The 53,833-nt window shown below is 72.6% G+C and carries 52 protein-coding genes and 1 pseudogene; 34 read left to right on the top strand and 19 right to left on the bottom strand.

Annotated features, from left to right (window positions below):
- Nucleotides 1–65: 65 nt before the first annotated feature.
- A complete protein-coding gene (lnt, locus tag ABT127_RS36060; protein WP_351459731.1) occupies nt 66–1,607 on the bottom strand; it encodes an apolipoprotein N-acyltransferase in 1,542 nt (513 codons plus the stop codon).
- Nucleotides 1,608–1,717: 110 nt separating this feature from the next.
- Nucleotides 1,718–2,194 (bottom strand): nuclear transport factor 2 family protein, encoded by a 477-nt coding sequence (locus ABT127_RS36055; RefSeq protein ID WP_351459728.1) that lies wholly within the window; start codon nt 2,192–2,194, stop codon nt 1,718–1,720.
- 69 nt (nt 2,195–2,263) lie between these two features.
- On the opposite strand from ABT127_RS36055, the gene ABT127_RS36050 reads away from it, so the two are divergent.
- Nucleotides 2,264–2,920 carry a DinB family protein gene (locus ABT127_RS36050; RefSeq protein ID WP_351459726.1) on the top strand — a complete coding sequence of 219 codons (657 nt, stop codon included), beginning with the start codon at nt 2,264–2,266 and terminating at the stop codon, nt 2,918–2,920.
- Nucleotides 2,921–2,939: 19 nt separating this feature from the next.
- The gene (locus ABT127_RS36045) at nt 2,940–3,680 is read left to right on the top strand and encodes an SDR family oxidoreductase (protein WP_351459724.1); all 741 of its coding nucleotides are present in this window, start codon (nt 2,940–2,942) and stop codon (nt 3,678–3,680) included.
- Nucleotides 3,681–3,695: 15 nt separating this feature from the next.
- Here the strand turns inward: ABT127_RS36045 and ABT127_RS36040 are convergent, their stop codons facing one another.
- The 3 genes from ABT127_RS36040 to ABT127_RS36030 form a co-directional block, all read right to left on the bottom strand.
- On the bottom strand, nt 3,696–3,869 hold the full coding sequence (locus ABT127_RS36040) for a hypothetical protein (protein ID WP_351459721.1): 174 nt from the start codon (nt 3,867–3,869) through the stop codon (nt 3,696–3,698).
- A 90-nt stretch (nt 3,870–3,959) separates the two neighbouring features.
- A complete protein-coding gene (locus ABT127_RS36035) occupies nt 3,960–4,709 on the bottom strand; it encodes a tyrosine-protein phosphatase (RefSeq protein WP_351459718.1) in 750 nt (249 codons plus the stop codon).
- The gene (locus ABT127_RS36030) at nt 4,706–5,554 is read right to left on the bottom strand and encodes a helix-turn-helix transcriptional regulator (protein ID WP_351459715.1); all 849 of its coding nucleotides are present in this window, start codon (nt 5,552–5,554) and stop codon (nt 4,706–4,708) included. The genes ABT127_RS36035 and ABT127_RS36030 overlap by 4 nt, the downstream gene beginning before the upstream one ends.
- Nucleotides 5,555–5,656: 102 nt before the next feature.
- Between ABT127_RS36030 and ABT127_RS36025 the strand changes: the two genes are divergently transcribed.
- Nucleotides 5,657–6,364: an SDR family NAD(P)-dependent oxidoreductase gene (locus ABT127_RS36025; RefSeq protein ID WP_351459712.1), complete on the top strand. Its 708-nt coding sequence runs from the start codon at nt 5,657–5,659 to the stop codon at nt 6,362–6,364.
- Between the two features lie 21 nt (nt 6,365–6,385).
- Here the strand turns inward: ABT127_RS36025 and ABT127_RS36020 are convergent, their stop codons facing one another.
- A complete protein-coding gene (locus ABT127_RS36020; protein ID WP_351459709.1) occupies nt 6,386–7,153 on the bottom strand; it encodes a TioE family transcriptional regulator in 768 nt (255 codons plus the stop codon).
- 69 nt (nt 7,154–7,222) lie between these two features.
- On the opposite strand from ABT127_RS36020, the gene ABT127_RS36015 reads away from it, so the two are divergent.
- Nucleotides 7,223–8,473, top strand: a complete 1,251-nt coding sequence (locus ABT127_RS36015) for an erythromycin esterase family protein (protein ID WP_351459707.1) — start codon at nt 7,223–7,225, stop codon at nt 8,471–8,473.
- Between the two features lie 55 nt (nt 8,474–8,528).
- Nucleotides 8,529–9,227, top strand: coding sequence for a VWA domain-containing protein (locus ABT127_RS36010; protein WP_351459705.1), 699 nt, complete (start codon nt 8,529–8,531; stop codon nt 9,225–9,227).
- A gap of 33 nt (nt 9,228–9,260) precedes the next feature.
- Here ABT127_RS36010 and ABT127_RS36005 read toward each other — a convergent pair whose 3' ends face one another.
- The 3 genes from ABT127_RS36005 to ABT127_RS35995 form a co-directional block, all read right to left on the bottom strand.
- A complete protein-coding gene (locus ABT127_RS36005; protein WP_351459701.1) occupies nt 9,261–9,449 on the bottom strand; it encodes a CsbD family protein in 189 nt (62 codons plus the stop codon).
- Between the two features lie 84 nt (nt 9,450–9,533).
- Nucleotides 9,534–10,409 carry an undecaprenyl-diphosphate phosphatase gene (locus ABT127_RS36000; RefSeq protein WP_351459739.1) on the bottom strand — a complete coding sequence of 292 codons (876 nt, stop codon included), beginning with the start codon at nt 10,407–10,409 and terminating at the stop codon, nt 9,534–9,536.
- Between the two features lie 150 nt (nt 10,410–10,559).
- Nucleotides 10,560–11,564, bottom strand: coding sequence for a helix-turn-helix domain-containing protein (locus ABT127_RS35995; RefSeq protein WP_351459699.1), 1,005 nt, complete (start codon nt 11,562–11,564; stop codon nt 10,560–10,562).
- Between the two features lie 74 nt (nt 11,565–11,638).
- On the opposite strand from ABT127_RS35995, the gene ABT127_RS35990 reads away from it, so the two are divergent.
- Nucleotides 11,639–12,838, top strand: a complete 1,200-nt coding sequence (locus ABT127_RS35990; protein WP_351459696.1) for an MFS transporter — start codon at nt 11,639–11,641, stop codon at nt 12,836–12,838.
- Here the strand turns inward: ABT127_RS35990 and ABT127_RS35985 are convergent.
- The gene (locus ABT127_RS35985; RefSeq protein WP_351459694.1) at nt 12,795–13,514 is read right to left on the bottom strand and encodes a TVP38/TMEM64 family protein; all 720 of its coding nucleotides are present in this window, start codon (nt 13,512–13,514) and stop codon (nt 12,795–12,797) included. The genes ABT127_RS35990 and ABT127_RS35985 overlap by 44 nt on opposite strands.
- Nucleotides 13,515–13,600: 86 nt before the next feature.
- On the opposite strand from ABT127_RS35985, the gene ABT127_RS35980 reads away from it, so the two are divergent.
- The 3 genes from ABT127_RS35980 to ABT127_RS35970 all read left to right on the top strand — a co-directional run bounded on the left by ABT127_RS35980 (nt 13,601) and on the right by ABT127_RS35970 (nt 16,721).
- Nucleotides 13,601–14,305 (top strand): DNA alkylation repair protein, encoded by a 705-nt coding sequence (locus ABT127_RS35980; protein ID WP_351459691.1) that lies wholly within the window; start codon nt 13,601–13,603, stop codon nt 14,303–14,305.
- 302 nt (nt 14,306–14,607) lie between these two features.
- A complete protein-coding gene (gene tuf / locus ABT127_RS35975) occupies nt 14,608–15,801 on the top strand; it encodes an elongation factor Tu (protein ID WP_351459688.1) in 1,194 nt (397 codons plus the stop codon).
- A 59-nt stretch (nt 15,802–15,860) separates the two neighbouring features.
- A complete protein-coding gene (locus tag ABT127_RS35970) occupies nt 15,861–16,721 on the top strand; it encodes a spermidine synthase (protein ID WP_351459685.1) in 861 nt (286 codons plus the stop codon).
- A gap of 2 nt (nt 16,722–16,723) precedes the next feature.
- On the opposite strand, the gene ABT127_RS35965 is transcribed toward ABT127_RS35970, so the two are convergent.
- Nucleotides 16,724–18,100, bottom strand: coding sequence for an MFS transporter (locus ABT127_RS35965; protein WP_351459683.1), 1,377 nt, complete (start codon nt 18,098–18,100; stop codon nt 16,724–16,726).
- A 119-nt stretch (nt 18,101–18,219) separates the two neighbouring features.
- Here ABT127_RS35965 and ABT127_RS35960 point away from each other — a divergent pair, with 119 nt between their 5' ends.
- Nucleotides 18,220–18,657 (top strand): DUF4442 domain-containing protein, encoded by a 438-nt coding sequence (locus ABT127_RS35960; protein ID WP_351459737.1) that lies wholly within the window; start codon nt 18,220–18,222, stop codon nt 18,655–18,657.
- A 265-nt stretch (nt 18,658–18,922) separates the two neighbouring features.
- Here ABT127_RS35960 and ABT127_RS35955 read toward each other — a convergent pair whose 3' ends face one another.
- Complete coding sequence (locus ABT127_RS35955) at nt 18,923–19,102, bottom strand: hypothetical protein (protein ID WP_351459680.1); 180 nt, start codon at nt 19,100–19,102, stop codon at nt 18,923–18,925.
- A 74-nt stretch (nt 19,103–19,176) separates the two neighbouring features.
- A complete protein-coding gene (locus ABT127_RS35950; RefSeq protein WP_351459678.1) occupies nt 19,177–19,614 on the bottom strand; it encodes a flavoprotein in 438 nt (145 codons plus the stop codon).
- 173 nt (nt 19,615–19,787) lie between these two features.
- Here ABT127_RS35950 and ABT127_RS35945 point away from each other — a divergent pair, with 173 nt between their 5' ends.
- On the top strand, nt 19,788–20,438 hold the full coding sequence (locus ABT127_RS35945; RefSeq protein WP_351459676.1) for a DedA family protein: 651 nt from the start codon (nt 19,788–19,790) through the stop codon (nt 20,436–20,438).
- A gap of 25 nt (nt 20,439–20,463) precedes the next feature.
- Here ABT127_RS35945 and ABT127_RS35940 read toward each other — a convergent pair whose 3' ends face one another.
- Nucleotides 20,464–20,985 carry a gamma carbonic anhydrase family protein gene (locus tag ABT127_RS35940; protein ID WP_351459673.1) on the bottom strand — a complete coding sequence of 174 codons (522 nt, stop codon included), beginning with the start codon at nt 20,983–20,985 and terminating at the stop codon, nt 20,464–20,466.
- A 121-nt stretch (nt 20,986–21,106) separates the two neighbouring features.
- Between ABT127_RS35940 and ABT127_RS35935 the strand changes: the two genes are divergently transcribed.
- The gene (locus ABT127_RS35935) at nt 21,107–21,886 is read left to right on the top strand and encodes an acyltransferase (protein WP_351459735.1); all 780 of its coding nucleotides are present in this window, start codon (nt 21,107–21,109) and stop codon (nt 21,884–21,886) included.
- 15 nt (nt 21,887–21,901) lie between these two features.
- Here ABT127_RS35935 and ABT127_RS35930 read toward each other — a convergent pair whose 3' ends face one another.
- Complete coding sequence (locus tag ABT127_RS35930; protein WP_351459733.1) at nt 21,902–22,810, bottom strand: LysR family transcriptional regulator ArgP; 909 nt, start codon at nt 22,808–22,810, stop codon at nt 21,902–21,904.
- A 69-nt stretch (nt 22,811–22,879) separates the two neighbouring features.
- Between ABT127_RS35930 and ABT127_RS35925 the strand changes: the two genes are divergently transcribed.
- The 4 genes from ABT127_RS35925 to ABT127_RS35910 all read left to right on the top strand — a co-directional run bounded on the left by ABT127_RS35925 (nt 22,880) and on the right by ABT127_RS35910 (nt 26,680).
- Entirely contained in the window at nt 22,880–23,497 is a 618-nt protein-coding gene (locus ABT127_RS35925; protein ID WP_351459670.1) for a LysE/ArgO family amino acid transporter, read from the top strand.
- A 54-nt stretch (nt 23,498–23,551) separates the two neighbouring features.
- Complete coding sequence (locus ABT127_RS35920) at nt 23,552–24,892, top strand: MFS transporter (RefSeq protein WP_351459667.1); 1,341 nt, start codon at nt 23,552–23,554, stop codon at nt 24,890–24,892.
- A 613-nt stretch (nt 24,893–25,505) separates the two neighbouring features.
- Complete coding sequence (locus ABT127_RS35915) at nt 25,506–26,078, top strand: helix-turn-helix domain-containing protein (protein ID WP_351459665.1); 573 nt, start codon at nt 25,506–25,508, stop codon at nt 26,076–26,078.
- Between the two features lie 44 nt (nt 26,079–26,122).
- The gene (locus ABT127_RS35910) at nt 26,123–26,680 is read left to right on the top strand and encodes a YbaK/EbsC family protein (RefSeq protein WP_351459662.1); all 558 of its coding nucleotides are present in this window, start codon (nt 26,123–26,125) and stop codon (nt 26,678–26,680) included.
- Between the two features lie 57 nt (nt 26,681–26,737).
- On the opposite strand, the gene ABT127_RS35905 is transcribed toward ABT127_RS35910, so the two are convergent.
- Entirely contained in the window at nt 26,738–27,727 is a 990-nt protein-coding gene (locus ABT127_RS35905) for a LacI family DNA-binding transcriptional regulator (protein ID WP_351459659.1), read from the bottom strand.
- A 290-nt stretch (nt 27,728–28,017) separates the two neighbouring features.
- Between ABT127_RS35905 and ABT127_RS35900 the strand changes: the two genes are divergently transcribed.
- The 8 genes from ABT127_RS35900 (at nt 28,018) to ABT127_RS35865 (ending at nt 38,086) form a co-directional block, all read left to right on the top strand.
- The gene (locus ABT127_RS35900; protein ID WP_351459657.1) at nt 28,018–28,944 is read left to right on the top strand and encodes a carbohydrate ABC transporter permease; all 927 of its coding nucleotides are present in this window, start codon (nt 28,018–28,020) and stop codon (nt 28,942–28,944) included.
- Nucleotides 28,945–28,949: 5 nt separating this feature from the next.
- On the top strand, nt 28,950–29,879 hold the full coding sequence (locus ABT127_RS35895; protein ID WP_351459654.1) for a carbohydrate ABC transporter permease: 930 nt from the start codon (nt 28,950–28,952) through the stop codon (nt 29,877–29,879).
- Nucleotides 29,880–29,936: 57 nt separating this feature from the next.
- Nucleotides 29,937–31,277: an ABC transporter substrate-binding protein gene (locus tag ABT127_RS35890; protein ID WP_351459651.1), complete on the top strand. Its 1,341-nt coding sequence runs from the start codon at nt 29,937–29,939 to the stop codon at nt 31,275–31,277.
- Between the two features lie 45 nt (nt 31,278–31,322).
- Nucleotides 31,323–33,380: a beta-galactosidase gene (locus ABT127_RS35885; RefSeq protein ID WP_351459648.1), complete on the top strand. Its 2,058-nt coding sequence runs from the start codon at nt 31,323–31,325 to the stop codon at nt 33,378–33,380.
- A gap of 171 nt (nt 33,381–33,551) precedes the next feature.
- Nucleotides 33,552–34,895 (top strand): enterochelin esterase, encoded by a 1,344-nt coding sequence (gene fes, locus ABT127_RS35880; protein WP_351459646.1) that lies wholly within the window; start codon nt 33,552–33,554, stop codon nt 34,893–34,895.
- Nucleotides 34,896–34,963: 68 nt separating this feature from the next.
- The gene (locus ABT127_RS35875; protein ID WP_351459643.1) at nt 34,964–35,797 is read left to right on the top strand and encodes a class I SAM-dependent methyltransferase; all 834 of its coding nucleotides are present in this window, start codon (nt 34,964–34,966) and stop codon (nt 35,795–35,797) included.
- A gap of 82 nt (nt 35,798–35,879) precedes the next feature.
- Nucleotides 35,880–36,794, top strand: a complete 915-nt coding sequence (locus tag ABT127_RS35870) for an NAD(P)-dependent oxidoreductase (RefSeq protein WP_351459640.1) — start codon at nt 35,880–35,882, stop codon at nt 36,792–36,794.
- A 53-nt stretch (nt 36,795–36,847) separates the two neighbouring features.
- Nucleotides 36,848–38,086: an amidohydrolase gene (locus ABT127_RS35865; protein ID WP_351459637.1), complete on the top strand. Its 1,239-nt coding sequence runs from the start codon at nt 36,848–36,850 to the stop codon at nt 38,084–38,086.
- On the opposite strand, the gene ABT127_RS35860 is transcribed toward ABT127_RS35865, so the two are convergent.
- A complete protein-coding gene (locus ABT127_RS35860; RefSeq protein ID WP_351459634.1) occupies nt 38,043–39,164 on the bottom strand; it encodes a hypothetical protein in 1,122 nt (373 codons plus the stop codon). The genes ABT127_RS35865 and ABT127_RS35860 overlap by 44 nt on opposite strands.
- A 212-nt stretch (nt 39,165–39,376) precedes the next feature.
- Here ABT127_RS35860 and ABT127_RS35855 point away from each other — a divergent pair, with 212 nt between their 5' ends.
- The gene (locus ABT127_RS35855; RefSeq protein WP_351459631.1) at nt 39,377–39,592 is read left to right on the top strand and encodes a hypothetical protein; all 216 of its coding nucleotides are present in this window, start codon (nt 39,377–39,379) and stop codon (nt 39,590–39,592) included.
- A gap of 120 nt (nt 39,593–39,712) precedes the next feature.
- Here the strand turns inward: ABT127_RS35855 and ABT127_RS35850 are convergent, their stop codons facing one another.
- Entirely contained in the window at nt 39,713–40,120 is a 408-nt protein-coding gene (locus ABT127_RS35850; RefSeq protein ID WP_351459629.1) for a CoA-binding protein, read from the bottom strand.
- A 69-nt stretch (nt 40,121–40,189) separates the two neighbouring features.
- Nucleotides 40,190–42,151, bottom strand: a complete 1,962-nt coding sequence (locus ABT127_RS35845; RefSeq protein WP_351459626.1) for an APC family permease — start codon at nt 42,149–42,151, stop codon at nt 40,190–40,192.
- A 168-nt stretch (nt 42,152–42,319) separates the two neighbouring features.
- On the opposite strand from ABT127_RS35845, the gene ABT127_RS35840 reads away from it, so the two are divergent.
- From ABT127_RS35840 to ABT127_RS39405, 9 genes and pseudogenes are all read left to right on the top strand, one after another.
- The gene (locus tag ABT127_RS35840; RefSeq protein WP_351459623.1) at nt 42,320–42,940 is read left to right on the top strand and encodes a YigZ family protein; all 621 of its coding nucleotides are present in this window, start codon (nt 42,320–42,322) and stop codon (nt 42,938–42,940) included.
- A gap of 428 nt (nt 42,941–43,368) precedes the next feature.
- Nucleotides 43,369–43,923, top strand: a complete 555-nt coding sequence (gene ssuE, locus ABT127_RS35835; protein ID WP_351459621.1) for an NADPH-dependent FMN reductase — start codon at nt 43,369–43,371, stop codon at nt 43,921–43,923.
- A 26-nt stretch (nt 43,924–43,949) separates the two neighbouring features.
- Nucleotides 43,950–45,050 carry an LLM class flavin-dependent oxidoreductase gene (locus tag ABT127_RS35830; protein WP_351459619.1) on the top strand — a complete coding sequence of 367 codons (1,101 nt, stop codon included), beginning with the start codon at nt 43,950–43,952 and terminating at the stop codon, nt 45,048–45,050.
- 237 nt (nt 45,051–45,287) lie between these two features.
- Nucleotides 45,288–46,688: a lectin gene (locus tag ABT127_RS35825; protein WP_351459616.1), complete on the top strand. Its 1,401-nt coding sequence runs from the start codon at nt 45,288–45,290 to the stop codon at nt 46,686–46,688.
- Between the two features lie 102 nt (nt 46,689–46,790).
- Nucleotides 46,791–48,962 carry a pectate lyase-like domain-containing protein gene (locus ABT127_RS35820; protein ID WP_351459614.1) on the top strand — a complete coding sequence of 724 codons (2,172 nt, stop codon included), beginning with the start codon at nt 46,791–46,793 and terminating at the stop codon, nt 48,960–48,962.
- A 26-nt stretch (nt 48,963–48,988) separates the two neighbouring features.
- On the top strand, nt 48,989–50,284 hold the full coding sequence (locus tag ABT127_RS35815; protein ID WP_351459611.1) for a ThuA domain-containing protein: 1,296 nt from the start codon (nt 48,989–48,991) through the stop codon (nt 50,282–50,284).
- Nucleotides 50,285–50,367: 83 nt separating this feature from the next.
- Nucleotides 50,368–51,546 (top strand): exonuclease SbcCD subunit D, encoded by a 1,179-nt coding sequence (locus ABT127_RS35810; RefSeq protein ID WP_351459609.1) that lies wholly within the window; start codon nt 50,368–50,370, stop codon nt 51,544–51,546.
- Nucleotides 51,543–53,738, top strand: a pseudogene (locus ABT127_RS35805) (AAA family ATPase); the annotation flags it as partial. The gene ABT127_RS35810 and the pseudogene ABT127_RS35805, both read left to right, overlap by 4 nt.
- An 8-nt stretch (nt 53,739–53,746) precedes the next feature.
- The coding region (locus ABT127_RS39405; RefSeq protein ID WP_502971835.1) for a hypothetical protein at nt 53,747–53,833 on the top strand (87 nt) is incomplete at its 3' end.

The raw sequence follows: 53,833 nt of genomic DNA, 5'->3' as shown, positions 1-53,833 counted from the left end.
CGCGCAGTTCCCCGCGCCCCTGAGATGCGCACTTCGTGCGGCATCTCATCAAGAGGAGCGCCGCCTCAGGGGCGGCGCGGGGAACTGCGCGACCAGCCCCCGCCGGCGTGCACGTGGGACAGCCGGCGGGCCGCCTCCGCCGCCCCCAGCACCACCAGCACCGCCCCGGCCAGATGAACCGGCCAGTCACCGAAGCGGACGTACAGCGTCGTGCCGTGGGCCGTCGGTGCCGCGTACACCCGGGCCGTGCTCGACGACGTACCGAGCCACGGGCCGACCCGCGCACCATCGGGGCCGTACACGGCGGAGACCCCGGTCAGCGTGGCGTGCACCATGGGCCGCCCGCTCTCGGCGGCCCGCAACGCCGCCAGCGACGCATGCTGCTCCGGGGCCCAGCTGTGCTGGAACGTCGAGGTCGACGACTGCGCGAGCAGCAACCGCGCCCCGTCACGGGTCAGGCTCCGGGTCATGTCGGGGAACGCCGACTCGAAGCAGACCAACGGCCCGAACCGCAGCGCCCCCGCGTCCATCACGACCTGGTGCGTCCCGCGCCTGCGGTCCTCCCCGGCCGCCTTGCCCACGGACGTCGCCCAGCCGAGCAGCGACCGGGCGGGCACGTACTCGCCGAACGGGACCAGGCGCATCTTGTCGTAGCGCGGGCCCGTCGGCCCGTCGCGCCCGATCAGGACCGAACTCTTGTAGATGCCCTCGGAGCGGCGCGCGTCCACGTTGACCAGGATGTCCGCGTCGACGAGCCGGGAGAGCGCGGCGAGCCGGCGGGCCAGATCGGGGCGCGCGTCCAGATCGAAGCCGACGCTGCTCTCGCCCCAGACGACCAGATCGACCCGCTGGCCCGCGAGCCGGCGGGTGAGGGCCTCCTCGCGGTCGAAGCGGCGACCGGCGCTGTCGGCGCCGCCGATCACCCCGGGCTGGACGACGGCCACGCGCGCGGTGCCGTCGGTCTGCGGACGCGGCGCCCAGGCCGACGCGGCGGTGGTCACGGCGACGGTCGCGACGAGCCCGGCCACCGCGGGGGCACGGGCGCCGCGCGCGATCACGAGCAGCGCCACCGCGGTGTTCAGGACGACCACGAGCAGGCTCAGCAGCCACACCCCGCCCACCGAGGCGAGCCGCAGCGCCGGGCCCACCTGCCACTGACTGGAGCCCAGCATTCCCCACGGGCCGCCCAACCCCTGCCAGGACCGGACCAGTTCGACCATCAGCCACGCCGAGGGCACCGCGACCAGCGCGGCCACCCCCTGCCGCGCGGACGGCCGCCCGTGCAGCAGCCGGTGCAGCAGCCATCCCCACGGCGCCCACAGCGCGCCGAGCAGCGCAGCGAGGACCACCGTGAAGACATGCAGGCTGGGCAGCAGCCAGTGGTGCACCGCCAGCATGAAACCGAGGCCGCCCAGCCAGCCGTCCAGGGCGGCGCGGCGCGGCGTCGGCGCCGAGCGTGCCAGCAGCATCCAGGGGACGAGGGCCACGTAGGCGAACCACCACAGCGCGGGCGCGGGGAACGCGAGCGCGGGCAGTGCGCCCGCCCCGGCCGCCGCGGCCCCGCGCCACCAGGGCGATTCCCCGAGCCGCTGCCGCCAACCCCGCATTCGCCGCGCCTCCCACCTCGTACGACTGCCGCCGTCATCGGTCACGTGCCTTCAGTGTGCGCGTCGGCGGCGATCAACGACAGTGGGCACCGCCCGGCAGGGCGCCGGAGTCAGACGCCGGTCGCCGACGGCTGCGGAGCGCGCCGCCACTTCTCGTGGACGGTCACCCGGTGCATCCGCCAGCCCAGATGCGTACGGACGAGCCCGAACGCGTACCGGCCGCCGCACACGAAGTCCGGCGCCCCGCCCTCGTCCGCGCCCGTGAACCGCATGGGGTTGATGTAGTCCGCCTGGACGGCGGCGGTGTCGCCGACGTCCCGGTCCAGACGGCCGAAGCGCACGCGGCGGTTGACGATCAGGTGCTGGCGCATCGGGAAAAGATCCATGGTCCGGGTCAGCCACTGGGCGATCTCCTCGGCGCCGCCCTCCTCACCGCCCGCCGCCCGGTAGTCGGCGCGGCCGTCCGGTGCGAACAGGGCGCGGTACGCCGCCCAGTCCCCGTCGTCCACGGTCACGGCGTAGTCGGTCACCAACTCGTCGACGGCGAGCCGGTCGAGGACGGTCGCGAGTTCCACACGCTGCGTCATCGAGTCAGTGTCGAGCCCACGGCCCGTACAGCCAAGAGGCGTGCGCCAGGTCGCTGTTACCGTCGGCCCATGTCAGCAGAGCCGAACACCTCGATACCCGGTCCCGTCACCGCCGACGATGTCGCGCAGGCCGTCCGGATCACCGTCGACGCCCTGAGCCCGGCGACCGGGGCCGACTGGCACGTCCCGGCCGGGCCGCTGGAGTGGACGTGCTGGGAGACCGGCGAGCACCTCGCCGACGACCTCTTCGCGTACGCGGCCCAGATCGGCTCGACCCGGCCGCAGGCCGACGACTACGTGAGCTTCGGCTTCTCCCGGCGCCGCCCGCAGGGGCCCGCCAACACCGTCACCGCCGAGCCGGAGGCGGGCCCGGCCGGACTGCTGGGCGTGCTCGAGGCGTGCGGCGGGCTGCTCGTCGCCGTGGTCCGGGCGACCCCGGCCGACGCCCGCGGCCACCACGTCTTCGGCGCCGCCGATCCCGAGGGGTTCGCCGCGATGGGCGTCGTCGAGACGCTGCTGCACGCCCACGACATGGCGCTCGGCCTCGGCGTCCCCTTCGTGCCGCCAGCCGGACTGTGCGCCCGCTCCCTGCACCGGCTCTTCCCTGACGCGCCCGCCGGCGCCGAGCCCTGGCCGACGCTGCTGTGGGCGACCGGACGCGGTGATCTGCCGGGCCGGGAAAGGGTCGGCAAGTGGCGCTGGTACGGTGCGCCTCGCGCGACATGATCACTGTCAGGAGGCTCGCTTGACCCGCCCCATCACACTCGTCACCGGCGGCAGCCGAGGCATCGGCGCCGCCACAGCACTGCGGCTCGCCCGGGACGGCCACGACGTGGCCCTGTCCTACGCCCGCGACAAGCAGGCGGCCCTGCGCACCGCGGACGGCGTGCGCGCGGCCGGTGCCCGTGCCGTCGTCCTCCAGGGCGACACCTCGCAGGAGGCCGACGTGGAGCGGCTGTTCGACGAGGCGCAGGCCGAACTGGGCCCGCTCACCGGCCTGGTGAACAACGCCGGTGTCGCAGGCCCGTTCGGCCCGCTCGCCGAGGCGCGCACCGAGGACCTGCGCCGGATCGTCGACGTCAACATCCTGGGCGTCCTGCTGTGCAGCCGCCGTGCCGCCCGTGACATGGCCGCCTCCGGCGGCGGCGCCGTCGTGAACCTCTCCTCCGCCGCCGCGACCCTGGGCAGCCCCGGCGACTACGTGCACTACGCAGCCTCCAAGGCCGCCGTCGACACGCTCACCGTCGGCCTGTCCAAGGAGCTCGGTCCGGCCGGCATCCGCGTCAACGCCGTGGCCCCCGGCATCATCGACACCGAGATGCACGCCAGGGGCGGCGACCCGGACCGGGCCGAACGGATGGCGGGCGCGCTCCCGCTGCGCCGGGCGGGCACGGCCGACGAGGTCGCGGCGGCGATCGCCTGGCTGCTCTCGGCGGACGCCGCGTACACGACGGGTACGGTGCTGCGCGTGGCGGGCGGACGCTGACCTGACGGGCCCGGGTCAGGCCGCCTCGACGACCTCGGTGCGCGTGGCCTGGGCCCACTCCGTGACCAGCAGCTCGTACTGCGTGCGCTGCTCGGCGGTGAGCCGCCCGCCCGTGCGCAGCCACAGCCCCCGGATCTGCTCGTTCACTTCCTCGGCAGTCCGCGCAGGCTGGCGTGCGGCAGATGGCATGTGCCAAGGCTATGCGCGCGACGACCGAATGTGAACCCTGAGCGAGCGGTCGACTGCGTCAAGTGATCGTTTGTGGCGGGGAGTCGGCGATCATTCGAGCAGAGTCCTGCGGAGCCGAGTGGTCAACCCCTCATCCATGCCCAGGTGTTCGGTGACATACCCCTGCACGCTCCCGAACTGCGCGGACAGGTCCGCGAGGAACAGCCTCATGATCGCCTCGGGTGCGCGGCCGAAGCCGGGCCAGCTCGGCTCGCGGCCCTCGTGCGCCGCCTTCCAGTCGGCGAGGAGGCGGTCCGTGGCGCGTTCGGTGAGTGCGAAATCGGCCGCCACGTCGTCCTCGTGCACACCGAGCAGGACGAGGACCAGCGCGGCCAGCAGGCCGGTGCGGTCCTTGCCGGAGGCGCAGTGGAAGACCAGCGGTCCCTCGGCGGACGCGATCAGGCCGAGCGCCTGCCGCAGTTCGCCGGCGCCGTCGTGGGCGACCTCCAGGTAGCGGTCGGCGAGATGGCGCCACGGGTCGACGTCGGCCGCGATCACGGCCTGGTCGTACGGGCGGTGCTCCACGCTGAGATTGACCCAGGTCTGCCCGGGGATCTCGGGCGCCCGCCCGGCCGCCGCGATCTCCCACGGATAGCGCAGATCGATCACGGTACGTATGCCGAGGCCGGTGTATCTCTCCCGGTCGGCCCGCCCTGCGTCGTCGTCGGGGGCCGGGTTCAGCTTCGACAGCGCGTCGGAGCGGTACAGCCGTCCCCACCGGACGGTACGGCCGTCGAGGGTGCGATAGCCGCCCAGGTCACGGAAGTTGTGCAGACGGGCGAAGGGCAGGTGGCGTGTCATGCGGGTGAGGATACGAGCAGCGCCGGGACCACGTGCGTGGCCAGCAGTGCCAGGGCGTCCGCGTCCGGGGTGCCCGGCTCGGCCGTGTAGACCATGACGCGCAGATCGTCGCCCGCGACCGTCAGGATGTCGCAGTCCAGGGTGAGCGGGCCCACCTGGGGGTGATCGACCGTCTTGCGGGCCGCCTCGTGCCGGCCCACCTCGCCCGCGTCCCACAGCGCGGCGAACCGCGGACTCCCGGCCCGCACCTCCGCGATCAGGGCCGACAGCTCCGGGTCGGCCGGGTAGCGGCTCGCGGTCGCCCGCAGGTCCGCGACGAGCGCCGTCTCCATCGCCCGGCGCTCCTGCGGGCTCTGCCGCACCCGGCCGGGCGGGCCGAGGAACGTCCACCAGACGCCGTTGCTCCGGTGGTCGCGCCACTGCGGGCGTTCCGCGAGGAGCGCCGTGTACAGCGGGTTCGCCAGCAGCAGCGTCCACGCGGCGTCGAAGACCGCGACCGGTGTCCCGGCGAGCCGCTCCAGGAGGCGGTGCACACTCGGCGTGAGCGTGCCGGGCACCCGGTCGCGGCCGGGCGGCACCAGACCCGCGAGCCGGAACAGGTGCTCGCGCTCGGTGTCGGACAGCCGCAGCGCGCGGGCCAGCGCCGCGACGACCTGGTCCGAGGGGTGACTGGCCCGGCCCTGCTCGAGCCGGGTGACGTAGTCCGCGGAGATCCCCGCCAGCAGGGCCAGCTCCTCGCGGCGCAGCCCGGCGGCGCGCCGCTGCCCCACGGGCGTGAGCCCGGCCGACTCGGGCCGGACGCGGTCCCGCCAGCGCCGCACGGCGTCCCCGAAGTCGTTGCTCATGCTCCCCACTCTGCCCCCTCGCGCACGGATCTTCCTGGTACCGACAGTCCCAGGAAGACCGGACGGCTGGCAGGGCGGGGCGCTTCACCGGAGGCTTGACGCATGACCACGACACTCATCACCGGGGCCAACAAGGGCCTCGGCCGCGAAACCGCCCGCCGCCTGATCGAGGCCGGCCACACCGTCTACGTCGGCAGCCGCGACCCGGAGAAGGGCCGCCGCGTCGCCGAGGAGCTGGGCGCCCGGCACGTCGTCATCGACGTCACCGACGAGGACTCCGTCGCCGCGGCCGCGGCGGCCATCGAGGCCGACGGCGGCCTCGACGTGCTGGTCAACAACGCCGGCATCGAGGGCCGCACCGCCGGCAACGGCATCGTCGCCCCCGCCGACGAGACCGTCGAGACCCTCCGCCCGCTCTTCGAGACGAACGTCTTCGGCACGCTCCGGGTCACCCACGCCTTCCTGCCGCTGCTGAACCGCTCCGCCGCGCCAGTCATCGTGAACGTGGCCAGCGGTCTCGCCTCGATGGCCCTGATCGCCGCCCCGGACGCCCCCGCCGGCTTCTACCCGGGCATCGCCTACCCGGCCTCGAAGACGGCCGTGAACATGCTGACGGTCCAGTACGCGAAGGCGTTCCCGACCATGCGGATCAACTCCGTCGAGCCGGGCTTCACCAAGACCGACCTCAACGGCAACTCCGGCACCCAGACGGTCGAGGAGGGCGCCGAGATCATCGTCCGCATGGCGCAGCTCGGCCCGGACGGACCGACCGGCGGCTTCTTCTCCGCGTCGGGTCCTCTGCCCTGGTGACCCGGTGAGCGACCTTCCCGGCTAGCCGCGCCCGACCGTGGCGACGCCGTCGGGGGAGCCGTCGGAGGAGCCCTCGCGTCCCCGTAGATACCTCTCCAGCTCGCCCGCGCCCGCCAGCATCGCGCGGGAGCGGGCGGACAGCCGGTCGTGCCAGTCGCGCAGGGTGGCCTCCAGCGGCTCGGTGCCGCCCGCCGTGCGCACCTGGCCGATCAGCGGGGCGATCTGCTCCAACAGATATCCGCCGCGCCGGAGTTGATGGGCGAGGCGCGCGTCGCGCACATCGGTTCCGTCGTACACGCGGTAGCCGGTCACCGGATCGCGGCGCGGATGCACGAGCCCCGCCGCCTCCCACTTGCGCAGGGTCGCGGGCCGGACGCCCAGCTCCTTCGCGAGCGGCCCGATGAACCGGAGGGCGCGTCCGGGAGTGGTCGCGGGGACGGGTTCCAGGCCGCGCAACGCGTGCTCCACCGTGCGCAACGTTCTCCGGTCCTCCAGGAGTTGCGCGTGACTCTCGTCGACCAGGCGCAACGCCTCGTCGGTCGCACCCTCGTTCACCGCCCGCATGACCGCTGTGGCCGTCGCGTGGCCGTGTCCGGGAACCAGGGCGCGGAACGCGGTCAGCGCCAGCGCGTGCAGGGGCGTATAGGTGCGGTAGCCGTGCGGGGTCCGCGCGGCCGCCGGGAGGATGCCCTCCTCCTCGTAGTTGCGGACCGCCTGCGTCGACAGACCGTGCTCACGCGCCAGGTCGACGGGTCTGAGCCGCACCCTGACTTGAGACTCAGATCTCACATTTCGCTCCCTGCACGCAGACTCAATGCCAAAAGCTTCCACCGCAGGTTCAAAGATAGCGTTGATGCCATGAAGACCGAGTCTCCCGGCATCGCGCACACCGTCCACCCCGTCGGGGCCGCCGCCGTCCTGCGGCTGCTGCCGACTCCCCGCCCCCGGCTCCTGGCCCTGGGCGAGCCGACCCACGGCGAGGACTCGCTCCTCGACCTGCGCAACACCCTGTTCCGGCAGCTCGTCGAGGAGGCGGGCTACCGGACGATCGCCCTCGAGAGCGACTGTCTGCGCGGCCTCGCCGTCGACGACTACGTCACCGGAGCCACCGGACTCGCCGCAGGCGCCGCGCACCCCGATGCGCTCGACGACGTCCTGCGGAACGGCTTCAGCCACGGCTTCGGGGCGTCCGCCGCCAACCGTGAACTCGTCCGCTGGATGCGGGAGTTCAACGACGGCAGGCCCGCCGCCGACCAGGTGCGCTTCGCCGGGTTCGACGGCCCGCTGGAGATCACCGGCGCCGAGAGCCCGCGCCGGGCTCTCATCGCGCTCCACGCCTTCCTCGCGGACCACGGCGACGCGGACCTGCTGCCGTGCCCGGCACGCACCCTCGACGATCTGCTCGGCCCCGACGACCGGTGGACCGAGCCGGCCGCGATGCGGGACCCGGCCCGTTCGGTGGGCCGGTCGGCCGACGCGTCCCGGCTGCGGCTCCTCGCCGACGACCTGCTGGCACTGCTCGACGCACAGGCCCCGCAGCTGCTCGGGGCGGCCTCACGGGAGGGCTGGGACCGGGCCCGCCTGTACGGGCGGACCGCCGTCGGCCTGCTGCGCTACCACCATGGCATGGCCGACCCCTCGCCGAGCCGGATGACCCGGCTCCTCGCGGTCCGGGACTCCATGATGGCCGACACCCTCCTCGCCCTCACCGAGCGCGGCCCGACCCTCGCCTTCGCCCACAACTCCCATCTGCAACGACCTCGGAGCACCATGCGCATGGACGGCCATCCGCTCGTGGCCTGGTGGAGCGCCGGCGCGCTCGCGGCGGCCCGGCTGGGGGAGCGGTACGCCTTCGTGGCCACGGCGCTCGGCACCATCCCCCACCGGGGCGTGGACACCCCGCCCCCGGACACCCTCGAAGGGCTGCTCCACGCACTGCCGCAGGACCGCTGTGTCGTCGACCCGTCCGAGCTCGCCGCCCTGCTCGGCGACCCGGCACCGGCGCCGCGCGTCTCGCCGTGGTTCGGCTACGCCCCGTTCGACCCGGCCCATCTCGGGGCGTGCGACGCCCTCGTGTTCCTGAAGGACCTGCCCCCGAATCCCCGGTGACGAGACAGAATCCCCGGTGACGAGCCGCCCGCGGCCGCCCTGCGAGGATGGCGCCATGCCGCTCAGCTTCGAGAAGGTCCCCGCCGGGCTCGTCAGCCTCGCCAAGACCGCCGCCGTGTCCCTGGAGAAGCAGGGCCTGACGGGCCTGCGGGCCGCCGTCTATCTGGTGCTCGACCGGTCCGGCAGCATGCGCAAGTACTACAAGAACGGCAGCATGCAGCACCTCGCCGAGCAGGTGCTCGCCCTCTCGGTGAACCTGGACGACGACGGTGTCGTCCCCACCGTCTTCTTCGACAGCGACGCCCGCCCCGCCGTCGACATCGGCCTCGACGACTACCAGGGCCGGATCGCGGAACTCCACAGCGAGTACGGGCACATGGGCACCACCGACTACGCCGCCGCCATGGACGCGGTCATCGACCACTACCTCGACAGCGGCGTACGGAGCCCGGCCCTCGTCATCTTCCAGACCGACGGCTCCCCGGACTCCCGGCGGGCCGCCGAGCAGACCCTGTGCAGGGCCGCGAAGCTGCCGCTGTTCTGGCAGTTCGTCGGCTACGGCAAGGACAGGTTCGACTTCCTGCGCAAGCTGGACGAGCTGGCGGTCCCGGCCCGGCGCGTCGTCGACAACGCCGGGTTCTTCCCGGCGGGCAAGGACCCGAAGCTGATCCCGGACGGGGTGCTGTACGACCGGCTGACGGGCGAGTTCCCCGACTGGCTCCGGGCCGCGACCGCCGCCGGGATCATCACCTGAGCGGGCCCCGGGCCCGAGGCCCGCGGGGAACGGTCAGTTGTCGTCGTCGCTCAGGGAGTCGCGCACACCCTTGAGCTTGTCCTTGGCCTTGTCGCCCATGTTCGCCGTGTCGGCCTTGGCCTGGTCGACCTTGCCCTCGGTCTTCATCCGCTCGTTGCCGGTGGCCTTGCCCAGCATCTCCTTGGCCTTGCCCTTGGCCTTGTCCATGGCGTTGTCGCTCATGACGACTCCTTGATGTGGTGGTTCGGGGTCGTCTGTGACGTTACGGGCGGGTCGTGAGGGCCGCATCCGGAGGGCGCGGCGCGGCTATCCGGCCGACTCGGCGGCGTGCGGGCTCAGCACTCCCGCGGTCACCAGCACGATCAGCGCGATGCCCAGCGCGATCCGGTAGTACACGAACGGCATGAAGCTCTTGGTGGAGATGTACTTCATGAGCCACGCGATGATCGCGTACCCGACACCGAACGCGATCAGCGTCGCGAACACCGTCGGGCCCCACGACACGTGCCCGCCCTGCGTCGCGTCCTTCAACTCGAAGACGCCCGAGGCCAGTACCGCCGGAATCGCGAGGAGGAACGAGTAACGGGCCGCCGACTCACGGGTGTACCCGAGGAAGAGACCGCCGCTGATCGTCGCGCCGGAGCGGGAGACACCGGGGATCAGCGCCAGCGCCTGGCACAGGCCGTAGATCAGGCCGTCCTTCACCGACAGGTCCTTGAGCTCCTTGCGGGTGCGGACCGCACGGTGCCTGCCGCCGAGCTCGTCACGGGCGGCGCGGCGGTCCGCGACACCGAGCACGACACCCATCACGATCAGCGTCGCCGCCGTCAGCCGCAGATCGCGGAACGGGCCCTCGATCTGGTCCTTGAACGTGACGCCGAGGACACCGATCGGGATCGAGCCGACGATCACGAGCCAGCCCATCTGGGCATCGTGGTCACCGCGCATCGTCCGGTCCGCCAGCGACCTGAACCACGCCGAGATGATCCGGGCTATGTCCTTGCGGAAGTACAGCACCACGGCCGTCTCCGTGCCGAGCTGGGTGATCGCCGTGAAGGCGGCGCCCGGGTCGCTCCAGCCGGCGAAGGCCGCCGTCAGCCGCAGATGGGCGCTGGACGAGATCGGCAGGAACTCCGTGAGCCCCTGGACGAGGCCGAGAATGAATGATTCGAACCAAGACATGGAGAAGTACGCGATCCAGGGGCCGGGGACGGGACCGGCCGCGGGCGCGTGCCGGACAGGACGGGGAGCCACGCGCCCCCGTCACCACAGGGGCACGGGCACACGCGTGAGGCACGCTAGGCGCCGAAAGTGACGGGCAGGCAACGCACGCTAGACATCCGGGTCACGCTGGGCCGACAGCAAGGTGTCCCCGGCCGGGGTGCGGAAGTACAGCACCGAGCGCCCGGCCCGTCGGCGCTCCACGAGCCGGGCGTCGCCCAGCACCTTCAGATGCCGCCCCACCGAGCCGAGCCCCTGCCCGGTCAGCGCCGTCAACTGGGTCGTCGTCAACGGCTGGCCGAGCAGCACCAGGACCCGGGCGCGGGCCGTGCCGAGCAGCACGGCGAGACCGTCCGGCGGCGTCACCCGGCCCGCGTCGGCGAGCGCGCCCGCGCAGGGGTAGACCACCGCGTACCGGTCCGGCGGCACGCCCGCACCGGGCGGCGGCTCCGGCCAGGAGACCCAGCCCAGGTGCGGGGTCACCGGCACGAAGAGGAGCCGTGCCCCCGAGATGTCCCGCGGCGGATAGTCGTGGGCGTTGATCCGCAGCCGTCCCTCGCCCAGCCAGCGCATCGTCGGCCGCAGCGCGCCGAACGCCGCGGCCCAGCCGCCGACCGACAACTCCCTGGTCCGCGCGACGACATCGGCCTCGATGACCCGGCGCCGCCGCGGCCACTCGGGCAGCACCGTCGTCCGCCACACCCAGTCGAGGAGCCGTGCGGCGCGCTCCGCCAGGTCGTCGGGGCGCGCGAGCACCGGCGGCAGCGGTCCCGGGCACGACAGCGCGAGGTCCGCGCGCACGGCGTCCGACGCAGTCGCCGCGATCCGGGCCAGCCCCTCGTCGAGGTCCAGATCGATCCGCCCGTACGGGGTCGGGGTCAGGAAGTCCGCGGTCCAGGTCGTCCCGAAGGCGGCGGCCAGCAGCGCCGCCGTCACCGGGTCCGCGGCCAGCCGGGCGCGGAAGGCGGGCAGGTGGGTGTCCAGCCAGCGGCGCTCACCGGGGTGCGCGGCCCTCGGATCGGCGAGCTTCTTGAGGCTCGCCGTCGTCTCCGCGAGCGACGACACCACGAACCGGCTGCCCGCCAGCGTGTCGGCGTCGACCTGCCAGATCCCCACCCTGCCCACCCCGATCGTTTCGCCGTACCGCGAAACATTAACGTCCCGCCGCCACCCCCGAGCAGCCTCTGCCCATGCGCACGTACCGCGACCTCTTCGCCGCCCCCGAGTTCACTCCGCTCTTCGCCGCCTGTTCGCTCCAGGTCGCCGCCCAGACGGTCGGCGGCCTCGCCCTCGGCTCGCTCGTCTACGCGTCGACGGGTTCGCCGCTGCTGTCCGCGCTCGCCATGTTCGGGCCCGCGCTCGCCCAGGTCGTCGGCGCGCTCACCCTGCTGTCGGCGGCGGACCGGCTGCCGCCGCGCGCGGTCCTCGCCGGACTCTCCCTCTTCCTGGGCCTGGCCACCCTGCTCCAGACCGTGCCGGGCCTGCCGACCGCCGCCGCGCTCACCCTCGTCCTCCTCCAGGGCGTCCCCTCGGCGCTCGGCGGCGGCGTCCGCTACGGCCTGCTCACCGACATCCTCGACAAGGACGGCTATCTGCTGGGCCGCTCCGTCCTCAACATGAGCGCCGGGATCTGCCAGATCACCGGATACGCGCTCGGCGGCGTCCTGCTCACGGCACTGTCCCCGCGCGGCACCCTGGTGATCGCCGCCGGCCTGTCCGTCCTGTCGGCGGCGGTCGCCCGCGGCGGGCTGAGCGCCCGCCCGGCCCGGGCCGCGGGCCGCCCCTCCCTCCGCCGGACGATGCGCGGCAACGCCCTGCTGTGGTCCTCGGTCCCGCGCCGCTACGTGTACCTGGCGCTCTGGGTGCCCAACGGACTGATCGTCGGCTGCGAGGCCCTCTTCGTCCCGTACGACACCGGGCACGCGGGCGTGCTGCTCGCGAGTGCCGCGCTCGGCATGCTCGCCGGGGACATCCTCACCGGGCGCTTCCTGCCCAGCCGCTTGCGGGCCCGCCTCGGTGCTCCGCTCCGGCTGCTGCTCGCCGCGCCCTACCTGGTGTTCGGGGCGCGCCCGTCGCTGCCCGTGGCCCTGGCCGCGGTCGCCGTCGCGTCGGTCGGCTTCTCGGCGAGCCTGCTGCTCCAGGAACGCCTGGTGGCGCTCACCCCGGACGAACTCAGCGGCCACGCCCTGGGGCTGCACACGGCCGGAATGCTGACGATGCAGGGCGTGGGAGCCCTGCTGGCGGGCGCGCTCGCGCAACTCACCTCACCGGCCGCGGCGATGGTGGTCCTCGCGGTGCTGTCGGTGGCGGTGACGCTGGTTCTCGGACCGGGATTTCGCTCCCGGGTCAGTGCGACCCCTCGCGCGGGGGACTCCACTTGTGCCGCTTGAACCAGGCGACCAGCGCGCCCGCGAGGCCCGTCACCGCGATGAACCCCATCGCGATCAGGAACGCCGGAGAGGTGGGAGCGGAGGCCCGGGCACCCGCCACCACATAGGCCGCCGTGTTCGGGATCGAGCCGAGTGCGGTGGCGAGGAGGAAGGGGGCCCAGCGCATCCGGGACACCGACGCGCAGTAGTTCGCCGCCCAGAACGGCACCCCCGGAAAGAGCCGGGCCGCCAGCATCGAGCGGAAGCCGTGCCTGCTCAGCTGGCCGTCCGCGGCCTTCAGCCAGCGGCCCCGCAGCAGCGGCCGCAGCGCGTCCTGGCCCAGCACCCGGCCCAGACCGAACGCGACACCGGCGCCCACGACGGTCCCGCCGATCGCCCCGAGCAGGCCGAGCTGGGAGCCGAACAGCGCCCCCGCGGCCAGATTGAGCAGCGGTCTCGGCACGAACGCGACCGTGCACAGGCCGTAGGCCACGGTGAACGCCACGACTGCGAACGCCCCGGTCAACTGGCGCGGCCAGCCGTCCTGAAGGAGCCGTTGCGGTTCGAAGAGCAGGACGCACGCGGCGGCCGCGGCCAGCAGCACCATCAGGAGCGACAGCCGTGACCAGGGGGAGAACAGCACCCGGGTGAAGCGTGCTGCGAGCCCGGCGGGACGGGCGGGGACGGTGTCGAGCATCCGGGGAGACTAACCGAGACATACATAAGATCGCCGTAGGTTGTGTCTCACTTCTCCCACAATGGATCGCCCCCGGGGAGCAGCACGTGTCCGTCATTCCGCCGCCCAGCGCCTGGGCCGACACCGTCCTCGACCGGCTGACCACCGTGTACCCGGCCGCCGCCGACCCCGAGCGGGCCGCGCGGATGAGGGCCTACATGAAGGACGTCGCCCCCTTCCTCGGGCTGCCCTCACCCGAGCGGCGGGAGCTGTCCCGCACCGTCCTCCAGGGCACGGCGCGACCCGACGCGACCGATCTCACCGCCCTCGCGCTGCGCTGCTGGGCGCTGTCCGAGCGCGAGTACGCGTACTTCGCCGTCGACTGTCTGCGCCGCCACGTCCGCGTCCTGCCGTCGTCCTTCCTGCCGGTCGCCCGGCAGCTGATCACCACCGTTCCCTGGTGGGACACCGTCGACCACCTCGCCGCCCACGTGGTGGGCGCACTCGTCGCCGCCGACCCGGGGCTGACGGCCGCCATGGACGCGTGGATCGAGGACGACGACCTGTGGGTGGCCCGGACCGCCCTGCTCCACCAGCTCCGCTTCAAGGAGGCCACGGACTCGGAGCGGCTGTTCGCCTACTGCCTCCGCCGGGCCGGGCACCCGGACTTCTTCATCCGCAAGGCGATCGGGTGGGCGTTGCGCGAGTACGCGAAGACCGACGCGGACGCCGTACGGGGCTTCGTCGCCGCCCACCGGGACGTGCTCGCGCCGCTGTCGGTGCGGGAAGCCCTGAAGAACGTAGGTCCGTGACCGGCTGAGCAACTCCCGGGCCGGGACGGAAAATCGTTCGACGCGCGGCGATCCATCGGCCAGGATCTGCCTCATGTTCCGGCACGCCTTCCTCGCAGCTCCGTCCGCAGTCGCGGACGCTGCTCAGGCTGCCGTCCTCCTCGCGGCCACGCTCGCGGCAGCAGCCGCCGACGGCGCGCGACGCTGACCCTCTCCGGACATTCCGGCGGACCCCGCAGGGGGAGGGTCGGTCCGGCTCAGGGGTCCCCGCCTCCACAGGAGGCCCTCACTTTTCGTGAAGTTCCGGAAGGGACCACTCAGCCATGCCCAAGACGGCATACGTGCGCACCAAGCCGCACCTGAACATCGGCACCATGGGCCACGTCGACCACGGCAAGACCACCCTGACCGCCGCCATCACCAAGGTCCTCGCCGAGCGCGGCGGGGGTACGTTCGTCCCGTTCGAGCGCATCGACAAGGCGCCCGAGGAGGCGCTGCGCGGCATCACCATCAACATCGCGCACGTCGAGTACGAGACCGACACCCGCCACTACGCGCACGTGGACATGCCCGGCCACGCCGACTACGTCAAGAACATGGTCACCGGCGCCGCCCAGCTCGACGGGGCGATCCTCGTCGTCTCCGCGCTCGACGGGATCATGCCGCAGACCGCCGAGCACGTGCTGCTCGCCCGGCAGGTGGGCGTCGACCACATCGTCGTCGCGATCAACAAGGCGGACTCCGGGGACGAGGAGCTGACCGACCTCGTCGAGCTGGAGGTGCGCGAGCTGCTCTCCGCGCACGGCTACGGCGGCGAGTCGGTGCCCGTGGTGCGGGTGTCCGGGCTCAGGGCGCTGGAGGGCGACCCGCGCTGGACGGCGTCGATCGAGGCGCTGCTCGACGCCGTGGACACGTACGTTCCGATGCCGGAGCGGTATGTCGACGCGCCGTTCCTGCTGTCGGTCGAGAACGTGATGACCATCAGCGGGCGCGGGACCGTCGTCACCGGCGCCGTCGAGCGCGGGCGCGTGCGGGTCGGGGACCGCGTGCGCGTGTACGGGGCGGAGGACTCCGCGAAGGACGCGGAGACCGTCGTCACCGGCGTCGAGACCTTCGGCAAGCCGATGGACGAGGCGCAGGCCGGGGACAACGTCGCGCTGCTCCTGCGCGGAGTGGCCCGCGACGCGGTCCGGCGCGGGCACGTCGTCGCCGAGCCCGGCAGCGTGCGGCCCGCGCGGCGGTTCACCGCGCAGGTGTACGTCCTGTCGGCGGCGGAGGGCGGCCGCAGCACGCCCGTCGCCACCGGATACCGGCCGCAGTTCTACCTGCGCACCGCGGACGTCGTCGGCGACATCGACCTCGGCGACGCGGCCGTCGCGCGGCCCGGCGACACCGTCACCATGACGGTCGGGCTCGGCCGGGCCGTTCCGCTGGAGCCCGGCCTCGGCTTCGCGATCCGCGAGGGCGGGCGGACCGTCGGCGCGGGCACGGTGACGACCGTGGAGCCCGGCGCCTGAGGGCGTGCCGGGCCCGGGACCCTGATGTTCGGGGGTCCCGGGCCCGGCACAATGAGCGGGTGAACGCACCCGACCCCGAGCCGATACCCGTCGTCCGCGCCGTCGACCACGGCACGGCCAGACTCCTGCCCGACGTGGACCGGCGCCGGGCCTGGCTGCTCACCGTCGACGGGGCGCCCCAGTCGTACGTCGATCTGGACGACCCCGCGTACCTGGAGTTCGAGTACGCCCGGCGCCTCGGCCACGTCCTGGACTGCGCCGCCGACGAGGGCGTGCCGCTCGACGCGCTGCACCTCGGCGGCGGCGCCCTGACCCTGCCGCGGTACGTCGCCGTCACCCGGCCCGGCTCCCGGCAGCACGTCGTCGAGGCCGACGGCGGGCTGCGGGAACTCGTCGCCGAGCAGTTGCCGCTGCCGGACGGGGGAGCGGGCATCACCGTGCACGGCGGGGACGCGCGGGCCTGGCTGGAGGCGGCGCCGGCGGACAGCGCGGACGTGCTCGTCGCCGACGTGTTCGGCGGCTCCCGGGTGCCGGCCCATCTGACCACCCTGGAGTACGCGCACGAGGCGGACCGGGTGCTGCGGCCCGGCGGCACCTACGCGGCGAACCTCGCCGACGGCGCCCCGTTCGCCTTCCTGCGCTCCCAACTGGCGACGTTCTCCGCGGTGTTCCCCCATGTCGCGCTGATCGCGGAGCCCGCGGTGCTGCGCGGGCGCCGGTTCGGCAACGCCGTGCTCGTCGCCTCCCGGGCCGAGTTCGACACACCGGAGCTGGCCCGCCGCACCGCGCGCGACGCGTTCCCCGCGCGGGTCGAGCACGGCGAGGCGCTGCACCGGTTCGTCGGCGACGCCCGGCCGGTGACGGACGCCGAGGCGGTGCCGTCGCCGGAGCCGCCGGGCGGTTCCTTCAGCGTGGGGTAGGGCTACGAGACGTCGCGTGCCGGGGCCGCCACCGGCTCGGTCGCGGTCACCGCCGCCGTGGCCGCGCCCGTCACGCCGACCGCGGCCGCGTCGTCCGGGCCGGTCGCCGCCACGGCGCCCGCGATCTCGGTCGACTCCCTGCGTCGCAGATTGCGCACGTCGGGCACGAAGAGCACCGCCGTCGTCGCGACGACCACCATGGCCGCGCACCCCCACAACGCCGGCGTCAGGCCGAACGCCGACTCGGCGGGCCCGGCCAGCGCCGTGGCCAGCGGGACCATCGCCACCGAGCCGAACCAGTCGTAGGCGGAGACCCGGGACAGCTTCTCCTCAGGTATCTCCTGGTGCAGTGCGGTGATCCAGGAGACGCCGAACACCTCCATCATGATGCCGCTGACGAACATCACGGCCACCAGGGCCGGCAGCGGCACCGGCACGGCGAGCGCCGCCGACGGCAGGGCGAGCGAGAACACCGACAGCGTCGCCGCGAACAGCAGCCGCTTCGGCTTCCAGCGCATCATCAGCAGACCGCCGAGGATCGTGCCGACCCCGAACGCGCCGAGCGCGAAGCCCCACGGCCCGGCCCCGCCCAGTTCGGCGCGCGCCACCAGCGGGCCGAACACCGCCTCGGCCGCGCCCACCACGGCGACGACCACCGAGAACTGGGCGATGATGCCCCACAGCCAGGGCCGCGAGGCGACCTCCCGCCAGCCCTCGCGCATGTCCGAGAGCAGCCCGCCGCCCGGCGCGCGCGGCGCGATGTGGTTCACGTCCAGGAAGCAGCGCAGCGCGCCCGCCACCGCGAACGCCGCCGCGTCCACCGCGAGCACCCAGCCCGGTCCGAGAGCGGCCACCATCACGCCGCCGAGCGCGGCGCCGCCCACCGCGGCGCCCGACATCGCCATCCGGAACAGGGCGAACGCCCGGCTCGCCTGCTCCGCGCTGACCGACGACATCAGCATGCCCTCGGCCGCCGGGCTGAAGAACGCCTGCCCCATGCCGCCCAGCGCGCTGAGCGCCATCATCTGCCACAGCCGCGGCTCGCCCGTGAGGACGAGCAGTGCGAAGGCGCCCTGGGAGAGGAAGCTCAGCGCGTTGGCCGCGACCATGACGTGGTGGCGCGGCAGCCGGTCGGCGACGGCGCCGCCGACCAGCAGGAAGATCACCAGGAACAGCGTGCGGGCCGCCGCCACCAGACCCACGTCACCGCCGTCGCCGCCGGTCTCCAGCACGGCGAACGCCGAGGCGATCAGCGCGCCGTTCGCACCGAGCGCCGTGATGAACGCAGACCCGGCGAGCAGCGTGTAGTTCCGTCCGGCCCAGGCGGGCCGGCGCGACTGCTTGGCAGGGGGTGGCGGAGCGGTGGATGAGGAGGTCACTGGGGGACTATCGCCGCCGCGCGCCCATTTGCCAAACCATTCGCCCCGGCCGGGGCCCGGGGCGGGGATGGCCAGGCTGGCTACCCGTGGGTAACATGCGGTCCATGAGCGCAGACCAGATGTCCATCGGCGAGATGCTCGCCGCCACGGTGCCGATGGCCCGCACCCTGAACCTCGACTTCCAGGAGACCAGCCCCGACAAGGCCGTGGTCTCCCTCCCCGACCAGGCCGACTACCACAATCACGTGGGCGGCCCGCACGCCGGAGCGATGTTCACGCTCGGCGAGTCCGCCAGCGGCGCCATCGTGCTCGCCGCCTTCGGCGACCAGCTCGCGCGCGCCGTGCCGCTGGCCGTCAGCGCCGAGATCGCCTACAAGAAGCTGGCCATGGGCCCGGTCACCGCCACCGCGACGCTCGGCCGTCCGGCCGAGGACGTCGTCGCCGAACTGGACGCGGGCGAGCGCCCCGAGTTCCCGGTCACCATCGAGATCCGCCGCGAGGACGGCGCCGTCACCGGCGAGATGAAGGTCGTCTGGACCCTGCGCCCCAACGGCTGACCGACGAGTCCCTCGGCACGCCCGTCGGCGACGAAGACGACGGGCAGGCCGACGGCCGACTTGAACACACCGCCCGGGATGTACCCGGCGAGGTCGCGCAGACGGCACCCACACCGCCTTGGCCACCTCCCGCGGCGATGCACACACCTCACCCGACAGCCGCCGCCAGCCGACGTACACCACCCTCAGGCCAGTCACCGGAGGCAGCCGCTCCCCGATTATCCACGGCGACGGCGCTCCGTCGGCCGGCGGGGCGCGGACGGTGCTACGCCGCCTTCACGATCTCTCCGCGCACGGCCGCCGCCCACTCCACGACCAACAGCTCGTACCGTGCCCGCTGCTCCGTCGACAGACGCACGGCAGGGTGTGGCCACAGCTCGCGGATCTCCGCGTTGATCACGGCAGCGGGCCGCAGTCGGCCCGCAGGCGGGGGAGTGGGGGACATGAGGCAATCCTATGGGCGGGCACTGACACGGCCCGGCCACCGGCGGAATCGGCATATGACGATCAAGCGAAGCTCTAGGGATTGATCATGCTCTTGACACGGTCGAGCGCCCTCTCCCAGGGAAACGCCCGAGGATGGCCCTGATTCGGCGGGTGAGGCGTATACCCGTCGCGGCCGTCGAGGACCACGACGCCCTGCTTCCGAAGCCTCTCGACCGACACGGCGACCGCGGGCTGAGCGCCCTGCGCCTGGTTGAAGTAAGGCATCGCCACCACCGGTGTGCCCATGTGGACAGCCTCCGACTCCCACGGCAGCTCGTACCGCGACCGCACCGGATGACCGGTCAGATCGACGAGCTCCTGCATGCGCGGCTCCCACCAGCTCGCCGCCGACGGCGTCAGGATGAGGCAGACATCCCACTCGGCGGCCGGCGCGAGGCGCACACCGTCGTCGAGGTACTGGGCAGGGCCGGCAGCGCAGGCGATCAGGTAGAGCACAGGCACGCGATACATGCGCGCAGTCCACAACTCCCGGCCGGGGCACGCAACCCGCTGTCGGGCGCGTCGGCTTCCAGCGGCTCTTCGGGCGTATCAGGGCGAGCAGGTAGGCTTCCCGGCGTGGGCGCCCCAGGGGAGGGCGCACGCCGGGTACACCGAACTTGCGGGCCTTACGGGAGGCGGCTGCTTTGCACATCCAGGAGTGGCTCGACACGATTCCGGCAGTCGCCATCTACGCCCTGGTGGCGGGCGTCATCGGCCTGGAGAGTCTCGGCATCCCGCTGCCCGGTGAGATCGTCCTCGTCTCCGCCGCCCTGCTCTCCTCGCAGCACGGCGACATCAATCCGGTCGTGCTCGGCGCCTGCGCCAGCGCGGGCGCCGTCATCGGCGACTCCATCGGATACGCGATCGGCCGCAAGGGCGGCCGACCCCTGCTCGCCAAGCTGGGCGCCAAGTTCCCCAAGCACTTCGGGCCCGCCCATGTCGCCACCGCCGAGCGGTCGTTCGAGAAGTGGGGCATGTGGGCCGTCTTCTTCGGCCGGTTCATCGCCCTGCTGCGGATCTTCGCGGGCCCGCTCGCGGGCGTGCTGCACATGCCGTACTGGAAGTTCCTGATCGCGAATTTCCTCGGAGGCGTGGTCTGGGCCGGTGGCACGACCGCCGTCATCTACTACGTGGGCGTGGTCGCCGAGGACTGGCTGAAGCGGTTCTCGTACGTGGGTCTCGGCGCGGCCGTGCTCGTCGGGCTCGCGTCGATGCTCATCGTGAAGCGACGGGCCACCAAGGCCGCCGCCGCGCACGAGCGTGCCGAGGCGGAGGCCGCCGTCGTCGCCGACTGACGGCTTCCGCCCCCGGCGGGCGCCGTCACAGGGCGCGGTGCATCTTCGCCAGCTCCACGTAGTGGGTGCCGTTCAGCGTGACGAGCTCGCGCTCCTCGTCCGTCAGCTCGCGCTTCACCTTCGCGGGGACCCCCGCCACCAGGGAGCCGGGCGGGACCACCATGCCCTGCGGGACCAGCGCCTGCGCCGCCACCAGCGAACCCGCGCCGATCACCGCGCCGTTGAGCACCGTCGCGCCCATGCCGATCAGGCAGTCGTCCTCGACGGTGCAGCCGTGCAGCACCGCGTTGTGCCCGACCGAGACGCGCTCGCCGACCGTCACCGGGAAGCCCGGGTCGACGTGGACCGTGCAGTTGTCCTGGATGTTGCTGTCGGCGCCGAGCACGATCGGCTCGAACTCCGCGCGCAGCACCGCGCCGTACCAGACGCTCGCGCCCGCGCGCAGGGTGACGTCGCCGATCAGCGTGGCCGTCGGCGCCGCGAACGACTCCTGGTCCAGCGCCGGTTCGTGGTCGCCGAACCCGGTGACGAGTGCCTCGTGGGCCATGCCTGCTCCTCTGATTCCCGATGGTGGTGTCGCGCCAGAGCGAACCGTACCTGTGGGGTGAAGATCACAGGCCGGTGAGGTGGGGGCGGACGGTACGGGTGAGTAACGTAGCGCCGTGCCGATGAAATGGAACGTGTTCTCGTCCCCGGGCGGCTCGGACGGTCGCGGTGGCCGGGGTGGCCCCGGCGGTCTCGCCCATCGAGCCGTCCAGGCGGGCTGGCGCTGGGCGCAGCGCAGGGGCGCGGTCACGGCGGAGCAGACCGGAGGGCACCCGTTCCGTGCGATCGGCCACGGCACCCGGCTGGCCTTCCCGCAGGGCACCCTGTTCGGGGAGCCGTGGATCCGGCTCGGCGCCCACTGCATCATCGGCGAACAGGTCACGCTGACGGCCGGGATGATGCCCGACCTCGACCTGGGCCCCGATCCGATCCTGACCATCGGCGACGGCGTCGTCATCGGACGCGGCAGCCATGTCATCGCGGACACGACGGTGACCATCGGCCGGGACGTCTACATGGGCCCGTACGTCTACATCACCTCCACCAATCACTCCTACGACGACCCGGAGCAGCCGATCGGCAAGCAGTGGCCGCGGATGGAGCCGGTGGAGATCGGTCCCGGCTGCTGGATCGGCACCAATGCCGTGATCCTCCCCGGCGCCCGCGTCGGACGGAACGTCGTCGTCGCGGCGGGGGCCGTCGTGCGCGGCGAGATCCCCGACCACGCGGTGGTGGCGGGGGCGCCCGCGCGGGTCGTACGCACCTGGGACAAGGAGGCGGGCTGGCAGCCCCCGCTGCGCACGCCCGCGCCGCAGCCGATCCCGGCGGACGTGACCCCGGAGCAACTGGTGGCCCTGGCCGACCTGGAGGACACCGGCCCGGACCCGACCGGGCGGCCCTGATCCGCCGGACAGGCCCTAGGCGGGAGGCCGTAGCGCCTCCCCGGCGGCCGCTGTGACCGCCTCCGCCACCGCGGCGAGCGCGGGGGAGTCCAGTTTCCACTGCTGCCAGTGGAGCGGGACGTCGACCGGGTGGTCCGGGGCGAGCCGCACCAGGCGGCCGGACCGGAACAGGGGCTCGGCCTGCCACTCGGGCAGCACCCCCCAGCCCAGGCCCAGGACGACGGACTCGACGAACCCCTCCGACGTGGGCACCGCGTGCCGGACCCGGCTCGCCGCACCGCGACCCCGGCGCAGGCCCCGCACGAACGCGTCCTGAAGGTCGTCGCTGCGGTCGAAGGTCATCACCGGGGCCGTGGTGAGCGCGTCGGCGAGGGACCCCTCAAGGTGGCGTCGGGCGAAGTCGGGGCTCGCCGCCGCCAGATAGCGCATCCGCCCCAGGGCCCGCACCGAACAGCCCGTGACCGGCTCGGGCGACGACGTCACCGCCGCCATCACCCGGCCCTCGCGCAGCAGCTCAGCGGTGTTCGTCTCGTCCTCGCGATGCAGCTCGAAGCAGACGTACGGGGTCCGGTCGACCCGCCCCAGCGCGCCGAGGAACCAGGTGGCGAGCGAGTCCGCGTTCACCGCCACCGAGACCCGGGTCGGCTCCTCGTCCTCGGTGGTCAGGCCCAGCTCGGCGTACGCGTCGCGTTCCAGGCGGGCGAGCTGACGCGCGTACCGGACGACGACCGCGCCCGACTCGGTGGGCCGCACCGGTTTCGTGCGCACGAGCAGCACCCGGCCCGTGCGCTGCTCCAGCGCCTTGACGCGCTGGCTGACCGCCGACGGCGTCACGTGCAGGGCGGCGGCCGCCGCGTCGAACGTGCCCTCGTCGACCACCGCGAGCAAGGTCCTGACCTGGTCGAGCGGCAGTTCCGGAGTCATCACAAGCGCTAATGTTACGTAAGAATCTTTAGCTGTACGCGCGATGATCCCACCCGTAGCGTCGAAGCAATGAACACCTCACTCGCCGCCGCGCTCGCGGGCTTCGGCACCGGTCTCTCCCTCATCGTCGCCATCGGGGCGCAGAACGCCTTCGTGCTGCGCCAGGGGGTGCGACGCGACGCCGTGCTCGCCGTCGTCGGCATCTGCGCGGTGTCGGACGCGGTCCTCATCGCGCTGGGCGTGGGCGGAGTGGGAGCGCTCGTCGTCGCCTATCCGCAGGCGGTGACCGCGGTCGGCTGGATCGGGGGAGCGTTCCTGCTCGTCTACGGGGCGCTCGCCGCCCGCCGGGTGATCGCCCCGGCCGGGGACGCGCTGCGCACCGAGGGCACCACGAGCGGGTCCCGGCGGCGGGCCGTGCTGACCTGTCTCGCCATGACCTGGCTCAACCCGCACGTCTATCTCGACACCGTGTTCCTGCTCGGCTCGGTGGCGGCCGGACAGGGCGCGCTGCGCTGGACCTTCGGACTCGGCGCGGTGCTGGCCAGCCTCTGCTGGTTCACCGCGCTCGGCTTCGGGGCCCGGCTGCTCGGCCGCTTCCTGGCGAAGCCCGCCGCCTGGCGGGTCCTCGACGGGCTGGTCGCCGTCACCATGATCGCGATGGGGATCATGCTGATCGCCGGAGGCTGAGACGCTGTTCCCGGCTCCGGCCGGGGCTGCGATAGTGAGTCCTGCAGCCGATAGATGTACCGAGCAAGCAGGAAGTACGTGGACACCAGCGACAGCAGTACCGGCACGGAATCCGCAGCCGAGCCGAAGGAACCGAACGAACCCCCGGCGGCGAACGAGCCGCGAAGCGGCTGGCGCCGCTTCGCCATGGACACCCGGCCGCTGCGCATCCCCGCCTACCGCCGGCTGTGGACCTCGACCATCGTCACCGCCGTGGGCAGTCAGCTCACGGCCGTCGCCGTGCCGAAGCAGATCTACGACATCACCGGCTCCTCGGCCTGGGTCGGCGCGGCGAGCCTCGCCGGGCTCGTCCCTTTGATCATCTTCGCCCTGTGGGGCGGCGCCGTCGCCGACAGCGTGGACCGCCGCAAGCTGCTGCTCGTCACCAACTCGGGCATCGCCGTCACCTCGCTGCTGTTCTGGCTCCAGGCCGTCAGCGGGCTCGAGTCCGTCGCCGTACTGATGGTGCTGCTCGCCCTCCAGCAGGCCTTCTGGGGCCTCAACTCCCCGGCGCGCACCGCCTCCATCGCCCGGCTCGTCCCCGAGGGGCAGCTCCCCGCCGCCAACGCGCTCGGCTCGACCGTCATGCAGACCGGGCAGGTCGTGGGGCCGCTGCTCGCCGGTGTCCTGATACCCGTGATCGGGCTGCCCGAGCTGTACCTGATCGACGCCGTCGCGCTCTGCGTCACCGTCTGGGCCGTCTACAAACTGCCCGCGCTGCCGCCGCTGTCCGAGATCAAGCGCCGCGCCGGGGTGCGCGAGATCGTGGAGGGGTTCCGCTACATCTCCGCGCACAAGGTGCTGCTGCTGTCGTTCCTCGCCGACATCATCGCCATGGTCTTCGGCATGCCGCGCGCCCTCTTCCCGCAGCTCGCCGCCGAGACGTACGGCTCGTACGGGGAAGGGCTCGCGCTCGGGCTGCTGTTCGCCGCGATTCCGATCGGGGCGGTGGCCGGTGGGCTCTTCTCGGGGACGTTCTCGCGGGCGCGGCGGCACGGGTGGATGGTGATCTGGGCCGTGGTCGCCTGGGGCGCGGCCATCGCCGGGTTCGGGCTGAGCCGGAGTCTGTGGCTCGCCGTGGTGTTCCTGGCCGTGGCCGGAGTCGCCGACATGGTCTCGATGGTGTTCCGCGGGGCGATTCTGCTGTCCGCGGCCACCGATGAGATGCGGGGCCGTATGCAGGGGGTGTTCACCGTGGTGGTCGCGGGGGGTCCGCGCCTTGCCGACGTTCTCCATGGTTCGGCCGGGTCGGTGTTCGGCGCGCGGGAGGCCGTCACCGGGGGCGGGCTGCTGGTGGTGGCGGCGATGCTGGTGCTGGCCCTCGCGGTGCCGGCGCTGCGGCGGTACCGGATCTGAGACGCGGTCCGCCTCCGGCGGTTCTTCGGGTACGGGCCGCGTCGTTGCTGGTCGCGCAGTTCCCCGCGCCCCTGGGTCGTCTTGTGCCTGCGGCCCGGTGGCCGCTTCTCGCGCAGTTCCCCGCGCCCCTGGGTCGTTCCTCGTCTGCGGGCCGGTGGGTGCTTCTCGCGCAGTTCCCCGCGCCCCTGGGGTGTTTTGTGTCTGCGGGCCGGTGGGTGCTTCTCGCGCGGTTCCCCGCGCCCCTGGGTCGTTCCTCGTCTGCGGGCTGCGTCGTGGCTGGTCGCGCAGTTCCTCGCGCCCCTGGGGTGGCTTGCGTCTGCGGGGCGGTGGCCGCTTCTCGCGCGGTTCCTCGCGCCCCTGGGGTGGCTTGCGTCTGCGGGGCGGTGGGTGTTTCTCGCGCTCCTGGGATGCGCACTTCGTGCGCCGGCTCTTCGGGTGCGCGGCGGGGCGACGAGGAGGCTGGTGAGTGATGTCGTGGCGTGCCTCGCAGTACAGTTTGATGAACGCCCAAGTGCATCAGACGGTAGTTCGGTCAACTGGACTTTGGCGTTCGTGATAGTGAACGTCACTTCTCGCTCGCCGCCCGCGCTCACCCCTGCCCCCTGGACGGAACGTGTCGGATCTCGACCTGCTGACCCAGTCGCTCGCCCGCAACGTCAAGCACTGGCGCTCCGAGCGCGGCTTCACCCTGGACGCGCTCGCCGCCCGGGCCGGTGTCAGCCGCGGCATGCTCATCCAGATCGAGCAGGCCCGCACCAATCCGAGCATCGGCACCGTCGTCAAGATCGGCGACGCGCTGGGGATCAGCATCACGACGCTGCTCGACTACGAGCAGGGTCCGAAGGTGCGGATCGTGCCCGTGGAGCAGGCGGTGCGCCTGTGGTCCACGGAGGCCGGCAGCTATCACCGGCTGCTCGCCGGGACCGAGGCCCCCGGCCCCCTGGAGATGTGGGACTGGCTGCTGCTCCCGAACGAGGGGAGCGCGTCCGACCCGCACCCGGACGGCACCATCGAACTCGTCCACGTGACCGAGGGAGAGCTGACCCTCGTCGTGGACGGCGTCCCGCACCGGGTGCCCGAGGGGGCGAGCGTCACCTTCGAGGCGAACGCACCGCACGAATACCGCAACGACGGCACCGTGCCGACCCGGATGATCATGGCCGTATCGGTGCCGTTCGTACGCTGAGACGCCAGATTCGCCGACACGCGGCGGCTGTTAGCGTGCCGCCCATGCGCGCACCCATCGGAGATTTCGCCCACGTCCGGCCGGCCCCCGAGGCCCTCGACCTGCTGACCCGCCCCGTCGCCGACGCCGTACGGCACTGGCGCGGCACGGTGCCCGCACAGGACCTGGTCCACGTCGACACCGACCCGGAGTGGGCCGACACCGCCACGTTCGTCGAGCACTACGGCCCGGAGCTGCTCGCGCAGTCCGCGAACTGCGTCGTCGTCGCGGGCAAGCGCGGCGGCGAGAGCACCCTCGCGGCGTGCGTCGTGCTCTCCACCACGAAGGTCGACGTGAACGGCGCGGTCCGCCGCCAACTCGGCGCCCGGAAGGCCTCGTTCGCCTCGATGGACACCGCCGTCGGCGAGACCGGCATGGAGTACGGCGGCATCACCCCGGTCGGCCTGCCCGCCACCTGGGCGGTCCTCGTCGACGCCGCCGTCGTCGACCTCCCGTACGTCCTGATCGGCAGCGGCACCCGCCGTGGCAAGCTGATCGTGCCGGGCAAGGCGCTCGCGGAGCTGCCCGGGGCGGTCGTCCTGGAAGGGCTCGGCATCGCCTGACCGCCGGGACGCGCCGTGGCGCCGGCGCCCGGAGAACCGGGCGCGCCCCGCCGCGGCTCACCTCCGCGGCGCCGGTCCCGTGCTCTCCCGCACCACCAGCCGCGTCGGCACCAGCGTCGTGCCCCGCTCGGCCGCGCCCTGCCGCACCTGCCGCAGCGCACTCTCCACACAGCGCCTGCCGACCTCGCCGAAGTCCTGGTGGACCGTGGTGAGCGGGGGCAGGAACGAGCCCGACTCCGGGATGTCGTCGAAGCCGATGACGGACACGTCGTCGGGAACCCTGCGGCCGCGCTCGTTCAGTGCGCGCAGCAGGCCCAGCGCCATCTGGTCGTTGGCCGCGAACACCGCGGTGCAGTCGGGGTGTTCGGCCAGTTCCAGGCCCGCGCGGTACCCCGACTCGGCCGACCAGTCGCCCCGCGCCGGTTCCGGGACCGGGCGGCCGGCGTCCTGGAGTGCCGTGCGCCACGCGTCCGTCCGGCGCTGCGCCGCGAACGAGCCGGAGGGGCCGGCCAGATGCCAGACCGTCTCGTGGCCCAGATCGAGCAGATGCCGTACGGCGTCGCGCGTGCCGCCCGCCTGGTCGGTGTCCACCACCGCGAAGCGGTCGCCCGCGTCCGAGTCCACGACCACCACCTGCACGTGCGACGGCAGCGTGAGCCGCCCCGAGTCCAGGAGGTGCACCTCCATGATGACGATCACCGCGTCCACGGCCAGCTCGCCGAGCCGGGAGAACGCGCCGCGCACCTCGTCCTGCGTGGGGACCGCGACCGGCATCAGCGTGACCGCGTACCCCTCCTGGGCCGCCGAGGTCGCGATGCCCTCCAGCGTGCGGACGTTGCCCGTCGTCGACAGCGTGAACGTGATGACGCCGATGGTGTGGAACTGACCGCGCTTGAGCGCGCGGGCCGCGCTGTTGGGCCGGTAGTCCAGGTCCCTCATGGCGGTGAGGACCCGCTCGCGGGTCTCCTCGTTCACCCCCGGGAAGCCGTTCGAGACACGGGAGACCGTCTGCGAGGAGACCCCCGCGACCCGTGCGACGTCCGCCATCGAGGCGCCGCGGGCACCCCTTGCGCGCCGCTCGCGGCCGGAGGGCGAACCGCCTCCCGTTGTTCCTGTCACCGTGTGCCTCACCCGTCGCTGTGTGCGCTCGCCGGCCGGCCGTCGGTCCGGTCAACGGCCTTTGGCCGGAGGGCTCTTGACCGTCCTCCGTGGGCAGTGTAGACATTCGGCCACCGGATGTTTACGTAAACATAACAGCTCGTGAGGCGCTCGCGCGCAGCGATGTTTGCGTAAACATCACGGTTCCGCCCGCGAGGACGCACGAGCGAGGGACCACGATGACGACGCTTCAACCGTCGGCCGCCGCAGGCCGGCGCCCTGGCCGGTCACCGGCACGCCGAACGCGCCGCTCGTGGACGGGATGGGGGTTCATCGGCCCCTTCGCCCTCGTCTTCGCGCTGGTCTTCCTGGCGCCCCTCGTCTACTCCGTCCATCTGAGCCTGTTCCGTACACAACTCATCGGCGGGACCCACTTCGTCGGCCTGGACAACTACCAACAGGCCCTGTCGGACGCCCGGTTCTGGGACGGTGTCCTGCGCGTCGGACTCTTCCTGCTGATCCAGGTGCCGGTCATGCTCGGCCTCGCCCTGCTCGTCGCCCTCGCGATCGACAGCGGCCGGCTGTACGGCAGGGACTTCTTCCGGATCGCCGTCTTCCTGCCGTACGCGGTGCCCGCCGTCGTCGCCACCCTCATGTGGGGCTTCATGTACGGCACCCGCTACGGCCTGGTCGGCGACGTCAATGGCGCGCTGGGCGTCCACCTGCCCGACCTGCTCTCGCCCGACCTGGTCCTCGCCTCCATCGGCAACATCGTGACCTGGGAGTTCGTCGGCTACAACATGCTGATCCTCTACGCGGCGCTGCGGGTCGTCCCGCACTCGCTGTACGAGGCCGCCGAGATCGACGGAGCCGGGCAGCTGCGCGTCATCACGGCCATCAAGCTCCCCGCGATCCGCGGCGCCCTGGTCATCGCCACGATCTTCTCGGTCATCGGCAGCTTCCAGCTCTTCAACGAGCCCGCGATCCTGCAGAAGCTCGCGCCGAACGCCATCACCACCGACTTCACCCCGAACTACTACACGTACTCGCTGTCCTTCTCCGGCCAGCAGCAGAACTACTCCGCGACGGTCGCCATCGTCATGGGCGTTTTCACCATGATCGTTGCGTACCTGGTCCAGTTGCGCGGCATGCGCAAGGGAGCGTGAGCGCGATGACCACCAGCACCCCCGTGCGACGGCCCGCACCGTCCCGGCCCGCGGCCCCGCGCCTGCGCGCACCCCGCCGCCACCTGCCCGGCCGCCCCCGGCGCAGCGTCCTGCTCACCGTGCTCACCGGTGTCGTCCTCGTCTACAGCCTGCTGCCGCTGGTGTGGCTGCTGATCAGCGCCACCAAGTCGCAGGAGGGGCTCGCCCGCTCCTTCGGCCTGTGGTTCGACAGCGACTTCGACCTCTGGGCCAACATCGCCGACACCTTCACGTACCAGGACGGCGTCTTCCTGCGCTGGTTCCTCAACACGCTGCTGTACGTGGTGGTGGGCGCCGGCGGTGCCACGTTCCTCGCGGTGCTGGGCGGCTACGCGCTCGCCAAGTTCGACTTCCCCGGCAAGAAGGCCGTCTTCGCCGTCGTCATCGGCGCGGTCGCGGTCCCGGCGACGGCCCTCGCCGTCCCCACCTTCCTGCTGTTCAGCAAGATCGGCCTGACCGACACCCCGTGGGCGGTCGTCGTGCCCTCGCTGATCTCGCCGTTCGGCCTGTATCTGATGTGGGTGTTCGCCACCGAGGCGATCCCCACCGAACTGATGGAGGCCGCCCGGATCGACGGCGCGGGCGAGGTGCGCACCTTCTTCACGGTGGCCCTGCCGCTGCTGGCGCCCGGCACCGTCACCGTGCTGCTCTTCACCACGGTCGCGACCTGGAACAACTACTTCCTGCCGCTGATCATGCTGAAGGACTCCGACTGGTACCCGCTCACCCTCGGCCTCGACTCCTGGAACAAGCAGGCGCAGACGTCCGGCGGCGAGACCGTGACGAATCTCGTCCTCACCGGCTCCCTGCTCACCATCGTCCCGCTGATCGCCGCCTTCCTGCTGCTGCAGAAGTACTGGCAGTCCGGACTCTCCGCCGGAAGCGTCAAGGAGTAACCCCGGCGGCCGTGTGACAACCCTCTGTAGGACCACGACGAAGTGGAAGCATCCGACATGCCTAAGCACACCCGCCGCCTGCTGCGCGGCATAGGCCTCGTCTGCGCCCTCGCCCTCGGGGCGACCGCCTGCGGCGGCTCCGGCGACGACTCCGGCGACACGAAGGCCGGTGCCGCCGATCTTCGGGCGGCCCTGAAGAAGGGCGGCACCATCACCGTCTGGGCCTGGGACTCCACGGTGAAGAGCGTCGCCGCCGAGTTCGAGAAGAAGTACCCGAAGGTCCAGGTCGAGGTGGTCAACGCGGGCACGGGCAACGACCAGTACAAGGCGCTGTCGAACGCGATCTCCGCGAAGAAGGGCGTCCCCGACGTCGCGCAGGTCGAGTACTACGCCATCGGCCAGTACTCCCTGACCAAGGGGCTCACCGACCTCGGCGCGTACGGCGCGGGCAAGCTCAAGGCCGACTACTCCACGGGCCCGTGGAACGCGGTGGCGGACGGCGACAGCGTCTGGGGCCTGCCCATGGACTCGGGCCCGATGGCGCTCTTCTACAACAAGAAGGTCTTCGACAAGTACAAGATCTCCGTCCCGACGACCTGGGACGCGTACCTGGCGGCCGCCCGCAAGCTGCACAAGGCCAACCCGAAGATGTACATCACCAGCGACGTCGGCGACGCCGGGATGACCACCAGCCTGCTGTGGCAGGCGGGCTCGCACCCGTACACGGTCGACGGCACGAACGTCGGGATCGACTTCACCGACGCGGCCGCCGCCAAGTACACGGAGGTCTGGCAGAAGCTCATCGACGAGAAGCTCCTCGCGCCGGTCACCGGCTGGACCGACGACTGGTACAAGGGCCTCGGCGACGGCACCATCGCCACCCTGCCCACCGGCGCGTGGATGCCCAACAACTTCGTCACCGGCGTGAAGCAGGCCTCCGGCGACTGGCGGGTGGCCGAACTGCCGCAGTGGACCGCGGGCGAGCACGCCAGCGCCGAGAACGGCGGCAGCTCGCTGGCCGTGCCCGACCTCGGCAAGCACGACAACAAGGCGCTCGCCTACGCCTTCACGAAGTACATCGCCGCCGGTGCCGGAGTGCGGACACGGATCGAGGAGGGCGCCTTCCCGGCGACCGTCGAGGACCTGGACTCCCCGGAGTTCCAGGGCGCGAAGTTCGGCTACTTCGGCGGCCAGCAGGCCAACAAGATCTTCGCCGAGTCCGCGAAGAACGTCCCCTCCGGCTGGTCGTACCTGCCCTACCAGGTCTACGCCAACTCGATCTTCAACGACACCGTCGGCAAGGCCTACGTCTCCGGCACCAGGCTGACCGCCGGTCTGAAGTCGTGGCAGGACGCCTCGGTCAAGTACGGCAAGGAGCAGGGCTTCACCGTCAAGTAGCCCTCCACGCGCTTCAGTTCACCACCGCATCACCGGAAGGACCCCATGACCGCCCCCACTCCCTCCCGTTTCCCCTACGCGAAGGGCTCCGACGGCACCCGCCGCCTCGGCTACGGCGCCGACTACAACCCCGAGCAGTGGCCCCGGGAGGTGTGGGAGGAGGACGTCCGGCTGATGCGCGAGGCCGGGGTGAACATCGTCTCGCTGGCGATCTTCTCCTGGGCCGGGCTCCAGCCCACCGCCGACACCTGGGACTTCGGCTGGCTGGACGAGATCATGGACCTGCTGCACGCGCACGGCGTCGGCGTCGACCTGGCCACGGCCACCGCGTCGCCGCCGCCGTGGCTCACCACCGCCCACCCGGAGATCCTGCCGGTCACCGCGACCGGCGAGACCCTGTGGCCGGGCGCCCGCCAGCACTGGCGCCCCACCTCGCCCCTCTTCCGCGAGCACGCGCTGCGCCTGGTCCGGGAGCTCGCCGGCCGGTACGCCTCCCACCCGGCTCTCGTCGCCTGGCACGTCAACAACGAGCTGGGCTGCCACAACGTCTACGACTACTCCGACGACGCCGCCCGCGCCTTCCGCGACTGGCTGCGCCGCCGCTACACCTCCCTGGACGTCCTCAACGACGCCTGGGGCACCGCGTTCTGGTCGCAGCGCTACAGCGAGTGGGAGCAGATACTGCCGCCGCGCCTCGCCGCCTCGCACCCCAACCCCACCCAGCAGCTCGACTTCAAGCGGTTCTCCTCGGACGCCCTCAAGGACCATCTGTGCGCCGAGCGCGACCTGCTGCGCGAGCTCACCCCCGGTGTGCCCGTCACCACGAACTTCATGGTCATGGGCGGCACCAAGGGCATGGACTACGCGGACTGGGCGGGCGAGGTGGACTTCGTCGCCAACGACCACTACGTCCTTCCCGGCCCGCACGACCGCGACGAACTGTCCTTCTCGGCCAATCTGACGAGCGGCATCTCGGGACACCGCCCGTGGTTCCTGATGGAGCACTCCACCGGTGCCGTCAACTGGCAGCCGGTCAACCTGCCCAAACAGCCGGGGGAGTTGGCCCGCGACTCGCTGTTGCACGTGGCGCACGGCGCCGATGCCGTCTGCTTCTTCCAGTGGCGCCAGTCCCGGGCGGGCGCCGAGAAGTACCACTCGGCGATGGTGCCCCACGCGGGGGAGGACAGCGCACTCTTCCGGTCCGTCGTCGCCCTCGGCCGCACCCTGGAACGGCTCGCGCCGCTCGCGGGCAGCGAGCGCGAACCCGCCCGCGTGGCCGTCCTGTTCGACTGGGACTCCTGGTGGGCCGCCGAGCTGGACTCCCACCCCACCTCGCGCCTCGACTACCACCGGGAGGCCCTGGACTGGTACACGGCGCTGCTCCGCCTCGGCGTCCGCGCCGACGTCGTTCCCGCGCACGGCACCGACCTGTCCGGCTACGACGTCGTGGTCGCACCCGTGCTGCACGTCGTCCCGCAGCCGCTCGCCAAGGAGCTCACCCGGTACGCCGAGAGCGGCGGCCATCTCGTGACCACGTACTTCTCCGCGATCGTCGACGAGAACGACCACGTCCACCTCGGCGGATACCCGGGCGCCCTGCGCGACCTGCTCGGCATCCGCATCGAGGAGTTCGGGCCGCTCCTCGACGGCGACACCGTCGGCCTCGACGGCCCGCTGCACGCGGTGGCCGGCAGCCTGTGGACCGACCGGATCGACGTCGACGGCCCGGAGGTGGAGGTCCTGGCCCGCTACCGCACCGGCCCCTACGCCTCCCGCCCGGCCGTCACCCGCCGTACGACGGGCGGGGGTTCGGCCTCGTACGTCTCCACCCGACTGGGCGTCGAGGGCCTGGCCGCCCTGCTCCCCGCGCTGCTGGCGCCCGCCGGGGTGGGCAGCGAACTTCCCGAGGAGGCCCGGGGAGCGGTGGAGCACGTCGTCCGCCGGGACGCGACGCACCGGTACGAGTTCCTGGTCAACCGGACCGACGTGCCCGTGACCGTGCCCGGCGCGACGGGTGAGGTGCTGACCGGCCCCGCGCTCACGGACGCGGGACTCGTGCTGCCGCCCCGCGGGGCAGCGGTCCTGCTCCGGCCGGTCGGCTGAGACCGCGCGTCGGCTCGTACGGAGAGGAGACCTGTCGCCGAGTCGTGCACCAGCGGGCATATGGTTAGCTTAGGCTAGCCTTACTGAACTCGCTAACAATTACGTTGACGAAAAGCCTGGTCATCGCAGGGTGTCCGGACGCCTTCGGGGCGGTCGACGGGAAGGGGAGACATGCGCGTCCAGGTCGCCGAGTCCGAGCCCGAGCCGACGGTCCGGCCCGCCGCGCTGCCGGACCACCGGCCGGTCCGGGTCACCGGACCGCGGATCGCGCGCCTCGCGGCGAGCGCGGCCGAGGCCGACCCGGCGCGCCGGGCTGCGCTCGTCGAGGAGTTCTGGCAGGAGACGGCGCGGCACGGCACCCCCCTCGTCGAGGAGATCGACAGGGAGCCGGACCATCGGGTGGTCACCTTCCTGTGGCGCGGCCACCGCGCCACCCGGCAGGTGCTGCTCATGGCGAACCGGCTCGTCGACCGCGGGCACCTCGCGGGTTCACTCCTGGAAGTGATACCCGGGACCGATGTCTGGCACCTCGGGCTGCGGCTGCGCGCCGACCACCGCGGCTCGTACCGGCTGGCCGCGGACGTCTCGGCCAAGGAGCCGCCCACCGCTCCCGATGTCCTCCAGGAGCGGCTGCGTTCCCTGGCCGTCCATGCCGCCGGGGACCCGCTCAACCCCACTACTCAGCCGTCCCGTTGGGGCGCCCCGGACGGCTCGGTCTTCGCGTTGCCGCAGGCGCCCGCCGAGGCGTGGGCCCCGGCGGAGCGCGCCGCGGCCGTGCCGGCCGGCCGCGTCGAACGGCATCGCGCACCCACCGCGGCGCTGGGCGGGTTCCGTGACGTCTGGGTCTACGTCCCACCCGGCGCGAGACCGGCCGACGCACGGCTGCCCGCGCTCGTCCTCTGCGACGGCGACCTGTGGTTCGGCCGCGAAGGATTCCAGCGCACCCTCGATCTGCTCATCGCCGACGGACGCCTCCCGCCCCTCGTCGTGCTCGCACCGGACGCCGTGGACCGGCACACCCGCGACCGCGAACTCGGCGGCCGGGACGCCTTCGTGACGTACCTCGCCGACGAACTGCTGCCCTGGGCGGCGGACCGCTGGCCCCTCGCCGCCGAGGATCCCGCCCGCACCGTCGTCGCCGGACAGAGCCTCGGCGGCATGGCCGCCCTGCACGCCGGTCATCTGCGGCCCGACCGGTTCGGCCACGTCGTCGCCCAGTCGCCGTCACTGTGGTGGCGGCCCGAACTGCCGCCCGGCGCAAGCGCCCCCGTCCTCGGCACTCCCTGGATGGTCGGCCGGTACGCGGCCGCCGCCCCGCGCCCGATCACCGTGCACCTCGACGTCGGACTGCACGAGGGCGCCACGGTCGACCACTGCCGCGCGCTCTACGACACCCTGCACTCGGCCCGCTACCGGGTCACCCGCAGCGAATACAACGGCGGCCACGACCAGGCCTGCTGGCACGTCGCCCTGGCCGAGGCGCTGATCCGGCTGCTCGGCCCCGCGTCCCCGTGAACCGGGCCGCCCCTGCCCTCCCGCCTTCCCGAGCTACGGCAGCCGGGCGCGTTCCGTACCGTGCCCGGGTGACCGACACCGAGCGAGAACGCCTGCGCCGCACCTTCACCGAGGCCGCCGAGACCTACGACCGGGCCCGCCCCGGCTATCCGCCGCAGGTGTTCGACGACCTGGCGGCGCTCGCCGGGGCGGGGCCCGGCTGCCGCGTCCTCGAGGTCGGCTGCGGCACCGGCCTGGCGACCGTGCCGCTCGCGGAGCGCGGCTGCCGGATCGTCGCCGTCGAACTCGGCGCCGAACTGGCCGCCGTCGCCCGCCGCAACCTCGCGGGGCACCCCGGCGCCACCGTTCACGTCGCCGCGTTCGAGGACTGGCCGCTGCCGCCCGAACCCTTCGACCTGGTCCTGGCGGCGACCTCGTTCCACTGGATCGACCCCGCCGTGCGCGTCGCGAAGTCCGCCGCGGCGCTGCGCCCCGGCGGCCTGCTCGCGACACTGTCGACCCATCATGCCGCCGGTGGCACGGAACAGTTCTTCGTGGACGTGCAGGCCTGCTACGAACACTTCGACCCGGCCACGCCGCACGGCCTGCGCCTCACCGCCGCGGACGACATCCCGTACGACAGCCAGGAGGCACCCGGCCGCACCACCGCGCAGGACAACGCGACGCTGCCCGGCGCCGACCGGTTCGAGCCGCCCGTCTTCCGCCGCTACGAACGCGACCTCACCTTCACCACCCGCCAGTACCTCGACCTTCTGCGCACCTTCTCCGGCACCCTCGCCCTCGACCCGGCCGCCCGCGCCGGGCTCCTCGACTGCGTCGGCCGCCTCATCGACCGCACCTACGGCGGCACGGTCACCAAGCGGTACCTGACGGAACTCCGGCTCGCCCGCCGCAGGGCCTGAGCGGGCGCCCCGGCTCGACGCGATCACCGGCCGCGCGGCACAGTGAACACGGGCACCAGGCACACACGAGGGAGTCGAAGGCATGAGCGCACCGACCGACAAGCGGACCGTGGCGGTCCTCGGCACCGGCATCATGGGCGCCGCGATGGCCCGGAACATCGCCCGGGCCGGGCACACCGTCCGCGCCTGGAACCGCAGCCGCGCCAAGGCCGAACCGCTGACCGCCGACGGCGTGCACGTCACCGACACCCCGGCCGAGGCCGTCACCGGCGCGGACACGGTACTGACCATGCTCCACGACGGACCCGCCGCCCTGGACGTGATGCGGCAGGCGGCCGACGGGCTGCGCCCCGGCACCGCCTGGATCCAGTCCACGACCGCCGGCATCGAGGGCGTCACCCGGCTGGCCGACTTCGCGGACCGCAACCGGCTCGTCCTCTTCGACGCGCCCGTGCTCGGCACCCGCGGCCCCGCCGAACAGGGGCAGCTGCTGATCCTCGCGGCGGGCCCCGTCGAACACCGCGACGCGATCGCCCCGGTCCTCGACGCGGTCGGCTCCCGCACCGTGTGGACCGGCGAGGACGCGGCAGCGGGCAGCGCCACCCGGCTCAAGCTCGTCGCCAACAGCTGGGTCCTGGCGGCGACCAGCGCCGCCGGTGAGGTCCTCGCCCTCGCCGAAGCCCTCGGCGTCGACCCGGACCACTTCTTCGACGCCATCGCGGGCGGCGGCCTCGACCTGCCCTACCTGCGGATGAAGGCCGCTCTGGTGCGGGAGGACCGGCTCACCCCGGCCCAGTTCGCGGTGAGCACCGCCGCCAAGGACGCCCGGCTCATCGTGGAGGCGGGCCGCTCCGGCGGCGTCCGGCTCGACGTCGCCGAGGCGAGCGCGGCCCGCTTCGCCCGCGCCGCCGAGCAGGGCCACGGGGACGAGGACATGGCCGCCGCCTACTTCGCCTCGTTCGACGAGGACGACCACCGGTACGGCGAGCGGCCCTGAGCGAGCCCCGCCCGCACGCCCCCCATCCCTCACATCCCGGCGCCGGAGGACAGATGACCCAGCAACCCAGGACCCCCACCGTGCTCGACGGCCTCCCGGCCCTGCTCCCGGGCCTGGCGAACCTCTACCGCGACCTGCACGCCCACCCCGAGCTGTCCTTCGAGGAGACCAGGACCGCCGCCGAGGTCGCCCGGCGCGCCCGCAGCCACGGCTACGAGGTCACCGAAGGAGTGGGCCGCACCGGCGTCGTGGCGACACTCGACAACGGCCCGGGACCCACCGTCCTGCTCCGCGCCGACTTCGACGCCCTGCCGGTCCGGGAACGCACCGGACTCGACTACGCCTCGAAGACCGACGGCGTGATGCACGCGTGCGGCCACGACATGCACGTCGCCTGCCTGCTCGGCACCCTGCGGCTGCTCGCCGACGCGCGCGCCGAATGGTCGGGCCGGATCGTCGCCGTCTTCCAGCCCGCCGAGGAGATCGCGCAGGGTGCCCGGGCCATGCTCGACGACGGCTTCCTCGACCGGTTCGGCCGCCCCGACGTGGTCCTCGGCCAGCACGTGGCACCGCTGCCCGCGGGCACGGTCGGCTGGCACGCGGGACCGGCGTTCGCCGCGGCCGACTCGCTCCAGGTGGTCCTGCACGGCAAGGGCTCCCACGGCTCCCGGCCCGAGACCGCCATCGACCCGGTGGTGATGGCCGCGGCGACCGTGCTGCGGCTGCAGACGGTCGTCGCCCGCGAGGTCCCCGGCGGCGAGACCGCCGTCCTGACCGTCGGCGCGCTCCAGGCCGGCACGAAGGCCAACATCATCCCCGACCGCGCCGAGCTGAAGCTCAACATCCGCAGCTACGGAGGCGAGACCCGCGCCCGCGTCCTGTCCGCCGTCGAACGCATCGTGCGCGCCGAGGCAGCCGCGTCCGGCGCCGAACGTGACCCGGAGATCACCGAGATCGACAGCTTCCCGCTGCTCACCAACGACGAAGCGGCGACCGAGCGCACGGTGGCGGCCCTGCGCACCGCCCTCGGCCCCGACCGGGTCTTCGACATGGGGCCGGTGACGGGCAGCGAGGACGTCGGCCTGTTCGCGACCGACTCCGGGGCCCCCATCTGCTACTGGATGTTCGGCGGCCTCGACCCGGAGCAGGTGGCGGCCGCGCAGAAGGCGGGCACGGCCGACCGGGACATCCCCGCCAACCACTCGCCGTTCTTCGCGCCGCTCGTCGAGCCAACCCTCACGACCGGGATCACGGCGCTGACGACGGCCGCGCTGGAGTGGCTGGGCGATTGACCGGGAGCCCGGGACCGTCGCCCGGCGTCAGCGCCCGGCGCCAGGCGGCCTTCTCGCGCGTCGCCTCGCGCTCCGGGGAGGTCGCCCACCGGAAGGTGAGCTGCGCGACGGTCGCCTGCGGCAGCGCCCACGCGGCGCGCACCAGGTCGAGCTCGCGCTGGAGCTTCCGCGTCGACACCTGGAGCCTGCGCGCCGCCCCGTCCTGGGTCTCGCCCTCCGACAGGGCCCGCAGGATCGCCCGCTGCAACTGACTCAGCAGCCCGCCCTCCGGGCTCTGGCCGCGCACCCGGCGCTGCCCGTGCCACGGGCTGGCCCGCCGCCACTCCTGCTCGAACGCGTGCTTGCAGAAGGCGACCATCGCCCGGTCCGTGATGATCCACGCAGCGCCCTCCGGGGCGTCCGGAACCACGTAGTCGGAGATGACCGCGACCCGCTCGTCGACGATCACGACCCGCTCGAAGGGGTCCGCCAGGGTACGGAAGTGCACGCCGCGCGGCGCCATCGTCGACGCCCACTCACAGCTCACCACGTCGTCGCGCACGGCGTCCTGATACAGCGTCCGGTAGTGCACCCCGCGCTCCAGGGCCGCCGTGTCGCGCGGCACGCCGATGTCCATCTGCTCCCGGGTCCGCGGCCCGTGCGGGTGCGCGCCGAGCAGCTCCGACCGGGCGGACGCGAGGATCGCCCCGATCCGTTCGTTGACCTCCGCCCGGTCCGACAGGAACTCCGAGCCGGTGGTGCCCCCCGCCCGGGTCCGCGACTGGGCGAACGCGAGGTTCAACTGCTCGACAGCGCTCGGCAGTTCCATCAGCATCCGGGTCTGCTCCTGAAGGTGCGTCAGGGCGTCCCGGGCGACCGACCAGGCGGCCGCCGTGGGCGGTAAGGGCACCGGACGCGCGCCGTCCTCGGGCAGCGCGACCATTCCCCACGCCTGTAACTGCGCCAGCGCCTCGTCGTCCGCGGGACCCGTCGGCCGCCCGGTGGCCAGGCGCCCGTACAGGTCGACCGCGGCGGCCGACAGCGCCTGCCCCGGCAGCGCCCGCCCGCGCGCGTCCCCGGGTGCGGTGCTCTCTCCCACCCAACCCCTCCGTCAAGCCGTCAAGGTCAACGCCGGTCGGCCGTCGGCCTGTTGGCGTACCTACGCCAGGCAGCAAGACGACAGCGGATTCGGTTGCAGCCGCGCCGCCGCATGAGCCACATTCTATCCGTGGGGCCCCTCCCGGTTCCTGCGAACCGTCTTCGCACAGCAGACACCGCCCCTGTGCGCCCGGAAGGACAACGATGACCCACATGGCACGCCGTATCGGAGCCCTCATCGCCCTCACCGTCGCCGCCCTGGCCGGTGTGGCGCACGCGCAGTCTGCGCACGGAGCGGCGACGACGACGCGTGCCGACAGCGTGTGGTTGGCGCCCGCCGACCCGCAGCCGGCGAACGAGCCGCACCGGGCGACCGTCCCGGCCGATCAGCCGGACAGGGCGATCGCGCCGCTGGACTCCGTCTGGTAGACGCCACCTCAGAGCCACCTGTCCAGGGGCTCGGGCGGCCTGCACTTTCCGTGGGGGGAAGCACTGTGCAGGCTGCCCGAGCCCCGCACCTGCGTCCGCGTCCGGGCGCGGTGCGGCAGGTCAGCCGAGTGCCGGGATCTCGATCGCCGGGCACCGGTCCATGACCATCTCCAGACCGGCCTCGCGCGTCCGCTCGTACGCCGCTTCGTCGACCACGCCGAGCTGGAACCACACCGCCTTCGCGCCGATCTCCACGGCCTCGTCGGCGACCCCGCCCGCCAGGTCGCTGTTGACGAAGACGTCGACGACGTCCACGGGGAAGGGGATGTCGGCGAGCGAGGCGTACCCCTGTTCGCCGTGGACGGTCTCCGCCTTCGGGTGGACGGGGACGATCCGCTTGCCGAAGCGCTGCAGCACGCCGGCGACGCCGTACGCCGCCCGCGCCTGGTTCGAGGAGAGACCGACGACGGCCCAGGTGTCGCCGGAGTCGGTGAGGATCGTGCGGACCGTGGCCTGGTCGCCGTACATGGCTGCCTCCTGTGAGCGGGTGCCGATGGTGTCGTAACCTCCCGGCCCGGCCGGGGATTCCGCGGCCGGTCAGCCCACGTGGACGCGCGGCCGCCGCTCCGGGTCGGCCTCCGCGCGGCGCAGCACCTCGCGGGTGACCGGGGCGACCTCGCCGTCGCCGAAGACGAGGAAGCGCAGCAGATGGCTGACGGGGTGGCCCTCCGTCCAGTTGAAGTAGGCGTGCGGCACCTCGCCCGTGCGGTCGCGCAGGTTCATCAGCACCGCCGCCACCGTGTTCGGCACGCCCGGGCCGTGCACGCGCAGCCGCCGCACCCCGTGCTTCTCGTCGCCGTGCACGACGAGGTCCTCGGTGAAGTCGGAGGAGTCCTGGATGAACACCTCCAGGAAGAGGAGCGCGCCGTCGTCGGGGATGTGGGTGTCCTCGCGCTGCTCGCGCTCCTTGGCGCGGTACTCGGCGGTGGTGTGCTCCTGCGGCTCGTTGGCGATGATGCGCAAGGGGCCCCGCGCCGCGGCCTCGTCGATCAGCCGGACGGCCGCCTCGTCGTACGTCACCGCGCCCGCGCGCAGCTCGAAGGCGCGGTGGACGCGGGAGGCGAAGGAGGAGATCAGGATCGCGACGATGAAGATCAGGGCGATCTTGATGCCGTCGGGGCGTTCCACGACGTTCGTGACGAGGGTGTAGGCGAAGACGGCGGTGATCGCGCCGAAACCGAGGGCCGCCCCCCGGTGGCCGCGCCGGTGCACCGCCACCGTCGAGGCGAAGGACGCGGAGAGCATCAGCACCAGCACGCCCGTCGCGTACGCGCCGGACTGGTCGTCGACGTTGGCGTTGAACCAGAGCGTGATGAAGACGGCCGCCGCCATGAAGACGAGGACCAGCGGACGAACCGCCCGGGTCCACTCCGGCGCCATGCCGTAGCGCGGCAGGTAGCGGGGGACCAGATTGAGCAGTCCCGCCATGGCGGAGGCACCGGCGAACCACAGGATGGCGATGGTCGAGACGTCGTAGACCGTGCCGAAGCCCTCGCCCAGGTAGGCGTGCGCGAGATAGGCGAGCGCCCGGCCGTTGGCCGAGCCGCCCGCCTCGAACTCGTGCTGCGGGATGAGGATCGTCGTGGCCAGGCTGGACAGCAGCAGGAAGCAGCTCATGATCAGCGCGGCCGTGGTCAGCAGCTTGCGGGTGTCGCGGATCCGGCCGGCCGGCTTGGCGTACGTGTCGTCGGGGCCGCCCTGGATCTGCGGCATGACCGCGACGCCGGTCTCGAAGCCGGACATGCCGAGCGCCAGCTTCGGGAAGACGAGCAGTGCGACGCCGACCATCACGAACGGCGAGGAGTGCTCGGCCGTCATCGCGTCCCACCAGTTGGTGATCTTCACCGGCTGGGTCAGCACATGGGCGGCGGCCGTGATCAGCACGACCACGTTCATCGCGAGATAGGCGCCGACCAGGACGACGGCCACCCGGATGGCCTCCTTGAAGCCCTTCAGGAAGACCGTGCCGAGCGCGGCGAGCAGCACCAGCGTGATCCACAGGTTCGCGTCGTGCAGCCAGCCGGGCGCGAACGGGTTCTCCACGACGTGCGCCGCCGCGTCCGCCGCCGAAAGGGTCATCGTGATCATGAAGTCGGTCGCGGCGAACCCGAGCAGCACCAGCACGAACAGCTTCCCCGCCCACCAGGGCAGCAGCCGTTCCAGCATCGCGATCGACCCCTCGCCGTGCGGCGACTCCTTCGCGACCCGGCGGTACACCGGCAGCGCCCCGAGCAGGGTCAGCGCGATCAGCACCAGCGTCGCGAGCGGGGACAGCAGACCGGCCGCCAGGGCCGCGATGCCCGGCTGGTAGCCCAGCGTGGAGAAGTAGTCGACACCCGTCAGACACATCACGCGCCACCACTTGTGACCGTGGTGCTCCTCCGAGACGCGTCCGTGCGGTCCCTGATGGCGGGCCGTCTGCTCGCTCAGGCCCTCCAGCAGCCAGGACCGCCAGCGCGAGGTACGGGCGGGTGGGGCGTCGGCCCGGGTGCCGGTCATGTGGGGGCTCTCTGTCGGGAGTCTCGGTGGTGTCGCCTGTCGCGTACGGGAGTGCACTGCCCCGCGGCAGCCCGTTCATGACAGTGACGACGAGCGAGTATCCATCACATCGTCACTCGCGCACCGGGCGGGGGCGACCCCTGCCGCACCGGCGAATAGGCTGGTCGGATGCACGACGAGTACCGCACGGTGGCCCGCGAGGGCGTGCACGAGACAGAGATCAGCCGCTCCCGGTTCCTGTGCGCGCTCGCGCCCGCCGCGACCGAGGAGGAGGCGCAGGCCTTCGTCGCGCGCGTCCGCAAGGAGCACCCGACTGCCTCGCACAACTGCTACGCGTACGTGATCGGCGCCGACGCCTCCGTGCAGAAGGCGAGCGACGACGGCGAGCCCGGCGGCACGGCGGGGGTGCCGATGCTCCAGATGCTCACCCGGCGCGAGATGCGCTACGTCGTCGCCGTCGTGACCCGGTACTACGGCGGCGTGAAGCTGGGCGCGGGCGGGCTCATCCGGGCGTACGGCGGCGCGGTGGGCGAGGCGCTCGACGCGCTCGGCACCGTCACCCGCCGCCGCTTCCGCCTCGCCACGGTCACCGTCGACCACGGCCGGGCCGGAAAGATGGAGAACGACCTGCGGGCCACCGGGCGCGACGTGCGCGAGGTCCGCTACGCGGAGGCGGTGACCATCGAGATCGGGCTGCCCGAGGGGGACGTGGAGCGCTTCCGGGCATGGCTGGCGGACGTCAGCGCCGGGACCGCGGGCTTCGAACTGGGCGGCGAGGCGTACGGCTGACCTGTCCACGGCGTGGGCGGGTCTCGACGGATGTACGCAGCACCTGATTCAATCGGCCCATGGACGCAGGACGGCACGACCTCACGCGGCGACGCCACGTCGATCTCGCACGGGTCAGCAGCACCTCCTGTCGTTTCCCCCGCTGAGCCGTCGCCCGGCTCACGTCCGACCTCTGCCGCATTCAACTGCCGCTCTCACGCGCCCTGTTCCGCGTCGCGGACAACGCCTCGCGCCTGCCGGGTCGCTGATTCGTCGGCGAGTGCGGGCCGGTGGGGCCCCTCGCGCAGTTCCCCGCGCCCCTCAAGGCTGCGCTGCGCGCAACCTCCCCTGGACGAGCGGAGCTCGTTTCAGGGGCGCGGGGAACTGCGCGAGAAGCTCCCACCGGCCCGCAGCGGACAACGAACTCCCCACCCCGCAAAGGAATCCCCGTGGCCCTCCTCCTCACCCTCACCGGCAGCGCCTCCGCCCCCGGCACCTCCCGCACCGCCCACCTCGCGCGCGACCTCGGCGTCCAACTCGCCGCCCGCCACCACGAGATACGCCACCTCGACGTCCGCTCCCTGCCCGCCGAGGGACTGCTGTCCGCCGACACCACCGACCCCGGCATCGCGGCGGCCGTCGCCCTCGTGGCCCGCGCCGACGCCCTGATCGTCGCCAGCCCCGTCTACAAGGCCGCGTACTCCGGCGTCCTGAAGACCTTCCTCGACCTGCTGCCGCAGTACGCGCTGCGCGGCAAGCCCGTGCTGCCGCTGGCCACCGGCGGCTCGCCCGCGCACGTCCTCGCCGTCGACTACGCGCTGCGGCCCGTCCTCACCTCCCTCGGCGCCGACGTCGCGCAGGGCTGGTTCGTCCTCGACCGGCACATCACGGTCGACGCGGACGGCGCCGTCAGCCTCGCCCCCGAGACGCGGGAGGCGCTCGCCCCGGTGCTCGGCCGTTTCCGCGACGCGCTGCCGGGCGGTTCCCGCCTCGCCGCCGCCTGAGCCCCGGACCCGGAGAGGAGACCGCCATGTCCCTGACCTTCCACTGGTTCCTGCCCACCAACGGCGACAGCCGCTCGATCGTCGGCGGCGGCCACGGCGTGCCCACCGGATCGGCGGGCGGCGACCGGCCGGCGTCGCTCGCCTACCTCGGCCAAGTGGCGCGCACAGCGGAGCAGTTGGGATTCGCCGGGGCGCTCACCCCGACCGGTGCCTGGTGCGAGGACGCCTGGCTCACCACGGCGATGCTGGTCGAACAGACCGAGCGGCTGAAGTTCCTCGTCGCGTTCCGCCCCGGCCTGCTGACCCCCGCGCTCGCCGCGCAGATGGCGACCACCTACCAGCGCCACTCCGGCGGACGGCTGCTGCTCAACATCGTCACCGGCGGCGAGGATCCGGAGCAGCGCGCCTACGGCGACTTCCTCGACAAGGAGGGCCGTTACGCCCGGACCGACGAGTTCCTGCACATCGTCCGCGCGCTGTGGCGCGGCGAGACCCTCGACTTCCAAGGGGAGCACGAGCGCGTCGAGCAGGCCCGGCTCACCCGCCTCCCGGATCCGGTGCCGCCCGTCTACTTCGGCGGGTCGTCGGCGGCGGCGGGGCCGGTCGCGGCCCGGCACAGCGATGTCTATCTGACCTGGGGCGAACCGCCGGCACAGGTCGCCGAGAAGATCGACTGGATCCGTACGCTCGCCAAGGCCGAGGGGCGCGAGATCCGCTTCGGGATCCGGTTGCACGTCATTGCCCGGGACACGGCCGCCGAGGCGTGGGCGCAGGCCGAGCGGCTGCTGGCCGGGATCGACCCGAAGGCCGTCGCCGACGTCCAGGCGGGCCTGGCCCGTTCGGGCTCCGAAGGGCAGCGGCGGATGCTCGCCCTGCACGGCGGCAGCGCCGACGGCCTGGAGATCTACCCCAATCTGTGGGCCGGGGTCGGCCTGGTGCGGGGCGGTGCGGGCACCGCCCTGGTCGGTTCGCACACCGAGATCGCCGACCGGATCGCCGAGTATCACGCCCTGGGAATCGACGAGTTCGTGCTCTCCGGCTACCCGCACGTCGAGGAGGCGTACTGGTTCGGCGAGGGTGTGCTGCCGGTGCTCGCTGCGCGCGGACTCTGGCAGCACCCTTCTTAACAAACCTTGAATTAAGTACTGTTGAAGCCCCCGGAGCGCCGACCGGGGGCTTTGCTGTGTTCAAGTCCTTGTGGGCGCAGATCCGTTGATGGTCATCTCGGTTTCATCTCTTGACGCCACTGGTGCAGACCTTTAGGTTCCCGTTCGCCACAGCTTCATGAATGCACCCGCTGTTCATCTCCATGAACACCCGTAACCCCCCATCGACGGCCTCCCATGAAGGGCTGTGAACCCCCTATGTCCCCGTCCCCCCTGCCCGGACCTGCTCTCACGCGCTCCACCGCCGTACGCGCCGCGCTCGCCACCGTGCTGCTGACGGTGTCGGCGGGCGCGCTCGCCACGACCCCCGCCGCGGCGGCCACCGGCACCATCACCGGACTCGGCGGCAAGTGTCTCGACGTGGCGGCGGCGAGCTCCGCCAACGGCACCGCCGTCCAGCTCTACGACTGCAACGGCACCGCCGCGCAGCAGTGGACGGTCGGCACCGACGGCACGATCCGCGCCCTCGGCAAGTGCCTCGACGTCACCGGCAATTCGACCGCCAACGGCGCCCGGCTCCAGCTGTGGGACTGCGCCGGAAGCGCCAACCAGAAGTGGACCGTCTCCGCCGCCCGCGACCTCGTCGGCCAGCAGTCCGGCAAGTGTGCCGACGTCACCGGCAACACCTCCGCGAACGGCACCCCCGTCCAGATCTGGAGCTGCACCGGCGCCGCCAACCAGAAGTGGACCGCGCCCGGCGGCGGCGGCACGCCTCCCGCCGCGGCGCCGATGGCCGTCGCCCCGTACCTCTACAACGGCTGGGGCAACCCGCCCAGCCCGACCACGATCATGAACGCCACCGGCGTCAAGTGGTTCACCCTCGCCTTCGTCCTCAGCAACGGCATCTGCAACCCGCAGTGGGACGGCGGCCGCCCGCTGACCGGTGGCGTCGACCAACAGACCATCAACACCGTGCGAGGAGCCGGCGGAGACGTCGTCCCGTCGTTCGGCGGCTACAGCGGCAACAAGCTGGAGAGCTCCTGCACCAGCGCCGGTGCGCTGGCGGGCGCGTACCAGAAGGTCATCAACGCGTACGGGCTCAAGGCCATCGACATCGACCTGGAGGCCGACGCGTACAGCAACGGGACCGTGCAGCAGCGCACGATCGACGCGCTGAAGACGGTCAAGGCCAACAACCCGGGCATCAAGGTGTACGTCACCATCGGCACCGGCCAGTCGGGACCGGACACCAGCCTGATCAACCGGGCCGCGAACTCCGGCCTCACGGTGGACAGTTGGACGATCATGCCGTTCGACTTCGGCGGCGCCGGCCAGAACATGGGGACGCTGACCACGAAGGCGGCCGAGGGCCTCAAGAACGCCCTGAAGAACGCCTACGGCTACAGCGACGACCAGGCGTACCGGGGCATGGGCATCTCGTCCATGAACGGCATCACCGACGACAACGAGACCGTCACCCCCGCCGACTTCCAGACCATCCTGGCCTACGCCCAGCAGCACCACCTCGCGCGCCTGACGTTCTGGTCGGCCAACCGCGACCGGCCCTGCTCCGGCGCCTACCCGAACGACGACACCTGCTCGGGCGTGTCCCAGAGCGCCTGGCAGTTCACCGGCATCTTCGCCAAGTACACCGGCTGACGGACACCCCCACAGGAGACCTCCTTGTCCAGACCCGTGTTCAGAAACGTGTCCAGATCCGTGCCGGTGTCCGCGCCCGGACACCGGATACCGAGAGTCCTCATGGCGGTCGCGCTCGTGGCGACGACCGCCACCGGCGTCGGGTTCGCCGTACAGACTCCTGCGAGTGCGCAGGGGACCGCGGCCGCGGCCCTCCCGACCGGCCCCACCACCGTGGTCAACAAGGGCAGCGGCAAGTGCGTCGACGCCCGCGCGGCCGCGAGCGCCAACGGCACGGCCGTCCAGCAGTACAGCTGCAACGGCAGCACCGCCCAGAACTGGCAGCTGACCGCCACCAGCGGCGGCTACTACCGCGTCAACAGCAGCCTCGACACCACCAAGGCCTGGGACGTCACCGACGTCTCCACCGCCGACTCCGCCGCCGTCCAGCTGTGGACCTACTCCAGCGGCACCAACCAGCAGTGGCTGCCCGTCGCCGAGGCCGACGGCGCGTACCACTTCGTGAACCGCAACAGCGGCAAGTGCCTGGACGTCCCCAGCGCCTCCACCGCGGACAGCGTGCAGCTCGCGCAGTACACCTGCAACGGCACCGCCGCGCAGTCCTTCACGCTCGGCGGCGGCACGACGAACCCGCCCGGCACCCCGGACCTCGGCCCGAACGTGACGGTGTTCGACCCGTCGATGTCCGCCGCGAGCATCCAGTCCAAGCTGAACTCGGTCTTCGCCCAGCAGCAGACCAACCAGTTCGGCTCGGCCCGCCAGGCCCTGCTGTTCAAGCCCGGCACCTACAGCGCCGACGCCAACGTCGGCTTCTACACCCAGGTCGCGGGGCTCGGCCTCTCCCCGGACGACGTGACCATCAACGGCGCCGTGCACGCGGAGGCCGACTGGTTCCAGGGCAACGCCACGCAGAACTTCTGGCGCGACGCCGAGAACCTGTCGGTCAACCCGACCGGCGGCACCGACCGCTGGGCCGTCTCGCAGGCCGCGCCCTACCGGCGCATGCACGTGCGCGGCAACCTCGCGCTCGACGACGGCGGCTGGTCCAGCGGCGGCTTCATCTCCGACACCAAGGTCGACGGCCAGATCCGCTCCGGCTCCCAGCAGCAGTTCCTCACCCGCAACTCCCAGATGGCGAGCTGGTCGGGGTCGAACTGGAACATGGTCTTCGTCGGCGACCAGGGCGCACCCGCCCAGTCCTTCCCGACGTACACCAACGTCGCGAGCACCCCGACGATCCGCGAGAAGCCGTTCCTCTACGTGGACGGAGCGGGCGCCTACAAGGTGTTCGTACCCGCGCTGCGGGCGAACGCCGTCGGCACCACATGGAGCGGGAAGACCCCGGCGGGCACCTCGCTGCCGCTCGACCAGTTCTTCGTCGTCAAGCCGGGCGCCACCGCCGCCGACATGAACGCGGCCCTCGCGGCCGGCAAGAACCTGCTGGTCACCCCGGGCGTCTACCACCTCAACCAGACGCTGAACATCACCCGCCCCGACACGGTCGTCCTCGGACTGGGCCTCGCCACCCTCGTGCCGGACGGCGGGATCACCGCGCTCAGCACCGCCGACGTGGACGGCATCCAGCTGGCCGGCCTGCTGATCGACGCAGGCACCACCAACTCCCAGACCCTGGTGCGGATCGGCCCGGACGGCTCCTCCGCGAACCACGCGGCCGACCCGATCCAGCTGTCGGACTTCTTCGTCCGCATCGGCGGCGCCACCGTCGGCAAGGCGACCAACTCCCTGGTCGTCAACAGCCCGAACACGGTCATCGACCACACCTGGATCTGGCGGGCCGACCACGGCAACGGCGGCACGGTCGGCTGGACCACCAACACCGCCGACACCGGGCTCGTCGTCAACGGCGCGAACGTGACCGCGTACGGCCTGTTCGTCGAGCACTTCCAGAAGACCCAGGTCGTCTGGAACGGCAACGGCGGCCGCACCTACTTCTTCCAGAACGAGATGCCCTACGACCCGCCGAACCAGGCCGCCTGGATGAACGGCAGCGGCAAGGGCTACCCCGCCTACAAGGTCGCCGACTCCGTCACCAGCCACGAGGCATGGGGACTCGGCAGCTACTGCTACTTCAGCACCAACTCCAGCGTCGTCGCCGACCGGGCCTTCGAGGTGCCCAACACCTCCGGGGTCAGGTTCCACGACATGGTCACCGTCTCGCTCGGCGGCACCGGGACCATCAGCCACGTCATCAACAACACCGGAGGACCGTCCAACTCCGGCAGCAACGTCGCCAACCTGACCAACTACCCGTAGACCGCACGGAGAGGACCGATCGACAGATGCACACGCACACCGCCGGATCCGGATCCGCCCGCACGGCCCTGCGGATCCTCCTCCTGCTCGCCGCCCTGCTCGGACTCGCGGCACCGCCCGCCGCACACGCGAGCGGCACGGCGGCCCCCTTCAAGGTGCTCGGTCTCTACAGCGGCACCTGGGACGCGGCCCACATCGACTTCGAGAAGGAGGCCAACGACTGGCTGCCGAAGCAGGCCGCCGCGAACGGCTTCACCTACACCGCCAGCAACGACTGGAACCTGCTCGCCAACGGTGGCGTCAACGCCTACCAGGTCGTCCTGTTCCTCGACGACCTGCCGCAGACCGCCGCCCAGCGCACCGGATTCGAGCAGTACATGCGCGGCGGCGGCGCCTGGATGGGCTTCCACGTCTCCGCGTTCACCACGGACGCGGCGAGCTGGTCCTGGTACCACAACCAGTTCCTGGGCAGCGGCAACTTCAAGTCCAACACCTGGGGTCCGACGTCCGCGACCCTCAAGGTCGAGGACCGCACCCACCCGTCCACCGTGAACCTGCCCGCCACGTTCACCTCGTCGGTCAGCGAGTGGTACAGCTGGTCCAACGACCTGCGGCAGAACCCGGACATCAAGATCCTCGCCTCGGTCGACCCCAGCAGCTTCCCGCTGGGCACCGATCCGAACCAGTCCTGGTACAGCGGCCACTACCCGATCCTGTGGACCAACACGAAGTACAAGATGCTCTACGCGAACTTCGGCCACAACGCGATGAACTACGACACCAACACCCGCACGTCGTCGACGTTCGCCAGCGCGACCCAGAACCGGTTCCTGCTCGACGGGCTGAAGTGGCTCGGCGGCGCCGGCGGCACGACCCCGCCGGACGACACGCTCTCCGAGACGGCCTGGTACTCCCTGAAGAACGTCGGCAACGGCACCTGCGTCGACGCCCGCGCCGCCGCCACCGCGAACGGGACCGCGATCCAGCAGTACACCTGCAACGGCACCCAGGCGCAGCAGTTCCGGCTCGCCACGACCGACGGCGGATACCGGCGCATCGGAGTGCGCCCGAATCCGCAGCAGGTCATCGACGTGACGGGCGTCTCGTCCGCTGACAACGCGCCGCTCCAGCTGTGGGCGTACGGAGGCGGGCAGAACCAGCAGTGGCTCCCCGTGAAGGAGGCCGCCGGGAGGTACCGGTTCACCGCCCGGCACAGCGGCAAGTGCCTCACCGCGGCGGCCGCCGCCACGAACAGCGCGCAGCTCACCCAGCGTGCCTGCGACGGCTCGGCCGCCCAGAGCTTCACGCTCACCACCGGCTGACGCGTGACGCACGTCACCGTGCGGGGCGCCCGATGAGGGCGTTCCGCACGTGATGTCCGACCCAGCAGCTAGCCTCGTGTCCCATGAGGCTGCTGCACACGTCCGACTGGCACCTGGGACGCGCGTTCCACCGAGTGAACATGCTCGGTGCCCAGGCCGCGTTCATCGGCCACCTCGTCGACACCGTGCGCGAGCGCGAGGTCGACGCGGTGGTCGTCTCGGGCGATGTGTACGACCGGGCCGTGCCCCCGCTGGCCGCCGTCGAGCTGTACGACGACGCGCTGCACCGCCTCGCCGACCTCGGCGTACCCACCGTGATGATCTCCGGGAACCACGACTCGGCCCGCCGCCTCGGCGTCGGCGCCGGACTCATCGGCCGCGCCGGGATCCACCTGCGTACCGAGGCGGCCCGGTGCGGCGAGCCCGTCGTGCTCGCCGACGGCCACGGTGACGTGGCGTTCTACGGGCTGCCGTACCTGGAGCCCGCACTGGTGAAGGGCGAGTTCGCGGTCGAGAAGGCGGGCCACGAGCAGGTGCTCGCCGCGGCCATGGAGCGGGTGCGGGCGGACCTCGCCGAGCGCCCGGCCGGGACCCGGTCCGTCGTCCTCGCGCACGCCTTCGTCACCGGCGGCGCGCCCAGCGACAGCGAGCGGGACATCACCGTCGGCGGCGTCGCGGCCGTTCCGGCGGGCGTCTTCGACGGCGTCGACTACGTGGCGCTCGGGCACCTGCACGGCAGCCAGACCATCTCCGAGCGGGTCCGCTACTCGGGCTCCCCGCTCCCGTACTCCTTCTCCGAGGCCGACCACCGCAAGAGCATGTGGCTGATCGACCTGGCTGCCGACGGCGCGGTGACCGCCGAGCGCCTGGACTGCCCGGTGCCGCGGCCCCTCGCCCGGATCCGCGGCGACCTGGAGGACCTGCTCGCCGACGCCTCCCTCACGGAGCACGAGGAGTCCTGGGTGGAGGCCACCCTCACCGACGCGGTGCGCCCCGACGACCCGATGGCCCGGCTCACCGACCGCTTCCCGCACACCCTCAGCCTGCTCTTCGACCCGCGCAGGACCGAGACCGAACCGGACGCCAGCTACGCGGAACGCCTCAAGGGGCGTGACGACCACGAGATCGCGGAGGACTTCGTGACCCATGTCCGGGGCACCGGGCCCGACGAGGACGAGCGGATGGTGCTGCGCGCCGCGTTCGACGCCGTGCGGACCGATGCCTTCGAGAACGAGGTGCACGAGCGCGAGGGCGCCCGGTGAGACTGCACACCCTGCACATCACGGCGTTCGGTCCCTTCGGCGGCAGCCAGGAGGTCGACTTCGACGCCCTGTCGTCCGCCGGCCTCTTCCTGCTGCACGGCCCGACCGGCGCCGGCAAGACCTCCGTCCTCGACGCGGTCTGCTACGCGCTGTACGGGTCGGTGCCCGGCGCCCGGCAGAGCGCCGGCGGCCAGGGGCAGAACCTGCGCAGCGACCACGCCGAGCCCGGGGTGCGCACCGAGGTCCGCCTCGACCTGACCGTCGCCGGCCGCCGGCTCGAACTCACCCGGCAGCCGCCCTTCGCCCGCCCCAAGAAGCGCGGCACCGGATTCACGACGGAGAAGGCGCAGAGCTGGCTGCGCGAGTACGACGCCGTGGCGGGGGAGTGGAAGGACCTCAGCCGCTCCCACCAGGAGATCGGCGAGGAGATCACCCAGCTGCTCGGCATGAGCAAGGACCAGTTCTGCCAGGTCGTCCTGCTCCCGCAGGGCGACTTCGCCCGCTTCCTGCGCGCCGACGCCGAGGCCCGCGGCAAGCTGCTCGGCCGGCTCTTCGACACGCGCCGGTTCGCCGCCGTGGAGCAGCGGCTCGCCGAGGACCGGCGCGCCGCCGAGAAGCAGGTGACGGCGGGCGACGCCGAGCTGCTGGCCGACGCGCACCGGATGCAGCAGGCCGCCGGGGACGTGGTGGAGACGGCACCGGTCGACGCGGCGCCCGGCGACCCGGGGGTCGCGGAGGCGGTCCTCGGCTGGGCGGCCGTCGCCCGCTCCACGGCGCGGGAGCACTACACGCACACCCATCTCGCCCTGGGCGCCGCCGAGTCGGCGAGCGTGGCGGCGCGCCGCCACCTCTCCGACACGCAGGAGGCGGACCGCCTCCAGCGCCGGTTCGCGCAGGCCGAGACCCGGGCGGCCGCGCTGGCCGAGCAGGAGGCGGAGCTGCGGGCGGTGCGCGAGCGGATGGACCGCGGCCGCAAGGCGGCCGCCGTCGCCCCTGCGCTCGATCTGCGCGAGGCCGCCGACGCCGAGCACCGCGACGCGCTCCGCGAGGAGACGCGGGCCAGGGCGGACTTGCGCGCGGAGACCGGCACCGGGCCGGACGCGCCCGAGGCCCTGAAGGACGCGGCCGACGCGGGCCCCGGCGCACTCGCCGAGGCCACCAGGCGTGTCGCCCAGGAACTCGGCGGGCTCGACGCGGCGCGCCGGGCCGAGCGGCGCCTCGCCGCACTCGGCCGGGAGCGTGCGGACCTCGACCGGGAGGAGCGGGCCGACACCGAGCTCCTCGACGAGGCCGAGCAGTGGCTCGCCCGGTGGGACACCCGCCGCACCGAGTTGCAGGACGGGGTCGACCGGGCCCAGGAGGCCACGGCCCGCGCCGAGCACCTCGCCGGGCAGCTGGAGCCCGCGCTGCGGCAGGCCCGCGCCGCCCGCGAGCGCGACCGGCTCGCCGAACAGGCCGACACCGCGCGGGCCGACACCCTGCGCGCCCGCGAGGAGTCGGCGCACGCCCGCGAGCACTGGCTGGACCTGAAGGAGCAGCGGCTCCTCGGCATCGCCGCCGAGCTGGCGGAGGAACTGCGGGACGGCACACCCTGCGCCGTCTGCGGCGCCACCGAGCACCCGGCGCCCCAGCGGAAGTCGGCGGGCCACGTCGACCGCGCCGCGGAGGAGGCCGCGCTCGCCGCCCACCGCGCCGCCGAGGACCGGCACACCGAGGCGGAGCGCCGCTCCGCCGTCGTACGGGAGGAGCTGGCCGCGGCGAAGGCCGCCGCCGGTGACGCCCCCGCCGCGGAACTCGCCGACGCGGCCCGCGCGTTGCAGGACCGGCACGCCGAGGCCCGCGCCGAGGCCTCAGCCCTCCACGCGGCCCGCGAGACGCTGGCACAGGCCCTGAGCGAGCACGAGCGCAGGCTGGCCACCCGCCAGGAAGCGGCCACCCGGAGCGCGGGCCGCGCCTCGACACGCGAGGCGCTGGAGCGTGAACAGACTTCTCTTGAGGGCGAGTTGACGCAGGCGCGCGGCACCGCGGTGAGCGTCGAGGCCCGCGCCGCCCAGCTGGAGCGGCTCGTGGACGTGCTCGGCGCGGCGGCCGACGCGGCCCGCGCCGTCGAGGACACCGCGCAGCGCCTCAAGGACGCGGACGCGCGACTCGCCGACGCGGCCTTCAAGGCGGGCTTCGACACGCCGGAGGCACGGCCGAACTGGGCGCCACCCTCGCGCTCCACGTCCGCGTCGCCCTCGGCGATCTCGGCCCCGACGACGTCGAGGTGCAGGTGGTCGCCGGCCGG

It is taken from the genome of Streptomyces sp. NPDC001904, from assembly GCF_040297005.1.
In the GTDB taxonomy this organism is placed as follows: Bacteria; Actinomycetota; Actinomycetes; order Streptomycetales; family Streptomycetaceae; genus Streptomyces.
Note: the sequence above shows the minus strand (reverse complement) of the source record. Positions and strands in the feature narration are given on the sequence as shown.

Excerpts from the sequence above, each read along its gene's own strand:
- lnt (WP_351459731.1), bottom strand. The coding sequence starts at position 1,607 with ATGCGGGGTTGGCGGCAGCGGCTCGGGGAATCGCCCTGGTGGCGCGGG.
- ABT127_RS36055 (WP_351459728.1), bottom strand. The coding sequence starts at position 2,194 with ATGACGCAGCGTGTGGAACTCGCGACCGTCCTCGACCGGCTCGCCGTC.
- ABT127_RS36050 (WP_351459726.1), top strand. The coding sequence starts at position 2,264 with ATGTCAGCAGAGCCGAACACCTCGATACCCGGTCCCGTCACCGCCGAC.
- ABT127_RS36040 (WP_351459721.1), bottom strand. The coding sequence starts at position 3,869 with ATGCCATCTGCCGCACGCCAGCCTGCGCGGACTGCCGAGGAAGTGAAC.
- ABT127_RS36035 (WP_351459718.1), bottom strand. The coding sequence starts at position 4,709 with ATGACACGCCACCTGCCCTTCGCCCGTCTGCACAACTTCCGTGACCTG.
- ABT127_RS36030 (WP_351459715.1), bottom strand. The coding sequence starts at position 5,554 with ATGAGCAACGACTTCGGGGACGCCGTGCGGCGCTGGCGGGACCGCGTC.
- ABT127_RS36025 (WP_351459712.1), top strand. The coding sequence starts at position 5,657 with ATGACCACGACACTCATCACCGGGGCCAACAAGGGCCTCGGCCGCGAA.
- ABT127_RS36015 (WP_351459707.1), top strand. The coding sequence starts at position 7,223 with ATGAAGACCGAGTCTCCCGGCATCGCGCACACCGTCCACCCCGTCGGG.
- ABT127_RS36010 (WP_351459705.1), top strand. The coding sequence starts at position 8,529 with ATGCCGCTCAGCTTCGAGAAGGTCCCCGCCGGGCTCGTCAGCCTCGCC.
- ABT127_RS36005 (WP_351459701.1), bottom strand. The coding sequence starts at position 9,449 with ATGAGCGACAACGCCATGGACAAGGCCAAGGGCAAGGCCAAGGAGATG.
- ABT127_RS36000 (WP_351459739.1), bottom strand. The coding sequence starts at position 10,409 with ATGTCTTGGTTCGAATCATTCATTCTCGGCCTCGTCCAGGGGCTCACG.
- ABT127_RS35990 (WP_351459696.1), top strand. The coding sequence starts at position 11,639 with ATGCGCACGTACCGCGACCTCTTCGCCGCCCCCGAGTTCACTCCGCTC.
- ABT127_RS35985 (WP_351459694.1), bottom strand. The coding sequence starts at position 13,514 with ATGCTCGACACCGTCCCCGCCCGTCCCGCCGGGCTCGCAGCACGCTTC.
- tuf (WP_351459688.1), top strand. The coding sequence starts at position 14,608 with ATGCCCAAGACGGCATACGTGCGCACCAAGCCGCACCTGAACATCGGC.
- ABT127_RS35960 (WP_351459737.1), top strand. The coding sequence starts at position 18,220 with ATGTCCATCGGCGAGATGCTCGCCGCCACGGTGCCGATGGCCCGCACC.
- ABT127_RS35955 (WP_351459680.1), bottom strand. The coding sequence starts at position 19,102 with ATGTCCCCCACTCCCCCGCCTGCGGGCCGACTGCGGCCCGCTGCCGTG.
- ABT127_RS35950 (WP_351459678.1), bottom strand. The coding sequence starts at position 19,614 with ATGTATCGCGTGCCTGTGCTCTACCTGATCGCCTGCGCTGCCGGCCCT.
- ABT127_RS35940 (WP_351459673.1), bottom strand. The coding sequence starts at position 20,985 with ATGGCCCACGAGGCACTCGTCACCGGGTTCGGCGACCACGAACCGGCG.
- ABT127_RS35935 (WP_351459735.1), top strand. The coding sequence starts at position 21,107 with ATGAAATGGAACGTGTTCTCGTCCCCGGGCGGCTCGGACGGTCGCGGT.
- ABT127_RS35930 (WP_351459733.1), bottom strand. The coding sequence starts at position 22,810 with ATGACTCCGGAACTGCCGCTCGACCAGGTCAGGACCTTGCTCGCGGTG.
- ABT127_RS35925 (WP_351459670.1), top strand. The coding sequence starts at position 22,880 with ATGAACACCTCACTCGCCGCCGCGCTCGCGGGCTTCGGCACCGGTCTC.
- ABT127_RS35920 (WP_351459667.1), top strand. The coding sequence starts at position 23,552 with ATGTACCGAGCAAGCAGGAAGTACGTGGACACCAGCGACAGCAGTACC.
- ABT127_RS35910 (WP_351459662.1), top strand. The coding sequence starts at position 26,123 with ATGCGCGCACCCATCGGAGATTTCGCCCACGTCCGGCCGGCCCCCGAG.
- ABT127_RS35905 (WP_351459659.1), bottom strand. The coding sequence starts at position 27,727 with ATGGCGGACGTCGCACGGGTCGCGGGGGTCTCCTCGCAGACGGTCTCC.
- ABT127_RS35900 (WP_351459657.1), top strand. The coding sequence starts at position 28,018 with ATGACGACGCTTCAACCGTCGGCCGCCGCAGGCCGGCGCCCTGGCCGG.
- ABT127_RS35895 (WP_351459654.1), top strand. The coding sequence starts at position 28,950 with ATGACCACCAGCACCCCCGTGCGACGGCCCGCACCGTCCCGGCCCGCG.
- ABT127_RS35890 (WP_351459651.1), top strand. The coding sequence starts at position 29,937 with ATGCCTAAGCACACCCGCCGCCTGCTGCGCGGCATAGGCCTCGTCTGC.
- ABT127_RS35885 (WP_351459648.1), top strand. The coding sequence starts at position 31,323 with ATGACCGCCCCCACTCCCTCCCGTTTCCCCTACGCGAAGGGCTCCGAC.
- fes (WP_351459646.1), top strand. The coding sequence starts at position 33,552 with ATGCGCGTCCAGGTCGCCGAGTCCGAGCCCGAGCCGACGGTCCGGCCC.
- ABT127_RS35870 (WP_351459640.1), top strand. The coding sequence starts at position 35,880 with ATGAGCGCACCGACCGACAAGCGGACCGTGGCGGTCCTCGGCACCGGC.
- ABT127_RS35865 (WP_351459637.1), top strand. The coding sequence starts at position 36,848 with ATGACCCAGCAACCCAGGACCCCCACCGTGCTCGACGGCCTCCCGGCC.
- ABT127_RS35855 (WP_351459631.1), top strand. The coding sequence starts at position 39,377 with ATGGCACGCCGTATCGGAGCCCTCATCGCCCTCACCGTCGCCGCCCTG.
- ABT127_RS35850 (WP_351459629.1), bottom strand. The coding sequence starts at position 40,120 with ATGTACGGCGACCAGGCCACGGTCCGCACGATCCTCACCGACTCCGGC.
- ABT127_RS35845 (WP_351459626.1), bottom strand. The coding sequence starts at position 42,151 with ATGACCGGCACCCGGGCCGACGCCCCACCCGCCCGTACCTCGCGCTGG.
- ABT127_RS35840 (WP_351459623.1), top strand. The coding sequence starts at position 42,320 with ATGCACGACGAGTACCGCACGGTGGCCCGCGAGGGCGTGCACGAGACA.
- ABT127_RS35830 (WP_351459619.1), top strand. The coding sequence starts at position 43,950 with ATGTCCCTGACCTTCCACTGGTTCCTGCCCACCAACGGCGACAGCCGC.
- ABT127_RS35825 (WP_351459616.1), top strand. The coding sequence starts at position 45,288 with ATGTCCCCGTCCCCCCTGCCCGGACCTGCTCTCACGCGCTCCACCGCC.
- ABT127_RS35820 (WP_351459614.1), top strand. The coding sequence starts at position 46,791 with ATGGCGGTCGCGCTCGTGGCGACGACCGCCACCGGCGTCGGGTTCGCC.
- ABT127_RS35815 (WP_351459611.1), top strand. The coding sequence starts at position 48,989 with ATGCACACGCACACCGCCGGATCCGGATCCGCCCGCACGGCCCTGCGG.
- ABT127_RS35810 (WP_351459609.1), top strand. The coding sequence starts at position 50,368 with ATGAGGCTGCTGCACACGTCCGACTGGCACCTGGGACGCGCGTTCCAC.